Annotated in this window: 43 protein-coding genes and 4 pseudogenes; 26 read left to right on the forward strand and 21 right to left on the reverse strand. The window is 71.4% G+C overall.

Annotation, left to right across the window (positions count from 1 at the left end; translation table 11 throughout):
* Positions 1-90: 90 nt before the first annotated feature.
* From ABT057_RS45495 to ABT057_RS45530, 8 genes are all read right to left on the reverse strand, one after another.
* The gene (locus ABT057_RS45495; RefSeq protein WP_352350599.1) at positions 91-1,170 is read right to left on the reverse strand and encodes a Zn-dependent alcohol dehydrogenase; all 1,080 of its coding nucleotides are present in this window, start codon (positions 1,168-1,170) and stop codon (positions 91-93) included.
* A gap of 13 nt (positions 1,171-1,183) precedes the next feature.
* A complete protein-coding gene (locus ABT057_RS45500) occupies positions 1,184-2,572 on the reverse strand; it encodes an aldehyde dehydrogenase family protein (protein WP_352350601.1) in 1,389 nt (462 codons plus the stop codon).
* Between the two features lie 99 nt (positions 2,573-2,671).
* Positions 2,672-4,006 (reverse strand): ABC transporter ATP-binding protein, encoded by a 1,335-nt coding sequence (locus ABT057_RS45505; protein ID WP_352350603.1) that lies wholly within the window; start codon positions 4,004-4,006, stop codon positions 2,672-2,674.
* 563 nt (positions 4,007-4,569) lie between these two features.
* Positions 4,570-5,811, reverse strand: coding sequence for an MFS transporter (locus ABT057_RS45510; RefSeq protein WP_352350605.1), 1,242 nt, complete (start codon positions 5,809-5,811; stop codon positions 4,570-4,572).
* 20 nt (positions 5,812-5,831) lie between these two features.
* Positions 5,832-7,238, reverse strand: a complete 1,407-nt coding sequence (locus ABT057_RS45515) for a CitMHS family transporter (protein ID WP_352350607.1) — start codon at positions 7,236-7,238, stop codon at positions 5,832-5,834.
* Between the two features lie 124 nt (positions 7,239-7,362).
* Positions 7,363-9,603 (reverse strand): molybdopterin oxidoreductase family protein, encoded by a 2,241-nt coding sequence (locus tag ABT057_RS45520; protein ID WP_352350609.1) that lies wholly within the window; start codon positions 9,601-9,603, stop codon positions 7,363-7,365.
* A 122-nt stretch (positions 9,604-9,725) separates the two neighbouring features.
* The gene (locus tag ABT057_RS45525; RefSeq protein WP_352350611.1) at positions 9,726-10,343 is read right to left on the reverse strand and encodes a TetR/AcrR family transcriptional regulator; all 618 of its coding nucleotides are present in this window, start codon (positions 10,341-10,343) and stop codon (positions 9,726-9,728) included.
* 85 nt (positions 10,344-10,428) lie between these two features.
* Positions 10,429-10,941, reverse strand: a complete 513-nt coding sequence (locus ABT057_RS45530; protein WP_352350613.1) for a hypothetical protein — start codon at positions 10,939-10,941, stop codon at positions 10,429-10,431.
* A 191-nt stretch (positions 10,942-11,132) separates the two neighbouring features.
* On the opposite strand from ABT057_RS45530, the gene hmgA reads away from it, so the two are divergent.
* From hmgA to ABT057_RS45545, 3 genes are all read left to right on the forward strand, one after another.
* Positions 11,133-12,464 carry a homogentisate 1,2-dioxygenase gene (gene hmgA / locus ABT057_RS45535; protein ID WP_352350615.1) on the forward strand — a complete coding sequence of 444 codons (1,332 nt, stop codon included), beginning with the start codon at positions 11,133-11,135 and terminating at the stop codon, positions 12,462-12,464.
* Positions 12,465-12,556: 92 nt separating this feature from the next.
* On the forward strand, positions 12,557-13,306 hold the full coding sequence (locus ABT057_RS45540; protein WP_352350617.1) for a GntR family transcriptional regulator: 750 nt from the start codon (positions 12,557-12,559) through the stop codon (positions 13,304-13,306).
* Positions 13,307-13,318: 12 nt separating this feature from the next.
* Positions 13,319-14,461, forward strand: a complete 1,143-nt coding sequence (locus tag ABT057_RS45545) for a type ISP restriction/modification enzyme (protein WP_352350619.1) — start codon at positions 13,319-13,321, stop codon at positions 14,459-14,461.
* Here ABT057_RS45545 and ABT057_RS45550 read toward each other — a convergent pair.
* Positions 14,458-15,171 (reverse strand): TetR/AcrR family transcriptional regulator, encoded by a 714-nt coding sequence (locus tag ABT057_RS45550; RefSeq protein ID WP_352350621.1) that lies wholly within the window; start codon positions 15,169-15,171, stop codon positions 14,458-14,460. The two genes, ABT057_RS45545 and ABT057_RS45550, sit on opposite strands and share 4 nt — an antisense overlap.
* A 63-nt stretch (positions 15,172-15,234) precedes the next feature.
* Between ABT057_RS45550 and ABT057_RS45555 the strand changes: the two genes are divergently transcribed.
* The 3 genes from ABT057_RS45555 to ABT057_RS45565 are packed head-to-tail and all read left to right on the forward strand — an operon-like array spanning position 15,235 to position 18,171.
* The gene (locus ABT057_RS45555; protein ID WP_352350623.1) at positions 15,235-16,179 is read left to right on the forward strand and encodes an ATP-binding cassette domain-containing protein; all 945 of its coding nucleotides are present in this window, start codon (positions 15,235-15,237) and stop codon (positions 16,177-16,179) included.
* Positions 16,176-16,961 carry an ABC transporter permease gene (locus ABT057_RS45560; protein WP_352350625.1) on the forward strand — a complete coding sequence of 262 codons (786 nt, stop codon included), beginning with the start codon at positions 16,176-16,178 and terminating at the stop codon, positions 16,959-16,961. The genes ABT057_RS45555 and ABT057_RS45560 overlap by 4 nt, the downstream gene beginning before the upstream one ends.
* Positions 16,962-16,974: 13 nt before the next feature.
* Positions 16,975-18,171, forward strand: coding sequence for a CaiB/BaiF CoA transferase family protein (locus tag ABT057_RS45565; protein ID WP_352350627.1), 1,197 nt, complete (start codon positions 16,975-16,977; stop codon positions 18,169-18,171).
* A gap of 91 nt (positions 18,172-18,262) precedes the next feature.
* On the opposite strand, the gene ABT057_RS45570 is transcribed toward ABT057_RS45565, so the two are convergent.
* The 3 genes from ABT057_RS45570 to ABT057_RS45580 form a co-directional block, all read right to left on the reverse strand.
* Positions 18,263-18,526, reverse strand: a complete 264-nt coding sequence (locus ABT057_RS45570; RefSeq protein WP_352350629.1) for a hypothetical protein — start codon at positions 18,524-18,526, stop codon at positions 18,263-18,265.
* Between the two features lie 126 nt (positions 18,527-18,652).
* On the reverse strand, positions 18,653-19,474 hold the full coding sequence (locus tag ABT057_RS45575; RefSeq protein WP_352350631.1) for an anti-sigma factor: 822 nt from the start codon (positions 19,472-19,474) through the stop codon (positions 18,653-18,655).
* The gene (locus tag ABT057_RS45580) at positions 19,471-20,013 is read right to left on the reverse strand and encodes a sigma-70 family RNA polymerase sigma factor (protein ID WP_352350633.1); all 543 of its coding nucleotides are present in this window, start codon (positions 20,011-20,013) and stop codon (positions 19,471-19,473) included. The genes ABT057_RS45575 and ABT057_RS45580 overlap by 4 nt, the downstream gene beginning before the upstream one ends.
* 212 nt (positions 20,014-20,225) lie before the next feature.
* Here ABT057_RS45580 and ABT057_RS45585 point away from each other — a divergent pair, with 212 nt between their 5' ends.
* From ABT057_RS45585 to ABT057_RS45600, 4 genes are all read left to right on the forward strand, one after another.
* Positions 20,226-21,749, forward strand: coding sequence for a DUF4331 domain-containing protein (locus ABT057_RS45585; RefSeq protein ID WP_352350635.1), 1,524 nt, complete (start codon positions 20,226-20,228; stop codon positions 21,747-21,749).
* 204 nt (positions 21,750-21,953) lie between these two features.
* Positions 21,954-23,555 (forward strand): tetratricopeptide repeat protein, encoded by a 1,602-nt coding sequence (locus tag ABT057_RS45590; RefSeq protein ID WP_352350637.1) that lies wholly within the window; start codon positions 21,954-21,956, stop codon positions 23,553-23,555.
* On the forward strand, positions 23,552-25,255 hold the full coding sequence (locus ABT057_RS45595) for an urease accessory protein UreH domain-containing protein (protein WP_352350639.1): 1,704 nt from the start codon (positions 23,552-23,554) through the stop codon (positions 25,253-25,255). The genes ABT057_RS45590 and ABT057_RS45595 overlap by 4 nt, the downstream gene beginning before the upstream one ends.
* Before the next feature lie 60 nt (positions 25,256-25,315).
* Complete coding sequence (locus ABT057_RS45600) at positions 25,316-26,932, forward strand: serine/threonine-protein kinase (protein WP_352350641.1); 1,617 nt, start codon at positions 25,316-25,318, stop codon at positions 26,930-26,932.
* Positions 26,933-26,936: 4 nt separating this feature from the next.
* Here ABT057_RS45600 and ABT057_RS45605 read toward each other — a convergent pair whose 3' ends face one another.
* On the reverse strand, positions 26,937-27,743 hold the full coding sequence (locus tag ABT057_RS45605; protein ID WP_352350643.1) for an SGNH/GDSL hydrolase family protein: 807 nt from the start codon (positions 27,741-27,743) through the stop codon (positions 26,937-26,939).
* 325 nt (positions 27,744-28,068) lie between these two features.
* Between ABT057_RS45605 and ABT057_RS45610 the strand changes: the two genes are divergently transcribed.
* From ABT057_RS45610 to ABT057_RS45620, 3 genes are all read left to right on the forward strand, one after another.
* A complete protein-coding gene (locus tag ABT057_RS45610; RefSeq protein WP_352350645.1) occupies positions 28,069-29,277 on the forward strand; it encodes a S8 family peptidase in 1,209 nt (402 codons plus the stop codon).
* A gap of 277 nt (positions 29,278-29,554) precedes the next feature.
* Positions 29,555-30,649 carry a DUF5925 domain-containing protein gene (locus tag ABT057_RS45615; protein WP_352350647.1) on the forward strand — a complete coding sequence of 365 codons (1,095 nt, stop codon included), beginning with the start codon at positions 29,555-29,557 and terminating at the stop codon, positions 30,647-30,649.
* A 43-nt stretch (positions 30,650-30,692) separates the two neighbouring features.
* On the forward strand, positions 30,693-31,466 hold the full coding sequence (locus ABT057_RS45620; RefSeq protein WP_352350649.1) for a DUF72 domain-containing protein: 774 nt from the start codon (positions 30,693-30,695) through the stop codon (positions 31,464-31,466).
* A 17-nt stretch (positions 31,467-31,483) separates the two neighbouring features.
* Here the strand turns inward: ABT057_RS45620 and ABT057_RS45625 are convergent, their stop codons facing one another.
* Positions 31,484-31,852, reverse strand: a complete 369-nt coding sequence (locus tag ABT057_RS45625) for a GntR family transcriptional regulator (protein ID WP_352350651.1) — start codon at positions 31,850-31,852, stop codon at positions 31,484-31,486.
* Positions 31,853-31,938: 86 nt separating this feature from the next.
* Here ABT057_RS45625 and ABT057_RS45630 point away from each other — a divergent pair, with 86 nt between their 5' ends.
* Both ABT057_RS45630 and ABT057_RS45635 read left to right on the forward strand, forming a co-directional pair.
* A complete protein-coding gene (locus ABT057_RS45630) occupies positions 31,939-32,868 on the forward strand; it encodes a GNAT family N-acetyltransferase (RefSeq protein WP_352350653.1) in 930 nt (309 codons plus the stop codon).
* On the forward strand, positions 32,849-33,373 hold the full coding sequence (locus ABT057_RS45635; protein WP_352350655.1) for a ribonuclease FAU-1 family protein: 525 nt from the start codon (positions 32,849-32,851) through the stop codon (positions 33,371-33,373). The genes ABT057_RS45630 and ABT057_RS45635 overlap by 20 nt, the downstream gene beginning before the upstream one ends.
* Positions 33,374-33,420: 47 nt before the next feature.
* Here ABT057_RS45635 and ABT057_RS45640 read toward each other — a convergent pair whose 3' ends face one another.
* The gene (locus tag ABT057_RS45640) at positions 33,421-34,044 is read right to left on the reverse strand and encodes a class I SAM-dependent methyltransferase (protein ID WP_352350657.1); all 624 of its coding nucleotides are present in this window, start codon (positions 34,042-34,044) and stop codon (positions 33,421-33,423) included.
* A 139-nt stretch (positions 34,045-34,183) separates the two neighbouring features.
* On the opposite strand from ABT057_RS45640, the gene ABT057_RS45645 reads away from it, so the two are divergent.
* Entirely contained in the window at positions 34,184-34,318 is a 135-nt protein-coding gene (locus ABT057_RS45645; protein ID WP_352350659.1) for a hypothetical protein, read from the forward strand.
* A 194-nt stretch (positions 34,319-34,512) separates the two neighbouring features.
* On the opposite strand, the gene ABT057_RS45650 is transcribed toward ABT057_RS45645, so the two are convergent.
* Both ABT057_RS45650 and ABT057_RS45655 read right to left on the reverse strand, forming a co-directional pair.
* Positions 34,513-35,397: an esterase/lipase family protein gene (locus ABT057_RS45650; RefSeq protein ID WP_352350661.1), complete on the reverse strand. Its 885-nt coding sequence runs from the start codon at positions 35,395-35,397 to the stop codon at positions 34,513-34,515.
* Positions 35,398-35,569: 172 nt separating this feature from the next.
* Complete coding sequence (locus ABT057_RS45655) at positions 35,570-36,013, reverse strand: MarR family winged helix-turn-helix transcriptional regulator (RefSeq protein WP_352350663.1); 444 nt, start codon at positions 36,011-36,013, stop codon at positions 35,570-35,572.
* Between the two features lie 111 nt (positions 36,014-36,124).
* Between ABT057_RS45655 and ABT057_RS45660 the strand changes: the two genes are divergently transcribed.
* Positions 36,125-36,499 carry a cupin domain-containing protein gene (locus tag ABT057_RS45660; protein WP_352350684.1) on the forward strand — a complete coding sequence of 125 codons (375 nt, stop codon included), beginning with the start codon at positions 36,125-36,127 and terminating at the stop codon, positions 36,497-36,499.
* 55 nt (positions 36,500-36,554) lie between these two features.
* Here the strand turns inward: ABT057_RS45660 and ABT057_RS45665 are convergent, their stop codons facing one another.
* Positions 36,555-37,244: a glycosyltransferase family protein gene (locus ABT057_RS45665; protein WP_352350665.1), complete on the reverse strand. Its 690-nt coding sequence runs from the start codon at positions 37,242-37,244 to the stop codon at positions 36,555-36,557.
* A 334-nt stretch (positions 37,245-37,578) separates the two neighbouring features.
* Here ABT057_RS45665 and ABT057_RS45670 point away from each other — a divergent pair, with 334 nt between their 5' ends.
* From ABT057_RS45670 to ABT057_RS45685, 4 genes are all read left to right on the forward strand, one after another.
* Positions 37,579-38,784 (forward strand): glycosyltransferase, encoded by a 1,206-nt coding sequence (locus ABT057_RS45670; protein WP_352350667.1) that lies wholly within the window; start codon positions 37,579-37,581, stop codon positions 38,782-38,784.
* Positions 38,785-38,880: 96 nt separating this feature from the next.
* The gene (locus ABT057_RS45675; RefSeq protein WP_352350669.1) at positions 38,881-39,273 is read left to right on the forward strand and encodes a cupin domain-containing protein; all 393 of its coding nucleotides are present in this window, start codon (positions 38,881-38,883) and stop codon (positions 39,271-39,273) included.
* A 451-nt stretch (positions 39,274-39,724) separates the two neighbouring features.
* On the forward strand, positions 39,725-43,177 hold the full coding sequence (locus tag ABT057_RS45680) for a DNA polymerase III subunit alpha (protein ID WP_352350671.1): 3,453 nt from the start codon (positions 39,725-39,727) through the stop codon (positions 43,175-43,177).
* Positions 43,174-44,154, forward strand: coding sequence for a DNA polymerase Y family protein (locus tag ABT057_RS45685; RefSeq protein WP_352350673.1), 981 nt, complete (start codon positions 43,174-43,176; stop codon positions 44,152-44,154). Before ABT057_RS45680 ends, ABT057_RS45685 begins: the two co-directional genes overlap by 4 nt.
* Before the next feature lie 98 nt (positions 44,155-44,252).
* On the opposite strand, the gene ABT057_RS45690 is transcribed toward ABT057_RS45685, so the two are convergent.
* Both ABT057_RS45690 and ABT057_RS45695 read right to left on the reverse strand, forming a co-directional pair.
* A complete protein-coding gene (locus ABT057_RS45690; RefSeq protein WP_352350675.1) occupies positions 44,253-45,545 on the reverse strand; it encodes a cellulose-binding domain-containing protein in 1,293 nt (430 codons plus the stop codon).
* A gap of 155 nt (positions 45,546-45,700) precedes the next feature.
* Positions 45,701-48,424 carry a pectinesterase family protein gene (locus ABT057_RS45695; RefSeq protein WP_352350677.1) on the reverse strand — a complete coding sequence of 908 codons (2,724 nt, stop codon included), beginning with the start codon at positions 48,422-48,424 and terminating at the stop codon, positions 45,701-45,703.
* Positions 48,425-48,678: 254 nt separating this feature from the next.
* Between ABT057_RS45695 and ABT057_RS45700 the strand changes: the two genes are divergently transcribed.
* The 5 genes and pseudogenes from ABT057_RS45700 to ABT057_RS45725 all read left to right on the forward strand — a co-directional run.
* Positions 48,679-49,314 carry an RNA polymerase sigma factor gene (locus ABT057_RS45700; RefSeq protein ID WP_352350679.1) on the forward strand — a complete coding sequence of 212 codons (636 nt, stop codon included), beginning with the start codon at positions 48,679-48,681 and terminating at the stop codon, positions 49,312-49,314.
* Positions 49,315-49,583: 269 nt separating this feature from the next.
* Positions 49,584-50,057 (forward strand): annotated as a pseudogene (locus tag ABT057_RS49345) (right-handed parallel beta-helix repeat-containing protein); the annotation flags it as partial.
* A gap of 129 nt (positions 50,058-50,186) precedes the next feature.
* Positions 50,187-51,046: pseudogene (locus tag ABT057_RS45715) on the forward strand (acetaldehyde dehydrogenase (acetylating)).
* A pseudogene (locus tag ABT057_RS45720) lies at positions 51,043-51,639 on the forward strand (hydroxymethylglutaryl-CoA lyase-like TIM-barrel protein); the annotation flags it as partial. The pseudogenes ABT057_RS45715 and ABT057_RS45720, both read left to right, overlap by 4 nt.
* Positions 51,633-51,812 (forward strand): annotated as a pseudogene (locus tag ABT057_RS45725) (ImpB/MucB/SamB family protein); the annotation flags it as partial. The pseudogenes ABT057_RS45720 and ABT057_RS45725, both read left to right, overlap by 7 nt.
* Before the next feature lie 19 nt (positions 51,813-51,831).
* Here ABT057_RS45725 and ABT057_RS45730 read toward each other — a convergent pair.
* On the reverse strand, positions 51,832-52,569 hold the full coding sequence (locus tag ABT057_RS45730; RefSeq protein ID WP_352350682.1) for an HAD family hydrolase: 738 nt from the start codon (positions 52,567-52,569) through the stop codon (positions 51,832-51,834).
* Positions 52,570-52,677 lie beyond the last annotated feature (108 nt).

Genomic DNA, 52,677 nt, shown 5'->3' on the forward strand with positions numbered 1-52,677 from the left:
TATCGGGGCGACCCTCCGCCTTGCGATCGCACGCACCAGACGCCGCCAGGCCTGCCCTTCGGGCAGACGACGCTACTTTCGAAACACGCCCTAGAAGACCACCAGTGCCCTTCCGCCCTTGCCCGCCAGCATGTTCTCGAAGGCCGCCGGGATGCCTTCCAGGGCGATCCGTTCCGTCACCAGGGCGGAGAGGTCCAGGCGGCCTGCGCGGATGTGGTCGGCGAGCACCGGCAGGTCCTGGGCCGGGTTCGAGTTGCCGTAGACACAGCCGGAGAGGGTCCTGCCCCAGTGGAAGAGTTCCAGGGCGTTGAAGGTGACCTGCTGGTCCTTGCCGCCGATGCCGACGACCGTGGTGCGGCCGCCGCGCCGGGTGGACTCCCAGGCGGTGCGGATGGTGACCGCGCGGCCCACGCACTCCACGGCCACGTCGACGCCCTGTCTCCCGGTGAGGGCGCGGATCTCACGGGCGGTGTCCTCGGAGGCCACGACGTAGTGCGTGGCGCCCGCCGAGCGGGCGAGCTCCTCCTTCTCCGGGGAGACGTCCACGGCGACGATGGTCGAGGCGCCGGCGATCCTGGCCGCCTGAAGGGTGGCGAGGCCGACTCCGCCCACGCCGAAGACGGCGACCGTCTCGCCGGGGCGGACGCGCGCGGAGTGGTGGACGGCGCCGTAGCCGGTGAGGACCGCGCAGCCCAGGAGGGCCGCGTCGGCGAGGGGAACGCCGTCGGGCAGCGGCAGGAGACAGGACGCGGGTACGACCGTCTCCTCGGCGAACGCGGCCACGTTGAGACCGGGGTGCAGGTCGGTGCCGTCGGCGGTGCGGGCGTACACGTCGGCGGAGCCGGTCAGCGCGTTGGCGCACAGCCAGACCTCGCCCAACGTGCAGGCGTGGCAGCTGCCGCAGGAGGGAGCCCAGTTGAGGACGACACCGTCCCCCGGCGCCACCCCTGTGACTCCTTCTCCGACCGACACGACCGTGCCCGCGCCCTCGTGGCCGAGGACGGCCGGGACCGGGACCCGCATGGTTCCGTTCGAGAGGGACAGGTCGGAGTGACAGACGCCGGCGGCGGCGAGACGGACGCGGACCCGGCCGGGACCGGGGTCCGGGAGGTCGATGTCGGTGATCTCCAGCGGAGCCCCGACGGCGGGAAGTACGGCGGCGCGAACCACGTCGGCAACCTCCTCAGAACTGCAGGGACTTGGTCTGGAGGTACTCGGCGAGGCCGTGCGCGCCGAGTTCGCGGCCGACGCCGGACTGCTTGTAACCGCCGAACGGGGCAAGGGGGTTGAAGCGGCCGCCGTTGATGTCGACCTGGCCGGTGTCCATCCGGCGGGCGAAGGCCACCGCCTCCGTCTCGTCGCCGGCCCAGACCGCGCCGGCCAGGCCGTAGACCGTGCCGTTGGCGATGCGCAGGGCGTCCTCCTCGTCCTCGTAGCGCAGGATCGACAGGACCGGGCCGAAGATCTCCTCCTGGGCGATCGTCATGTCCGGGGTGACGTCGGCGAAGACCGTCGGGGCGACGAAGTAGCCGCGCTCACGTGGGGATTCGGGGCCGCCCGCGACGAGGCGGGCGCCTTCGGCCACGCCCTTCTCGATGTAACCCCGCACCCGGGCCTGCTGCTTGGCGCTCACGACCGGGCCGATGCGGTCGCCGTACCTGGCGGCGGCGCCGGCGGCGAGCGCGACGGCCTCGTCGTACTGGTCGCGGTGGACCAGCATCCGGGTCCAGGCGCTGCACGTCTGGCCGGAGTTGGACATCACGTTGGCGACACCGACGTTGACCGCCTTGGCGAGATCGGCGCTCGGCAGGATGACGTTGGCGGACTTGCCGCCGAGCTCGAGGGCCACCTTCTTGATCGCGGCGCCGGCTGTGGCGGCGATCAGCCGGCCCACGGCCGTGGAGCCGGTGAAGGAGACGAGGTCGACGCCGGGGTGTTCGGCGAGGGCCTGCCCCGCGACCGGGCCGAGTCCGGTGACCAGGTTGAAGACACCGGCCGGGACGCCCGCCTCGTGGACCGCCTCGGCGAAGAGCTGGGCGGTGAGCGGAGTGTCCTCGGCGGGCTTCAGGACCACCGTGCAGCCGGCGGCCAGGGCCGGGGCGACCTTGGCGACGATCTGGTGCAGCGGGTAGTTCCAGGGCGTGATGGCCCCGACCACGCCGATCGGCTCCTGGTGGACGGTCGAGTTGCCGACCCTCTCCTCGAAGGAGTGGGTCGCGGCGAGTTCGGCGTAGGAGCCGGCGACCGCGATCGGCAGGCCGGCCTGGACCGCCTGGGAGAAGGCCGGCGGGGAGCCGAGCTCGGCGGTGACCGTCTCGGCGATCTCGTCCTTGCGGGCCGCCAGGACGTCCCGCAGGGCGGTGAGGCGGGCGGCGCGCTCGGCGGGCGGGGTGGCCGCCCAGCCGGGGAGCGCGGCGCGGGCGGCGCGGACGGCGGCGTCGACGTCCTCGGCACCGCCCGCCGCGACCCGGGCGATCACCTGCTCGTCGGCCGGGTCGACGACCTCGATCACGTCCTGGCCCAGGGCCGGGCGCCAGTCGCCGTCGAGGTAGATGCCGTCGTGTGCCTTCATCGCGTTCCTTCCGGGGCGGTTCTCGTCGTCCGCGCCCCAAACTAGAGCCGATGGTTTTTGGGCACCAGGGGACTCCTCACGCGACAGGGGTGCGGCACCTCACTCTTCCAGATCGGGCAGGCGCGCAGGCGCCGGGCAGATGCGTTCGCCGTGCTGGTCGAAGACGAAGAGGTGGACGGTGTCGACGAGAAGGGGGACCTGCATGCCGTACCGGAGGTCGAAGTCGGGGGTGGTGCGCACCACGAGATCGCCGGGGACACGGGCCTCGGGGCCGGTGGACCGGACACCGGACCCGACCTGCTCGTCCAGGACGACGACGGGACCCGCCCGCAGGCTTCCGCCGCGGCCCCGGAACCGGTCCAGGACCCGGCCCTCGCGGCGGCGCCGGGACCGCGGCACCAGCGGGCGCGGGGCTTCCAGTTCGGGGACGAGGGCAGGGCTCGAGCCGGTGTTGAAATGGACCAGCACCTCGTGGCCCTGGAACTCCACGTGCTCCACGAGCCCGGTGATGTGCGTCTCCTCGGGGCGGGCCTCGGCGGGGGTGGCGATGCGCACGGCCTCCGAGCGCAGGCCGACGATCACCTCGCGGCCCTGCTGCACCCGCAGCAGCCGGTGGTCCTGGGAGAGCGGCTCGGGCAGCCGCAGTGCCTGCTTGCCGAGACTGATCGTCATCGCACCGTCGAGCGGGGCGCGGACCAGGCCGCGCAGGAGGTTGATGCGCGGGGTGCCGATGAAGGCGGCCACGAAGACGTTGCGGGGCAGGGCGTAGACCGCGCGCGGGCTGTCGAGCTGCTGGAGGATCCCGCCGCGCAGGACGGCGACCCGGTCGCCGAGCGACATCGCCTCGGCCTGGTCGTGGGTGACGTAGACCGTGGTGACGCCCAGCTCCCGGGTCAGCTTGGATATCTCGGCCCGGAGGTGGTTGCGGAGCTTGGCGTCGAGGTTGGACAGCGGCTCGTCCATCAGGAAGGCCGAGGGGTGGCGGGCGATGGCCCGGCCCATGGCGACGCGCTGGCGTTCGCCGCCGGAGAGCTGGGCGGGGAAGCGGTCGAGGAGGTCCTCGATGCCGAGCATCCGGGCGGTGGCGTCCACCCGTGGGCGGGGGTCGGCCCCCGGGGTCTCGATCCGCAGCGGGAAGCCGATGTTGTCGCGGCTGGTCATGTTCGGGTAGAGCGCGAAGTTCTGGAAGACCATCGCGATGTCCCGCTCGGAGGGCGGCAGGTCGTTGGCGTAGGAGCCGTCGAGGTACAGCTCCCCCTCGGTGATGTGTTCCAGGCCGGCGATCATTCTGAGCACCGTGGACTTGCCGCAGCCGGAGGGGCCGAGCAGGACCAGGAACTCGCCGGGACGGATGTCCAGCGACAGCCGTTCGACGGCGCGGACACCCTTTGGGTGGACCTTGCCGACGTCGAGCAGGGTGATGGCGCGTGTCATGGGCGTGTCCCGGGGGCTCACTGGTCTGGTGAGTCACGGAAGTTAACGGAATGTGCGCACCCGGGGGAAGAGACACGCCCGGATCGGGCGTCGGGGTCCGACAGACGAGAAACCGGACGGTCTGGTTCAGGCAGCGCCGAATCCGGCCCGGCGGGGGCCGGGCGGGCGGCCCGTGCGGCGGGACGGACCGGGCGGCCGGGGGGCGGGACCAGGCGTGCGACCCGAGAAAGACACCGCCAGTTACGGCCCGGCACGGCACCGGACCTGCGGCCCGGGCAACAGGCCAACCACACGACCCGAGCAACAGGCAACCACGCGGCCGGAGCACGAGCCGAGCCACGCGGCCCGGCGACGGACCCACCCGTACAACCCGAGCAACGAACCAAACGGGGCAACCCGAACAAGGAACCGACCATGCGACCCGGGCCGGGGACCAGCCACGCAGCCCGAGCAAGAGACCAGCCACGCAGCTCGACGAGAATCCAGTCGCGCGGCCCGACGAGAACCCAGTCCGGCCGTGCGGTCCGGGCGCGAGGCCGGCCGTGCGGCTCGCGCGGGCGGGGTCAGTTGTCGTTCCTGCGGCCCACGGCCGCCCCGGGGCTGTGGGACTCGGCGACGGTTTCCGGCTGCTTGGCCGGTTTCGCCGGGGAGCGCAGGGCCACGCCCGCGGACAGCAGGAGCAGCGCGCCCAGCATCACGAAGGGCGCGGCCACGCCCGCCACCCCGGCGACCAGTCCGGCCGCGGCGGGGGCGGCGACCTGGCCGAGACGGTTGCCGGTGAGCCGGAGCGCGAGTGCCGTGGAGCGGGCGCCGTCGGGTGCGGCCTGTACGACGGTCGTCATGGACAGCGGCTGCCCGACCCCGAGGCAGAAGCCGAGGACGGCGAGCATCCCGCCCAGTGCCCACACCGGCACCGGCAGCGCGATCCCGGCGCACAGCAGCGCGGCCAGCAGACAGGTCACGGCGAGCAGCAGCGTCCGGCCGAGCAGTCGCAGCAGCGGGGTGAGGACGAGCCGGCAGGCGATGGTGGCGGCCGCGCGGACGCTGAGCAGCACGCCGACGACGGAGGGCGCGATGCCGCGGTGTTCGCCGACCACCGGGAGGTAGGCGGTGAGGATGTCGGTCGCGGACAGCACGGCGAGGCTGACGAAGATGCCGGCGGGGACGCCCCGGGTGCGCAGGATGCGGCCGACGGGGACGCGGTCGCCTTGTGCGGTACGGGCCTTGGGCGCCGTGTCGCGGTGTTCTATGCGCCACAGGGAGGTGAACGCGACCGCGCAGCCCGCGCCGGCGACGAGCAGGGCGAGCGCGCTGCTGCGGGCCATGTCGTCGCCGCCGATCAGGGCGCCCGCCGCTACCGGGCCGACCAGTTGGCCCAGGGAGGCGCCGATGGTGAAGTGGCCGAAGTTGCGGTCCTGTTCGTGCGGCGCGGACTGGCGGGCGACCAGTGACTGGGAGCCGATGACGAAGCAGAGGTGGCCGAGGCCCATCACCCCGCTCCACAGGGCCATCGTCCACAGGGAGCCGGCGAGGCCGCTGAGCGCGCAGCCGCCGGCTATCAGGACCACGCCGGCCGGCAGCAGCGGGGCGCAGCGGCCGTGGTCGGTGCGGCGGCCGAGCGGTACGGCGGCGAAGAGCGGGAGCAGCGCGTACACGCCCGCGATGACGCCGATCGCCCGCTCGTCGGCGCCCAGCGCGAGGGCCCGGTAGGAGACGGCGGGCCGGGCCATCGACACCGCCCCCTGCGCGAAGCCGAAGGCGATGACGAGGCGGAGCAGCCAGCCGCGGTTCCTACCGGGCCCCATGACGTGAGTCCTCCCGTGCGTCAGATGATGCCGAACAGAATGCCCGCTCCGAGGATGACCAGGCAGGTGAGGGCGGCCCACTTGACCACGAAGCGGGTGTGGTCGCCGAACTCGACCTTGGCCATGCCGACGAGGACGTAGACGGCCGGGACGAGGGGGCTCGACATGTGCAGGGGCTGGCCGACGAGCGAGGCGCGGGCCATCTCCAGCGGGGTGACGCCGTGGGCGGCGCCGGCCTCGGCGAGGACCGGGAGGACGCCGAAGTAGAAGCCGTCGTTGGACATGAAGTAGGTGAGCGGGAGGCTCAGGACGCCGGTGACGAGCGCCATGTGCGGGCCCATGCCCGCGGGGATGACGTCCACCATCCACTTGGCCATGTGGTCGACCATGCCGGTGCCCTGCAGGACGCCGGTGAAGACGGCGGCGGCGAAGACCATGCCGGCGACGTTGAGGACGTTGTCGGCGTGGGCGGCGAGGCGGGCCTTCTGGTCCGGGATGTGCGGGAAGTTCACGGTGAGCGCGAGCGCGGCGCCGAGCAGGAACAGCACCGGGATCGGCAGCCACTCCATGATCATGGCGGTGAGCAGGGCGACCGTGAGCAGCGCGTTGAACCAGTACAGCTTGGGGCGCAGGGTGGCGCGGTTCGGGTCGAGGCCGCGGAAGCCGTCGTCCTGGGGCTCCTCCTCGGGGAGGGCCGAGCCGGAGCCGCCGGTGGCCTTCGAGGTGCCCGTGCCGGATCCCGATCCGGCGCCCGCGCCGACCAGAACGGTCTCGGGCTCCTTCTCCTCCACCAGCACCTCGTCCAGCGTGAGCACGCCGAGCCGCGCCCGCTCACGGCGGCCGAGGACGTAGGAGAGCGCGATGACGAAGGCCAGGCCCACGGCCAGGGCCGGGATCATCGGCACGAAGATGTCGCTGGCGTCGAGCTTGAGCGCGGTGGCGGCGCGGGCGGTGGGGCCGCCCCAGGGCAGCGTGTTCATCACGCCGTTGGCCATCGCGGCCACACCGGTCATCACGACCAGGCTCATCTTCAGGCGCTTGTACAGCGGGTACATCGCCGAGACGGTGATCATGAAGGTGGTGGAGCCGTCGCCGTCGAGCGAGACGATCGCGGCGAGCAGCGCCGTGCCGACGACGATGCGCAGCGGGTCGGCCTTGCAGAACTTCAGGATCGCCCGGACGATCGGGTCGAAGAGGCCGACGTCGATCATCACACCGAAGTAGACGATCGCGAACATGAGCATCGCCGCCGTGGGGGCGAGGCTACCGACGCCTTCGATGACGTAGTCACCGAGCTTGGCGCCCTTTCCGACGAAGACGCAGAACAACGCCGGGATCAAAACGAGTGCCGCGATCGGCGACATCTTCTTCAGCATGATCAGGACCAGGAAGGTCGCGATCATGGCGAAGCCGAGGATGGTCAACATGAGTGGATACCTAACGTTCGCCCTTGAACATCCCACCTGGGGGTCGGCGGTGCGTTGACGTTAGGTCCGTTCAATCGGCGTTAACAAGTAGTTGACGTGCGAGCAATAAGCGCAATATTCCAGGTCACAGCTGTGCCGCGAGTGCCGTGATCTCGACGGGCACGCCGTTGAGGACCGCGTTGCCCGACAGCGGGTCCAGCAGTTTGCCGTCGAGGAGCTGGTTGACGTTGACGCCGGGGTCCGTGGCGGCGTGGCTGAGGCGGGTGCCCGGCCGGTCGTGGCCCCAGCCGTGCGGAAGGCTCACCACACCCCGGCGGACGCCGTCGGTGACCTCTGCCGGGGCCGTCACCTCTCCCCCGGCTCCCTTGACGCGTACGGCGGCCCCGTCGCGCACGCCGAGGCGTTCGGCGTCCTCGGGGTGGATGTGCAGGGTGCAGCGGTTGGTGCCGCCGGTGAGGGCGGGGACGTTGTGCATCCAGCTGTTGTTGGACCGCAGGTGGCGCCGCCCGACGAGGACGAGCCCCGTCGGCCGCTCGCGCAGGGCCTTCTCGAGCCGGGGCAGATCGTCGACGATCGGCTGCGGCAGCAGTTCGATCCGGCCGCTCCTGGTCTTCAGCGGCTGCGGCAGGCGGGGGCGCAGGGGGCCGAGGTCGATGCCGTGCGGGTGGGCGAGCAGTTTCTCCAGGCTCAGCCCGTCCGGCCGGGCGCCGAAGCCGTCGCCGTAGGGGCCCAGGCGCAGCATCAGGTCGAGCCGCCGCTCGGGGCCGTTCTCGCCGGTGAGCAGGGCGGCCAGGTCCTGCGGGTCACGGTCGTGGACGGGCGAGTGCGGCTCCTTGACGGCCTTGCCGAGGGTCTGGCCGATGACGAGGTCGTCGACGGCGGACGGGTCGGCGCCGTGCATGCCGGTGGCCGCCAGGATCAGCCGCGCGAGGATCTCGGTCTCGGCCATCCTGCCGGGCCCCAGCGGGACGGCGGGACGCGAGTAGCGGGCCTGCCCCCGCACGGCGAGGGTGTTGAAGGCGAAGTCGTGGTGTGCGCTCTGGGAGGGCGGGGGCGGCGGCAGGACGACGTGGGCGTGGCGCGAGGTCTCGTTCAGGTAGGGGTCGACGCTGACCATGAAGTCGAGGGAGCCGAGCGCCTTGTCGAGCCGGTCGCCGTCCGGCGCGGAGAGGACGGGGTTGGCGGCCACCGCGATGAGCGCGCGGACCGGCTCGCCCTCCTCGGTGGCGGTGTCGATCTCCTCGGCGAGCGCGGAGAGCGGCAGCTCGCCCTTGGCCTCCGGGTGGCCGCTCACGCGGGAGTGCCAGCGGGCGAGCCGGAAGCCGTGCCCGGGGCCGGCCGGGCGGGGCGTCCGGTCGGTGGGGGACTGCGGGAAGAGGGCGCCGCCGGGGCGGTCCAGGTTGCCGGTGAGGATGTTGAGGATGTCGACGAGCCAGCTGCCCAGGGTGCCGAACGGGACCGTGCAGCTGCCGATGCGGCCGTAGACGGCGGCGGTGGGGGCCGCGGCGAGTTCGCGGGCGAGGGTGCGGATGGTCCCGGCGTCGACGTCACAGGCGGGGGCCGCGGCTTCGGGGGTGAAGTCCCTGACCGCGTCCCGGAGTTCGTCGAGTCCCTCGACATGGGGGGTCAACTCCCCCAGATCCACGAGCTCTTCCTCGAAGAGCGTGTACGCCATCGCGGCGAGGAGCAGGGCGTCGGCGCCGGGCCGGATCTCGATGTGCCGGTCGGCGAGTTTCGCGGTGCGGGTGCGGCGCGGGTCGATGACGGTGAGGGTGCCGCCGCGCGCCCTGAGGGCCTTGAGCTTGCCGGGGAAGTCGGGGGCGGTGCACAGACTCCCGTTGGATTCCAGGGGGTTGGCGCCGATCACCAGAAGGTGGTCGGTGTGGTCCAGATCGGGCACCGGGATGGCGTTCGCGTCGCCGAAGAGCAGTCCGCTGGAGACGTGCTTGGGCATCTGGTCGACCGTGGAGGCGGTGAACAGACTGCGGGTGCCGAGCCCGGCGAGCAGCACGGACGGGTAGAGGGCGCCGGCCATGGTGTGCACGTTGGGGTTGCCGAGGACGACTCCGACCGCGTGCGGGCCGTGCCGCTCGACGACGGGGCGGATCCCGGCGGCCACCGCGTCGAAGGCCTCCGCCCAGGTGGCCTCGCGCAACTCGCCGTCCTTGCGGACGAGGGGGGTGCGCAGCCGGTCGGGGTCGCCGTCGACGGCCCCGAAGGAGGCACCCTTGGGGCAGATGAACCCCTTGCTGAACACGTCCTCACGGTCACCTCGGGCGCCGGTGACCCTGGTCCCCTCGATGGTGAGCGTCAGCCCGCAGGTGGCCTCGCACAGGGGGCAGATTCGCAGGGCGGTGCGGGACACGGGTCCTCCTGGGGGCGGCGTTGCCTCGTCCCGGCCGAGCATACCGACCGGTATGCCCTACGGCGAGGGGTCGGCGGTGACCGTCGGCCGCGTCCCTCCGCGGCCCCCGTCGGGCGCGACCGTCAGTCGAGCACTCTCGCCAGATAGGCCCGCAGCAGCTCCCGGGTCTCCCCGATCACCTTCGCGTCCCCCTCCGGATCCACCCGGAAGGCCAGCTGGACCAGGGTGTCGGCGGTCTCCACGGCGATCAGGAAGGTGCGGCGCAGATCCTCGTCGGGGGCGCGGTCGAGATAGTCGGAGAGGAGGTCGGTCAGACGGTCGGCGACGCGGTGGTTGGGTTCGGCGTGGCGGGCGCCGACCGGGATCTGGTTGCCGAAGTCGACGAGGGAGAAGCCGGGCGCGGTGCGCTTCATGGCGAGGTACTCGTCCAGTACGGCGTCCATGGCGGCCCGCCAGTCGCCGTGCCGGGCCCCCTTCAGCCGCTCGGCGACCCGCTCGGAGTAGCGCTCCAGATTGCGCTGCGCGAGGGCGTCGGCCATCTGCCGCTTGTTGCCGAAGAAGCGGTAGACGGAGCCGATGGGCACACCGGCGCGCTGGGCGACGGCCCGGGTGCTCAGGGCGTCGTAGCCGACCTCGTCCAGCAGGTCGGCGCAGGCGTCGAGGATTCTGGTCAGCCGTTCGGCACTGCGCCGCTGGACGGGCGCACGACGGAGCGATGTCGCTTGGGGCACGGACCTCATGATGCCTTTCCGCCGCGGCCTGGTGAACCTCGCCCCCGAGTACCGGGAAACGTACCTGACGCATCCGACCGGGCTTCCGAGGTGGTCACGGGGAGGGGGAGGGCTCGGAGACCGTGATCGCGGCCGTGCTCTGGACCGGCTTTCCCTCCACCGCCCACACCGTGCCGTCGTCCGCGTAGAGCCGGGCGGTGACCTGGTGCGTTCCGTGCGGGAGGTAGCCGGCCGGGATGCGGTAGGCCCGGGTGCGCAGATCGGCGACGGGCTGGCCGTCCACGTAGAGGCGGGCGGTGCCGTGGCCCGTGACCGCCTTCGCCGGGTCGCCGGACTGCGAGAGGCGGAAGTTGGCCAGTTTCAGCCGGACGTCCCAGCTGCCGTCGGCGTCGGGCTGCACCTCCACGCCGACCACGGGCGCCCCTTTCTTGTCCACCTCGCGGTAGTGACGCCCGTCGTCGTCCGTGTTGTCCAGGACCTTGCCCACGGGTGAGGGGGACACGACGGTCCCCCGCTCCTGCGCACCGCCGGAGCCGCAGCCTGCGGCTCCGGTCAGCAGCAGGACACAGACCGCGAGCGCGGCGACGATTGCGCGCTTCCACGACATGCCCGGGAGGTTAGAGCACCTGTCCGACACCGTGGATCCCCCTGGAGGCTGGTTCTGGACGGATCCGGTCGTCCTCCGAGAGGAGGACCGGCGCACGAGGGGAACCGGCGGACCTCTTGCGCCCGTGAAAACGCAATCCTACGGTGATGCATAGGAATCGGGGGCGAGGACCCGGCAGGCAGGGGAGCGACATGAGCAGCGGGGACGCACGCAAGACGGCCGAGGGGCTGTCGTACCTCTCGGGCTTCGGCAACGAGCACGCCTCCGAGGCGGTGCCCGGCGCCCTCCCCGAGGGCCGCAACGCGCCGCAGCGCGCCCCCCTCGGCCTCTACGCCGAGCAGCTCAGCGGTACGGCCTTCACCGAGCCGCGCGCCCACAACCGCCGCTCGTGGCTGTACCGGATCCGCCCCTCGGCGGCCCACCCGGCGTTCACCCGCGCCGGCAACGGCTCCCTGCGCACCGGCCCCTTCACCGAGACCGTCCCCGACCCCAACCGGCTGCGCTGGGACCCGCTGCCGGAGCCCGCGGAGGGCACGGACTTCCTGGCCGGGCTGTGGACCCTCGGCGGCAACGGCGACGCCGCCCGGCGCACCGGTGTGGCCGTGCACCTGTACCACGCCAACGCCTCCATGGACCGGGTCGTGTTCAGCGACGCCGACGGCGAGCTGCTGATCGTCCCCGAGCGGGGCGGGCTGCTGCTGCGCACGGAGTTCGGGCTGCTGCACGCGGAGCCCGGCGAGGTGGCGCTGGTCCCGCGCGGGGTCCGTTTCCGGGTGGAACTGCTGGACGCCGCCGCCCGCGGCTACGTCTGCGAGAACTACGGCGCGCCGTTCCGGCTGCCCGACCTCGGCCCGATCGGCGCCAACGGGCTCGCCAACCCGCGCGACTTCCGGGCGCCGGTCGCGGCCTACGAGGACGTCGAGGGCCCGGTGGAGGTGGTGAACAAGTTCTGCGGCAACCTCTGGCGGGCGGCCTACGACCATTCCCCGCTCGACGTGGTCGCCTGGCACGGCAACCACGTCCCGTACGTGTACGACCTGCGCCGTTTCAACGTCATCGGGACCATCTCGTACGACCATCCCGACCCGTCGATCTTCACCGTGCTGACCTCGCCGTCCGACACCCCCGGTCTGGCCGGGGTGGACTTCGTGGTGTTCGCGCCGCGCTGGCTGGTCGGTGAGGACACCTTCCGGCCGCCGTACTTCCACCGGAACGTGATGAGCGAGTACATGGGCCTGATCGAGGGCGCCTACGACGCGAAGACGGCCGGGAAGGGGGGCTTCGTGCCGGGTGGCGGCTCGCTGCACAACATGATGTCGGCGCACGGTCCGGACCGGGAGACGTTCGACCGGGCGAGCGCCGCCGAGCTGCGGCCGCAGCGGATCGACGACGGGCTGGCGTTCATGTTCGAGACGCGGTGGCCGCTCACGCTCACCCCGCAGGCGGCCGGCGCGGAGCACCTGCAGCAGCGCTACGACGACGTGTGGCGGGGTCTGGAGCGTCATTTCCGCCCCTTGCCCTGAGAGGCCGCCCGCCCCGAGGCTCCCTTGCGCCGAGAAGCCCCCGCCCCGAGGCTCCCTTGCACTGAAGATTGCCTACCGGTACGGATGGCCCCGTGACCTCCTTCGCCCCGGACTCGATCGTCCTCAACCGCAAGCTGCCGCTCTGGTACCAGGTGTCGCAGTCGCTGCGCGCCTCGATACTCGGCCGCTCGCCCCGGGACCCGCTGCGCCTGCCCACCGAGGAACAGCTGGCCGGGCACTACGGGGTGAGCGTGCTGACCATGCGGCAGGCACTGAAGGAGCTGGAGGGCGAGGGGCTGATCACCCGGCACCGGCGGCGTGGCACGTTCATCGAGCCCGGTGCCCGAAGAGGCGCCCCCGTGCGGCTGCTGGGATCGGTCGACGCGATCGTGGCCCAGCAGTCGGGCATGGTGACGAAGCTGCTGGCCCACGGCATGGCGGCGGTGCCCGCCGAACTCGCCGAACACTTCCCGGACCTGGCCGAGGTCGCGACGTACCACCGGCTGCGCGGCGACGAGAAGACGGGCGAGCCCACCAACCACGCCCGCAACTACGTCCGTCCCGAGATCGCCGCGCGCATCGACCCGGAGGATCTGGTCCGCTGGCCGATGACCAAGGTGCTGCGGGACGTCGTGGGCGCGGACATCGGCCGGATCACCGACACCGTCGAGGCCCGGCTCGCGGACCCGGAGACCGCCCGGCTGCTCGACGTGCCGCTGCTGAGCCCGATCCTGCACTACACGGGTGTCATCCACGACCCGGCGGGGCAGGTGCTCGACGCGGCCGTCATCCTCTACCGGGGGGACCGCTTCTCGTTCACGGTCACCCTCGACGCGACCTGAGCACCGTCTACGATGCCCAGCGTGACGCACGACGACGCTCCGCCGCTGGCGGACCTCATGCCGTGGTCCGTCGCACCGCCGCGGCTCGGCCGGGGGTGGCCGGCGGCACCCGACCCGGCCTCCCTGAAAGCCCGCTGGGACGCCCTGGTGAAGGCCGAGGGGCCGGACCGCGAGACCCTCTTCGAGCCGACGCGGGCCCGCACCCTGCACTCGGCGGTCGGGCAGTTGCCCGGGCAGTCCGGCGGCACCGGGAAACTGGTCCGCGCCTCGGGGCCCTGCCCGGAGCCCGTGCGGGTGCTGGCCGCGCCGTTCGACGAGCAGTGGCTCATCCCCGACCACCGGCTGATCGACGCGGCCCGCCCGGAACTGTGGCGGGTGGCGGACGGGCGGCAGGTGTTCGTGGTGGAGACACCGGACGCGCCCCCGCTGGCGACCTCGTCGATCCCGCTCGTGCGGCCCGGCCGGGTCCGCCCGCTGTACCGGCGGCCGGGCGGCGCGGAACCGAACCTGGCGCCCGGGCTGCTGGAGCACCTGGGCCACTCCCCCGATCCGGTGGACTTCCTGGCCTGGGCCCTGACCGCGATCCGCCCGGACGGCACCGTCCCCCTCACCCGGGACCGCGAGCTGTGGGCCCGGGGTGCCGAGCTGGGCCACCGCGCCCTGCGGCTCCTGCGTCGCGGCGGCGAGCGCCCCAAGCTCCCGGGCGGCCGGCGGCCCTACGTGCGCGCCCCGCTCCCGGCGCGTCCGCTCACCGTCCACTACGACCGCGACGAGGAGGCCCTCCACGTCGACGGGGGCCGCATCTCCCCGGTGCCGCCGCAGGCCTGGGACTTCGAGAGCGCCCCGGGCGTCCGGGTCCTCGAGCACTGGTTCGCGGCGCGCACGGCGGAGAGCGCCGAACCGGGCACCCTGGCGGCGATCCGCCCGCCGGCCTGGCAGCAGGCGTGGACCTCCGAACTCCTCGAGCTGATCACCGTGTTGGCGCTGCTGGACGAAGTGCGTGCAGAGCAGGCGGAGTTGGAGGTCACGGATCCGGTCACCGGCTCGGAGCTCCGGGCGGCGGGCATCCTGCCGGTCCCGGACTCGGCCCGCCACCCGGCAACCGTCCTGGACCACCACGAGGAGGGCCCGGAGGGCCAGTTCGCACTTCTCTAGGACCTGGGAACGAACCCGTCCAGCACCCTTTCGAGCGCCGTCTCGAACACGGCCTCCAGATCGATCGGCCCCGGATCCTCGCTGAAGGCCGCGGCCATCCGCGGATACGCCCCGCTCGCCACCTGGCTGCCCAGATAGGCGATCCGCACCGCGTTCTCCTGCTCCGCCGACCAGGGCAGGGAGCGGGTCCGCTCGGCGGTGGCCAGCTCATTGGCGACGTACGTCGTCACGACCCCGTTGAGCATGGCGATCAGCTGGATCTTCATGCCGTACTTCATGTCCAGCGGGTCCAGGCAGGTGAGGCAGTGCTCCAGGTACCGCAGCGCGTTGGGGCTGAAGCCGTACACCGGTGACATCAGCCGGGGCAGCCAGGGGTGACGCTTCATCAGCGCCCGCGTCTCGCGGCCCACCCGCAGCATGGCCGCGCGCCAGTCCCCGTCCGGCTCCCACAGTTCGTGCTCGCCGCTGACCGCGTCCACCATCAGCTCGTACAGGTCCTCCTTACGGGGGACGTAGTTGTACAGCGACATGGTCCCGCAGCCCAGCGCGGCGGCCACATGCCGCATGGACACCGCGTCGAGGCCGCCCTCGTCGGCGATCCGCACGGCGGCCGCCGCGACGTCGGCGCGCGTGAACGCGGGCTTCGGCCCCCGGCCCGTCCGCTCGGGACGGGCCCAGATCACTTCGGGTACGGCCGCTCGGCCCGCCATCGGTCATCACCTCGCACACCATCCTAGTTACGTACACCGTACGTAGTGCGCTATGGTCGACCCATGACAACTACGTACGCTGTACTTAGTGAAGGCCTGGAGAAGCGGTTCGGCGAGGTGCGCGCCCTGCGGGGCCTGGACCTGGCGGTGCCGCAGGGGACGGTCTGCGGGATCCTCGGGCCGAACGGCGCTGGCAAGACCACGGCGGTCCGGCTGCTGACCACACTGCTGCGCCCGGACGCCGGCTCGGCCAGGGTCGCGGGCCACGACCTGGTCCGGGAGGCGGCCGCCGTACGGCGCGCGATCGGCGTCACCGGGCAGTACGCGTCGGTGGACGGCGACCTCACCGGCCGCCAGAACCTCCGCCTCTTCGCCCGGCTGCACCGGGTGCGCGGCCCGGCCCGGCGCGCCGACGACCTGCTCGCCCGCTTCGGGCTGACCGAGTCCGCCGACCGGCCCGTGTCCAGCTACTCGGGCGGGACGCGCCGCCGGCTCGACCTCGCGGCGAGCCTGGTCCGCCGCCCGGACGTCCTCTTCCTCGACGAGCCGACGACCGGGCTCGACCCGGCCTCCCGCACCGGCATCTGGGACGCCGTGCGGGAGCTGAAGCAGGACGGCACGACGGTCCTGCTGACCACCCAGTACCTGGAGGAGGCGGACCGACTCGCCGACGACATCGCCCTGGTGGACCGCGGACGCGTCGCCCACACCGGTTCGCCCCGCGACCTCAAGGCCCTCATCGGCTCCTACGCCGAGGTCGTCGTGGCCGACCCGGACGCGCTGCCGAAGGCGGCGGGCGTGCTCGACCGGCTCACCGGCGCCGAGCCGGCGTTCGACCACGACCGGGCCGCCGTCGGCGCGGTCACCCGCGACACCACCCTCACCCTTCCCCGGCTGGTGCGCGAACTCGACGCGGCGGGCGTGCCGTTGCTGGACGCGAGCCTCAAACCACCCACCCTCGACGACGTGTTCCTGCGTCTCACGGCCGAACAGGAGATCGCGGCATGAGCAGCACCCTCGCCTTCGACGGCACTGCGATGCTGGGCAGGCAGCTGCTGCGGGTCCGCAACAACCCGGCGCTCCCGATCCTCACCCAGACCATGCCGATCACGATGCTGCTGTTCTTCGGCTACGTCTTCGGCAGCGCGCTGGCGATGCCGGGTGCCGAGTACCGCTCCTTCCTGGTGCCGGGCCTGCTGGTGGCGACCGCGGCCAACGGGATCATGACGGGCATGTTCCAGGCGGCGCAGGACGTCCACCGGGGTGTGACGGACCGGCTGCGCACCCTGCCGGTGAGCCGGGCGGCGGTGCCCCTCGGGCAGGCCGTCGCCGATCTCTTCGTCACGGCGGCGGGGACGGTCCCCTTCCTGCTGGTGGGCCTCGCGGTCGGCTGGCGGGTGGAGGGGTCGACGCCGGCCGCGGTCGGCGCGGTGGCCCTGCTGCTGCTGTTCCGGTTCGCGTGCACCTGGACCGGGATTCTCCTCGGGCTGCTGTCCCGCAGCGAGGAGGCGGCCGGCCAGCTGGGCAGCGCGACCTTCATGCTGCCGCTGCTGTCCAACGCCTACATCCCGACCGACAACCTGCCGGACTGGCTGCGCACGGTCGCCGAGTGGAACCCGCTCAGCGCGGTGACGACGGCTCTGCGGGACCTGTTCGGCAACGCTCCGGTCCCCGAGGGGGCGGCCTGGCCGGTGGCGCATCCGGTGGCCGGCTCGCTGGCCTGGTGCGCGGTGCTGCTCGCCGTCTTCCTGCCGCTCGCCGTGCGGAGGTACGCCCACACCGACCGGTGACATGATCCGTCCCATGGATGGACTCCCCCTGCCTCTGGCGGGCCTCACCGTCGTCGCCGTCGAACAGGCCGTCGCGGCCCCCTTCGCCACCCGGCAGCTCGCCGATCTCGGCGCCCGGGTCGTCAAGGTGGAGCGGATCGACGGCGGCGACTTCGCGCGCGGCTACGACACCGCCGCCCGCGGGCTCGCCTCACACTTCGTGTGGTGCAACCGGGGCAAGGAGTCCATCGCCCTGGACCTGAAGGACCCGCGCGGCCTGGACGTCGTACGGCGGCTGATCGCGGACGCGGACGTGTTCGTGCAGAACCTGGCGCACGGCGCCGCGGCCCGGCTCGGCCTGGACGCGGCCACGCTGTGCGCGGCGCATCCGCGGCTGGTCGCCGTGGACATCTCCGGATACGGCGCCGAGGGGCCGTACGCGGACAAACGGGCGTACGACATGCTCGTGCAGTGCGAGGCGGGGCTGGTGTCGGTGACCGGGACGCCGGAGCAGCCGGTGAAGGCGGGGATCCCTGCGGCGGACATCGCGGCGGCCATGTACGCCTTCTCGGGAGTGCTGGCGGCACTGGTGCGGCGGGGCACGACCGGGCGGGGCGGGCCGGTGGAGGTGTCGATGCTGGATGCGCTGGCCGAGTGGATGGGGCATCCGCTGCACCACACGATCCACGGGGGCACTCCCCCGGCGCGCACCGGTCTGGCGCACGCCGTGATCGCACCCTACGACGCCTACGCCACGGCCGACGGCGGGCGGGTGCTGCTGTCGGTGCAGAACGACAGGGAGTGGCGCCGGCTCGCCGAACAGGTGGTCGGGCGGCCGGATTTGGGGATGGATCCGGCATACGCGACGAACGCGGCGCGGGTGACGAACCGGAAGAGCACGGACGCGCTGGTGGCGGCGGCGCTGGGCGAGCTGGCCACCGATGAGGCGCTGGCCCGCCTCGAGGGCGCGGGCATCGCCTGCGCGCGCCTGAGGGATCTGCGTGAGCTGGCCGAGCATCCGCAGCTGGCGGCCCGTGAGCGGTGGCGGGAGGTGGGGACGCCGGCCGGGCCGCTGCGGGCGCTGCTGCCTCCGATCACACTGCCGGGCGGGTCGGAGGCGCGGATGGGGGACGTGCCCGCGCTCGGGGAACACACCGAAGCACTGCTGCGTGCCGTGGGGATGACGGACGACGAGATCGCAGCGCTGCGCCAGGACGGTGTGGCCGCCTAGGAACTGTCCGGCCGATCAGGCCGCAGGAGAGCGGCGGCGACTGGGTGGGCGTCTGCGACGCGATCGGCCGGACAGGTCCTGGGCGCGGGACTCAGTGCTTGTGTCCGCCGAACAGCGAGCGGCGCAGTCGGCGCAGCGGCGCGAACAGCGAGACACGGGCTGTCCTGGAGTTGCGCTCGCGGGGCGCACGCGCGGTCAGCTCCCGCATCAGCGAGGTCGCCTCGACCGTCTCCCGTTGCGGTATGGCAGGGCCACCCAGCACCGAGAGATGGCGGTCGAGCCGCGAACTGGTCGCGCTGCTCCCGCAGGTGATCGCAGGGACCCTCGCCCTGCTGCGCATCGTTATCTGTTCCATGTCACTCCCCACCCGTACGAGTCCACCCGGCCCGGGCAGGGTAACCCTATCGCCCCGTGCGGGCACGCGTGTATCGAGCTCTCAGGATTCACCTTGCCCACAAGGGGGTTGACCTACCCACTTCGATCACTCTCCGAATCCAACCGATTTCAGGGTGAGTTGGACAATCGGCTGGCTGGTGGGCTGAGCTGATCCCCCGTCGGGCTCCACGGTCACAGCGAGTGATGTCGATGTCTTGTCGAGACCGGTCGCGACCAAGGGCGTGTCAGCGTCGAAGAGCCCGAGGGAGCGTGGTTGCACGTTGGGGCGCATGAGCCAGAGCTGATGCACCCGTCCGCTGGGCAGTTCGCCGTATCCGCTGAGGGTGACGATCGCCTCCCCCTCGGATGCGGAAGCGATCACTCCGATATTGCGGCCCTTCGCGTCGCTGCCGTTCGTCGCCAGGGCGTCGGGAGCTGCGAGAACGTGGGCGATCTCACGTGCCTGCGAGCGCTCGGCGTCCAGCCTGTCCTGCGTCCGGTTGGCCTGGACGGCGAAGAGCGAGGCGACGACGAGGGCCGCGGCGGCGGTGACCGTGGCGAAGGGGGCGAACAGCGGGCGGCGCGCGCGGGGCGCACGGGAGCGTCCGGGCGGCGGCTGCGTGCCCCAGACGTGTGGGGGCAGTTGAGGCGCGTGCTCACGTACCGGCGCACGCCCGGGCTCCTGCGGGGTGGCGCGTACGGCGGCCAGCACCCGGTCGCGCATCGCGGCCGGCGGTGGCGCGGCCTGGGACCAGGCGAGCCGGACGGCGTCCTCGGCCAGCGCGCGCACCTCGGCGGCACAGCGGGTGCAGCCCTTGAGATGTTTCTCGAAGCGACGGCGCTCGTCGGGTTCGAGGGCGTCGAGAGCGTAGGGGGCGGCCAGCGAGTGCAGGTCCTCCCGGTGGAACAGTGATCCGAGGACGCTCACGCGACACCTCCCAAACAGTCGCGCAGTCGCGTGAGTCCGTCGCGCATCCGGGTCTTCACGGTGCCCAGCGGCAGCGAGAGCCGCTCGGCCACCTCACGGTACGTGTAGCCGTCGTAGTAGGCGAGGGTGACGGACTGCCGCTGGAGCGTCGTCAGCCGGTCCAGACAGCGGCGCACCAACTGGCGCTCCAGGCCCGCCTCCACCTCCTCCGTCACCTGGTCGAAGGCGGGGTCGTGGTAGCGCCGGCCCTCGCGCTGCTCCCGGTCGCTGGCCGCGCGGGCGCTGCGCACCCGGTCGACGGCGCGGCGGTGGGCGAGGGTGAGGATCCAGGACAGGGCACTGCCCCGGCCGGGGTCGAAGCGGGCGGCGGACCGCCATGCCTCCAGAAGGACCTCCTGCGCGACCTCCTCCGACTGGGCGGGGTCGCGCACGACCCGGCGCACCAGTCCGAACACCGGCCCCGACACCAGTCCGTACAACTGCTCGAATGCCCGCTGGTCGCCCCCCGCGACGAGCACGAGCAGCTCGTCCGCCTCCATCCGGTCCCCCTCTCCGCGGCCACACCCGGGCCGCCCCGTCACACCAGGCATTCGCAACGGACACACCTCCGGATGGGGTACGGATCAGCGGGCCCGAAACGTCAATCGAACAGCGAAAAAAAGTTTTTTGATTTTGACCAATCCGAATGGCCCTCCGCTTCGTATCACTGTCCGTCAGGCAAGTTGGCACAGAGGACGGACGGCAGGACGGCATGACAGCTATCTCCAAGAGCGGCCCGGGACGCAAGGGCGTCGCGACTCTCATCAGTGGGGCACTTGCCGCCGGGGCGCTCACGGCCGCCGGCGTCGTAGTGCTGGCTCCGGGGGCCGCACAGGCCTCCAGCCACCGCGAGGCCCCCCTGATCTCGGGGACCCCGCAGTACGACGACACCGACCTCTACGCGTTCGTCAGCCCGGACCACCCGGACACGACCACCATCATCGCGAACGTCATCCCGTTCGAGGAGCCCGGCGGCGGCCCGAACTTCTACCAGTTCGCCGAGGACGCCCAGTACGACCTCCGCATCGACAACGACGGTGACGCCAAGGAAGACCTGATCTTCCGTTACACCTTCAAGACGAACGTCAAGAACCGGAAGTCGTTCCTCTACAACACCGGTGTGGTCGACAACCTCGCGGACCCCGACCTCAACGTCACGCAGTCCTACGACCTGGAGCTCATCAAGCTCAAGAAGGGGAAGGTCGAGCACGACACCAAGCTCGCGGACGACGTGCCGGTGGCGCCGTCCAACGTGGGCAAGGCGTCGATGCCGAAGTACTCGAAGCTGCGCGACGAGGCGATCTACAAGCTGTCCAACGGCTCGAAGACGTTCGCCGGCCAGGCCGACGACCCGTTCTTCGCCGACCTGCGCGTCTTCGACCTGCTGTACGGCGGCGACCTCTCCGAGGTCGGCAACGACACCCTCAAGGGCTACAACGTCAACACCATCGCCCTTCAGGTGCCGAACGACATGATCGCCGAGTCGAAGAAGCAGCCGATCGTCGGCATCTGGACGACCACCTCGCGCAAGAACGCCCAGGGCTACTACTCCCAGGTCTCGCGCCTGGGCAACCCGCTGGTCAACGAGGTCGTCAACCCGCTGAAGGACAAGGACAAGTTCAACGCGTCCCAGCCGAAGGACGACGGCCAGTTCCTGAAGAACGTCACCAACCCCGAGCTGCCCAAGCTCATCGAGGCGATCTTCAAGATCAAGGCCCCGACGGAGCCGCGCAACGACCTCGTCGACGTGTTCCTGAAGGGCGTCAAGGACCTCAACCAGCCTCCGTACGTGACGCCTTCGGAGGAGCTGCGCCTCAACACCTCCATCAAGCCGGCCATGCACCCGAAGCGCCTGGGCGTGCTGGACGGCGACACCGCGGGCTTCCCGAACGGCCGTCGTCTCACCGACGACGTGATCGACGCCTCGCTGCAGGTCGTCGAGGGTGAACTGGTCGGTTCCAAGAACGACCTGGGTGACGCGGTCGACAAGAACGACAAGAGCTTCGAGAAGTACTTCCCGTACATCGCCCTGCCCACCGAGGGTTCGCGTGGCAAGACCGCGAAGAGCAGCGCCGACACCAAGAGCGCCCTGGGTGACGGCCTGGCCGGCACGACGTCCGAGAACACCCCGCTGATCGCCGCCTCCGCGGGCGCGGGCGCGGCCGGCATCCTCCTCATCGGCGGTGGCCTGATGTGGTGGCGCCGGATGAGCCGCCCGTCCTACCGGCGCCACTAGGCACCCGGTCGGCACCCTGCCAGGGCCGGGACTCCGCCGAGATCCGGAGGACCAGCCCTCGGCGGGCCGGGGAGAATCCTGCGCTCCCCGGCCCGCCCCAACCCCAGACTGGCGCGGCCCGCGTACTCATCCCCCACGGCGCGGGCCGCGCCACCCCCCACACCCCCGCAGGTTGATACACCCCCAGGCGACCTAGGAGAGGGCATGTCCCCGCGTACGAACGACGGCGAACCGGAGAGCGAGCACGCAGTCGCCCCTCAGGCCGCTCCCGAGGCTTCCTCTCAGGTCGACTCGCAGGACGAAGCGGCGCCGGACGGGGACCTCGCTGTCGAGACGCCTGCCTCGGAGAAGCCCGTCTCGGAGGAGACCTCCTCGCAGACGGCCTCCTCGCAGACGGCCTCCTCGGAGAAGGCCGCGGAGGGCCTCGAGGGTGATGTCAAGGTCGCCGCCGTCCGACGGGTCGCCGCCGCCGGACGCCGCTGGCGGAGCGTCGAACTCGGGGCCTGTGCCGCCATGCTGGCCGTGGCTCTCACCGCCGGGTCGATCGCGCTCGGCGCGCTCCGGGACGACCCGCAGCCGCAGGTGGCCACCGCCGCGGCCGTCTCGCCCGGACTGCTCGCCAGCGGCGACCTGGACACCGCCATCAAGGCCCTCCAGGCGCATCTGCGCGCCCAGCCCAAGGACTTCGGCAGCTGGGCCACCCTCGGGCTCGCCTATGTCGAGCAGGCCCGCACCAAGGGTGATCCCTCCCGCTACCCCCAGGCCGAACAGGCCCTGAAGAAGTCCCTGTCGCTGCGCGCGGACAACGACGAGGCGCTGGCCGGGCAGGCCGCGCTCGCGGCCGCCCGCCACCAGTTCGCGGACGCGCTGAAGTACGCCGACCGCGCCCTGAAGGAGAACCCCTACAGCGAACGCGCCCTGTGCTCCCGGATCGACGCGCTCGTCGAACTCGGCCGCTACGACGACGCCGAGAAGGCCGCGAACCTCGCGGACGAACGACGCCCGGGCGTACCGGTGTTCACCCGCTACGCGTACGTCCACGAGCTGCGCGGCGACGTCACCACCGCCCGTCGGGTCCTCAACCAGGCTCTCTCCGCCTCGACTTCACCCGGCGACATCGCCTACGTCGCTTCCCAGCTCGGCCAACTCGCTTGGAACCAGGGCCAGTACGACGAGGCCCTCGATCACTACGCCCGCGCCCTCGCCGCCGACGACTCCTACCTCCCGGCCCTGGAGGGCAGGGCCCGCGCCCAGGCCGCGAGTGGCCGGCAGGCGGAGGCGGTCAAGGGGTTGGAGGCCGTCGTCGCCCGCTACCCGCTGCCCGGCCCGCTCGTCGAGCTCGGCGAGCTGTACGAGGCCCGCGGCGCGAAGGGCGACAAGGACAAGGCGCAGAACCAGTACTCCCTCGTCGACGCCTGGACGGCGATCGCCCGGGCCAACGGCGTCAACGCCGACCTCGACACCGCGCTCGCCGCCGCCGACCACGGAGACAAGGCCACGGCCCTGCGCGCGGCCCGCGACGACTGGTCCCGCCGGCACACCGTGCACACCGCGGACGCTCTCGCCTGGGCCCTGCACGTGAACGGCAAGGACGCCGAGGCCCTGACCTACGCCCGGCAGGCCACGGCCACCGGCTACCACAACGCGACCTTCCTGTACCACCGCGGAGTGATCGAGAAAGCCACGGATCACCCCGAGGACGCCCGTACCCACCTCTCCGCCGCCCTGAAGCTGAACCCCGGCTTCTCCCCGCTGGGCGCCCGCGAGGCCCGTACGGCACTCAAGACGCTGGAGGCGGACAAGTGAAAACCCGTCGTCTGTTCGCCTCCTGCGCGGCCGTGTTCACGGCCGGCGTCGCGCTCGCGCTGGTTCCTTCCACCAGCGCGAGCGCACACCCCCTCGGCAACTTCACCGTCAACCGCTACGACGGTCTCGTCGCCGCCCCCGGACAGCTCCGCGTGGACCACGTCGAGGACCTCGCCGAGATCCCGGCGACCCAGGCGAAGCCAGACATCGAGCGGCTCGGCATGAAGGCCTGGGCCCGGGAGCGCTGCGCCACCGCCGCGAGCGGCAGCAAGGTCACCGTCGACGGCAGTGCCGTCACCCTCACCGCGGGCAGCGCCAAGGCGACGCTGCGGCCCGGTCAGGCCGGACTGAACACCCTGCGCGTGGAGTGCCGGCTGACGGCGTCCCTGCCCAGTGAGACGGGCGGGGACGCGCTCTCCCTCACCTTCCACAGCGCGGGCGCCACCACCGGCCCGGGCTGGCGCGAGATCACCGCGCGCGGCGACCGGATGACCCTCACCAGGTCCGACGTGCCGAAGAAGTCGGTCTCGGACGAGCTGACGACGTACCCCAAGGAACTGCTCTCCTCGCCCGCCGACACCGCGACCGCCGCGCTGATGGTGCGGCCCGGTGGCCCGGCGCTCGTCGAGGAGGACCGCGACGCCCCCGCCGCGTCCGTGCTCCCGCGGGGCGCCGACCGCTGGACCCGGGCCCTGGACCACCTGGTCGCCCGGCAGGACCTCACCGTCGGCTTCGCCGCGCTGGCCCTGGTGATCGCCGTGTTCCTCGGCGCGATGCACGCCGTCGCGCCGGGCCACGGCAAGACGATCATGGCCGCGACCGCGGCCGCCCGGGGTGGCAAGGCCCGGATGAAGGACGTCCTGCCGCTGGCCGCGTCGGTCACCATCACCCACACCCTCGGCGTGGTGACCCTCGGCCTCATGGTCAGCGCCGGTTCGGCCGCGGCGCCCTCGGTGATCGCCTGGCTCGGGCTGGCGAGCGGCGCGCTGGTGCTCTTCGCGGGCGTGTCCCTCGTGCGCCGGGCCTGGCACAACCGGGGCCACGGGCCCGGCCACAGCCACGGCCCCGGTGACGGGCACACCCACACCCATGGTCCCGACGGCGGCCACTCGCACGGCCATTCCCACGGTCACGACCACTCCCACGCCCCCAGCCGCGAACTCGTCCTGGCCGGCGCCCCCACCGTCACCGCCCACACCCACACCCTCCAGAAGACCGCCTCCCCCTCCCACCAGGGCCACGAGCACGACCACGAAGACCACGAGCACGAGCACGAGCACAATCACGAGCACGAGCACTCCCACGGGGGCCACACCCACACGCACGGCGGACGCACGCACACGCACGCGGTCGCTCCCACCCTCCGCGGCACGATCCTCCTCGGCTTCGCCGGCGGTATGGTCCCCAGCCCCTCCGCCGTGGTCGTGCTGGTCGGCGCGGCGGCGCTCGGGCACGCCTGGTTCGGGCTGCTGCTCGTCGTCGCGTACGGCGTCGGGCTCGCGCTGACCCTCACGGCCGCCGGGTTCGCCGTCGTCAAGCTGGGCTCGGGCGCCACCCGTCTGATGAACAGGCGCCCGCGGTGGACCTCGCGGCCCGTGCTGACGCTTGTCCGCCGCAGTCTGCCGCTGTGGTCCGCGCTGCTGGTCGTGGCGCTCGGAGCCGGACTGGTGCTCAAGGGGGCCGCATCCGTGCTCGGCTGAGCTACGTTTGTGGAGTTGCGGAGGTTTTCGCCCGGATACGAAGTGCGAATGGGGGACGCGGTGTCCGAAGGACCGGGCAGTGAACGTCTGATCGCGGGCCGCTACCGCCTGCTCTCCCCGCTCGGCGAGGGCGGCATGGGCACGGTGTGGCGGGCCCGCGACGAGGTGCTGCACCGCGAGGTCGCCGTCAAGGAGGTGCGCGCCCCGCACGGGCTGGCGGCCTCGGACGTCGAGCGGATGTACGCCCGGCTGGAGCGGGAGGCCTGGGCCGCGGCCCGGGTCGCCAACCGGAACGTGGTCACGGTGTACGACGTGGCCATGGAGGACGGGCGCCCGTGGATCGTCATGGAGATCGTGCGCGGGATCTCCCTCGCCGAGCTGCTGGACGCCGAGGGTCCGCTGGAGCCGGCGCGGGCCGCGCACATCGGCGCCGAGGTGCTGGCCGCGCTGCGGGCCGCGCACGAGGCCGGGGTGCTGCACCGGGACGTGAAACCGGCCAATGTGCTGTTGTCGAACGACGGCCGGGTGGTGCTCACCGACTTCGGCATCGCTACGGTCGAGGGCACCTCGGCGCTCACCATGACCGGCGAGGTCATCGGCTCCCCCGAGTTCCTCGCGCCGGAGCGCGCGCTGGGGCGTACGCCGGGGCCCGAGTCGGATCTGTGGTCGCTGGGCGTGCTGCTGTACGCGGCGGTCGAGGGCAACTCCCCGTTCCGGCACGACACGCCGCTGAGCACCCTGCGCGCGATCGTCGACGAGGAGCTGCCGCCGCCCCGCCGGGCCGGTCCGCTGGCGCCCGTGATCGAGGGCCTGCTGCGCAAGGACCCGGCCCAGCGGACCCCGGCGGACCGGGCCGAGCAGGATCTGCGGGTGGTGGCGGCGGGCGGCAGTCCGCTCGCCCAGACGGTCCGTTCGACTCCGCCCCAGCCCTATCCGCCGTATCAGCAGCCCTATCAGCCGACGGTCTCCACCCCGGCCGAGCCCTTCCGGCAGGGGCCGGTGTCCCCGACGCCGCCCTGGACGACCGCCGGCGACACCCCGGGCCCCCCGGAGCCGGACCGCAATCGGCGGGCCGGCCTGGCCATCGTCGCGGGTGTGGCCGTCCTCGCGCTGGCGGTCGCCGGACTGACGTACGGTCTGCTGAGCCGCGACGACGGCTCCAAGGACGACACCGGTACCCCCAACAGCGCCTCGCAGGGCGTGACGACGACGCCGACGCGGACGGAGGAGTCCAGTGGACCGGCGAGCCCGTCCGCGAGCCCGACGCACAGCCCGTCGCCCACCACCCCGAAGCAGACGGTCTCGGTCACGGTGACGGGCGCCCACACGGACTACAGCGGCTCCTGCCCGCCGCAGGACGACTCCGCGCCGTCCTTCACCGCGACCATCACCGTGGGCAACCTGCCCGCCACGGTGTCCTACCGCTGGGTGTCGAAGAGGGGCGAGCTGTCCGGGCAGACCTGGAAGACGCTGGAGTTCGGGTCTGGTGGCGGGAAGTCGAAGCAGGACTCGGTGATCGTGTCGACGTACGCGGAGAGCGGGACGTACCAGAACTCCATCGGTGTCGAGGTGCGTGATCCGGTGTCGGCGACGTCGAACTATGTGCCGTTCTCGGTGACCTGCGAGACGGAGACCCCGTCGGGCGGGGCCTCCCCCTCGTCCTCACCGTCCCAGTGACGGGTCAGACCGCGCTGTTCAGGACCGGCAGATAGCCACCCGACTGGCCGGACGCGGTCGGGTGGTAGGACTCGCCGATGTTGAGCAGGTTGAGGCTGTGCAGCCAGGAGCCGCCGGAGCAGATCTCGTGGCCGCCGAACGTCGTACGGACGTCGCCGAAGACGAATCCGTGGGCGGCGGCGCGCACGGCGACCGCCGAGTCGAGGTGGTCGGCCGCGTTGTTGATGGCGGAGCGCTTGGTCTCGGACAGGCCGAGGCAGACGGTGCCCAGCTTGTAGAAGCGGGGGTAGCCGACGACGACGACCTTGGCGTTCGGGGCCTTGGAGCGGATCGCCGAGTAGACGGTGTCGAGCTTGCCGGGGAGGGTCGAGTCGACGTACGCCCTGGCCGTGTTGATCCGGTTGACGCAGGTGCTGTCGGAGCTGGTGACGCAGGTGGTCATGACGTCGGCGAAGCCCGCGTCGTTGCCGCCGACGCTGATCGTGACCAGGCCGGTGGAGGAGTTCAGGCCGCCCAGCTGACTCGCCAGAACATCACCCGTTCGGGCGCCCGAGCAGGCCGCGAAGGTGAACGAGGCGGGCGCGTGGGCGGCGTTCCAGAGGTACGGGTAGGCCTTGGTGCTGCGCTTGCAGTCGCCGCTGGAGCCGAGGTAGCTGCCCGCGCCGACGCCGGAGGAGTAGGAGTCGCCGAGCGCCACATAGCCGCCGGTCGCGGCGAGTTGGGCGGCGTGCGCGGCGGTCGCCCCGGTGAGGGCGGTGCCGGCGGCGAGGAGGAGTGAGCTGACGAATACGACAAGTCGGGAACGTCTCATGGAACCTCCCTTTAGCAGGATCTCTGCCACAACCGTCGTAGCAACTACGCGTGTTGACCGGAAGTGTTCATGCCAAGACTTTCGAGCCCCTGAGGGGAGCGCTCCAGACCGTTCAAGGCTCGTTTTCGCCCGACTCATTACGTGCGCATGTCAAATTTGTTGACAACCTCTCAACTCCCTTGCCTTTGCCTTCCGATGGCGGAACCTTTGCCTCAACCGCGAACGGAACGCGCCGTTCGAGGCCGTGCGCGCGACAGCGTGCGCACACCCCCACAGTCGTGCGCCCCACCCGGGCGCACGCCGCCTGGAGGAGGACTCCCTCGTCATGGCACATCTGCGCAGGCCCAAGGTCCGCACCGCCACCGCGGCAACCGCTCTGGCCGCCGCCCTCGTCGGCGGGCTCTCGGCCCTCCCCGCCCAGGCCGCCCCGGCCGAGGGCCGGGTCCTCGCGGCGAACTCCCCCACCGCCGTCAAGGACAGCTACATAGTCACCCTGAAGTCGCAGACCGGCTTCAAGGCGTCCTCCGCGACCGGCAAGGACCTGATCAAGGAGTACGGCGGCACGGTGAAGAAGACCTTCACCGCCGCCCTGAACGGCTACACCGCGACCCTCTCCGCCACCGAGGCCAGGAGACTGGCCGCGGACCCGGCGGTGGCCGCCGTCGAGCAGAACCAGACCGTCCGCCTCGCCGACACCACGCAGTCGAGCGCCCCCTGGGGCCTGGACCGCATCGACCAGGCCGCGCTGCCGCTGTCCGGCACGTACACCTATCCGGACACGGCCGGCGGCGGTGTCACCGCGTACGTCATCGACACCGGCGTCCGCATCACCCACACCCAGATCAGCGGACGCGCCTCCTACGGCTACGACGCCGTCGACGGGGACACCACCGCCTCCGACGGCAACGGCCACGGCACCCACGTGGCCACCACGATCGCGGGCTCCACCTACGGCGTCGCCAAGAAGGCGAACATCGTGGCGGTGCGGGTGCTGGACAACAGCGGCTCCGGCACCACGGCCGGCGTGATCGCGGGCATCGACTGGGTGACCGCGAACCACTCGGGCCCCTCGGTCGCCAACATGTCCCTCGGCGGCTCCGCCTCCACCTCGCTGGACACCGCGGTGGCCAACTCGATCGCCGACGGAGTGACCTACGCGGTCGCGGCCGGCAACAGCAGCGCCAACGCCTCCTCGTACTCCCCGGCCCGGGTCGCCACGGCGATCACCGTCGGCGCCACCACCAGCGCCGACGCCCGGGCGAGCTACTCCAACTACGGCTCGGCCCTGGACGTCTTCGCCCCCGGCTCCTCGATCGTCGCGGGCTACAACACCAGCGACACCGCCACCGCCACCCTCTCCGGTACGTCGATGGCGACCCCGCACGTCGCGGGCGCCGCGGCGGTCTACCTGGCGGGTCACACCTCGGCCACCCCGGCCCAGGTCGCCTCGGCACTGGTGAACGGCGCCACGTCGAACGTGGTCACCAGCCCGGGCACCGGCTCGCCCAACAAGCTTCTCAAGCTCGTCCCGTGACCCTCGCGGCACGGATCTGAACCACCGTTCCCCGGAGGCCCCGTCGCCTCCGGGGAACACTTGTGTCCGCCCCTGCCGACGGGAAAGGCGAGAGGACGTACCGGCCCGCCTCCTCCCACCTGGCCATCGCACCACCGGTGAGCGTGGTCGCCCCCGCGACGTCGGCCCCGGTGACACGCGCGCCGGGGCCCCTGCCCGCAATACGGACGATTCCGACACACCACGCGCACCACGGAAACCGGGTGCAGAGGCCGCCCTCGTGCCGGATCATGGCGGCATGTCTGCACTCCCACACGACGCTCTGCCGATCCGGCTCAACGTCGACGACTCCGACTCCCCGTCCGACGTCGTCGACGCGCTGTTCCTCGGCCGCTTCGCGACGGGCGAGCAGCCGTACTCGCACGCGGTGAACATCGACCGCGTGCGCTCCGGCGCGACCCTGCTGCCGCCCCAGGCCCGCGTGCTGCGCGTGGCCCGCGACGATGACCGCAGCGCGACGCTCGCCGAGGGCGACGGCTGGACGCTGCTGGTCTCCCGCTGGAACCGCGGCGCCGACGTCACGGTCACCGCGACCACCGCCGAACTCGCCGCGGAGGTGCTCGACGAGGCGACGGACGGCGCGGCCGACGAGCCCGAACCCCAGCCGGAGAACGTGACGATGGGCTTCTGGTACGTCTCCCCGCGGCGCGGTCCGCACCGCACCACCCGCCAGATCTCCGCCGGTACGTGGGAGGAGGTGCGCCCCAACTACACGGCGCCCGTCGCCGAGGCGATGGACCGGCTGATGGGGACGACCCCCGAGGACATCGCGGGCCGGCTGCTCCTGCTGCACGGCCCGCCCGGCACCGGCAAGACCTCGGCGCTGCGCACCCTGGCGCGTTCCTGGCGGGACTGGTGCCAGGTCGACTGCGTCCTGGACCCCGAGCGGCTCTTCTCCGACGTCGGCTATCTGATGGACATCGCGATCGGCGAGGAGGACTCCGCGGGCAAGGGCCGCTGGCGGCTGCTGCTCCTGGAGGACTGCGACGAACTGATCCGCGGCGAGGCGAAGCACACGGCGGGCCAGGCCCTGTCCCGGCTGCTGAACCTGACCGACGGTCTCCTCGGCCAGGGCCGCAACGTCCTGGTCGGCGTCACCACGAACGAGGACCTCGAACGCCTCCACCCGGCAGTGGTCCGCCCCGGCCGCTGCCTCGCCCGCATCGAGGTCGGCCCGCTGACCCGGCGGGAGGCGGTGGACTGGCTGGGCGCCGAGGAGGGCGTCGGCCGCGAGGGCGCGACCCTCGCGGAGCTGTACGCGCTGCGGCGGGGCACGTCCCCGACGGCCCTGCCGGAGCCGAGAGGCCGGGCGGAGGCGGGGCTGTACCTCTAGAGCGCCCGCTGTGGGCGTTCTCCGTGAGTGCTTTCATTGACGTATGACCCTGTACGTCGGCACGTCCGGCTGGCAGTACAAGGACTGGCGTGAGGTCCTGTACCCGGCGGACGTGCCCATGCGCAGGTGGCTGGAGGAGTACACGGAGCAGTTCGCCACCGTGGAGATCAACAACGCCTTCTACCGGCTGCCCTCCCGGGCGACCTTCGCGTCCTGGGCCGAGCGCGTCCCGTCGGACTTCGTGGTCGCGGTCAAGGCGAGCCGTTATCTGACCCACATCAAGCGACTGCGCGACCCCGAGGAACCGGTGCACCGTCTGATGGACCACGCGGCCGGCCTCGGCGCCCGCCTCGGCCCGGTCCTCCTTCAGCTGCCCCCGACCCTGCGCGCCGACGCGGGCCTCCTTGACGCCTGTCTGTCCGCCTTCCCCGCCCGCACCCGGGTCGCGGTCGAGCCGCGCCACGACTCGTGGTGGACGCCGGCCGTCCGCAAGGTGCTCCAGGCCCGGGGAGCGGCGCTGTGCTGGGCCGATGTCCAGGCCCGCCCGGCGACCCCGCTGTGGCGGACGGCCGGCTGGGGCTACGTCCGCTTCCACGAGGGCCGCGCCCGGCCCTGGCCGCGCTACGGCCGCCGCGCCCTGGAGACCTGGGTGGACCGCGTCGCGACGACCTGGAACGACGGCGACGACGTGTACGCGTACTTCAACAACGACCCGGGCGGCGCGGCGGTGGGCGACGCGGCCCTGTTCGCCCGGACGGCGGCACGGGCGGGCCTGACGGTGACCCGGACCCCGAGTTCGCCGGCCACGCGCCGCTGAGCCGCTTCAGCGCCCGCTCACCCGCCGTAGGCCGCCCGCAGGGCATCCGCCACCGCCGCCGACGCCTGTTCCCGGGTCAGTCCCAGTCGCCGCACCCGCTCGGCGTAGGCCTGCGCGGCGGTCGCCGCCTCCCGCTCCGCCGCCGAACCCGCCGCCGCCACCAGGGTGCCGCCCCGGCCCCGGGTCTCGATCACGCCGTCCGTCTCGAGGGCCCGGTAGGCCTTGGCGACCGTGTTCACGGCCAGCCCCAGTTCCTCGGCGAGCCCCCGCACCGTCGGCAGCCGGTACCCCACCGGCAGCGCGCCCGACCGGGCCTGCTCGGCGATCTGTGCCCGCACCTGCTCGTACGGCGCGGCACCCTCACTGATGTGGATCTTCAAGGTCACGGCCCGATTGTCCCGTACCCGGGGGAAAATGTACCGCCGGAAAATGGGAGGCAGCCGCGGGCCGCACACCCCTAGCGTGAGCCCACATGACCGTCATCGTGCGCGATCTGCGCCCCGGCTCGGCCACCGACATCGAGGGCTTCGTCCGGGTGCGGCACCTCGCCCTGCCGTACGTGTACTTCAGCCCGGAGTCCATGGTCCACGACCTTTCGCTGTCCCACCCCCGGGCCCACGCCCGCAAGCTGGTGGCCGAGGAGGACGGCGAGATCATCGGCACGGCCCAGACGGGCCTCGCCCACGACAGCCCGGAGCCCGGCCAGGGCTTTCTCAACGTGTACGTCGACCCGGCGCGCACCGGCCGCGGCGCGGGCACCCTGCTGACGCGCGCCGCGGAGGAGCACCTCGTGGCGCACGCGGCGACCCGCCTGTTCGCCTGGGTCCTGGACGAGCCCGGCAACCGTGCCTTCGCCGAGGCCCACGGCTACCGGCCGAGCCGCTCCGCGCACTTCCTGCGCCTGGACCTGGCCCGCACCCCGCTGCCGCCCCTGCAGGCCCCGCCGCCGGGCGTCGAACTGCGCACCGCCGCCGACTTCGCGGACGACCCACGTCCCCTGTTCGCCCTGGACGCGGCAGTCGTGTCCGACGAACCGAGTGACATCGACACCGAGTTCACGGACTACCAGGCCTGGGTCGAGCAGACCTGGAAACATCCCCACCTCGACCGCGAGCTGACCTCTGTCGCCGTGGCGGACGGCCGTCCCGTCGCCTTCAGCGCGGCCCACACGAACGGCGCGGGGCGCTACGGCACCGGCATGACCGGCACCGCCCGCTCCCACCGCGGCCGGGGCCTGGCCAAGCTCGTCAAGAACGACTCCCTGCACCGGGCCCGTGCCGCGGGATACACGGAGGCGTTCACCGGCAACGACTCGGACAACGGCCCGATGCTCGCGATCAACAAGTGGTTCGGATACGAGATCTGCGCCACGGAGGTGCGGTATGTCCGCGCGCTCGGCTGATCCGGCCCGGTCCGCGGGAGGCGCCTCGGACGCCGCGCTGGACGTCGTCCTGCTGAAAGGCGGCCGTACCAAGATCCGTTACCCGGCCGGGCTGCTGTCCGACGACGGCACCCGGATCGTCGTACGCGCTCCCTGGGCCGGTGACGGCGTACGCGACTTCGGCTTCGTACGGTTCGAGGCGGGTGACGTCTTCACCGAGTACTACTGGCGGGACCGCTGGTACGCGGTGAAGGAGGTCCGCGACCGGGCGGGCACCGTGAAGGGCTGGTACTGCGACATCACCCGCCCGGCCGTGCTCACCGGCGGCGAACTGCTCGTCGAGGATCTCGACCTGGACCTGTGGCGCTCCGCCGACGGCACGGACGTACGGCGGCTGGACGAGGACGAGTTCGCGGCCGGCGGACTGGCCCGGACCGACCCGGAGGCGGCCGCGGCAGCGGTGGCCGCCCTCGACGAGCTGGAGGCGCTGGCGCGCGAGGGCGACTTCGCGGAGCTGCTGCGGTAGGGACGGCTGGGTCGTGTTTCGAAAGCGGCGTCGTCTGCCCGAAGGCCTTAGACGGTCGCCACCACCACATACCGCTCGTCCTCCACGGCCCCGCCCCACAGGCGCGCGTCGTCCGAAAGGTGCTCGACGCGCGTGTGCCCGGCGATCGGCGCGAGGAGGGTGGTGAGCCGGTCCGCCGGTATGCCGACCGGTGCGACCGTCCCCCACACGCCCTCGACCAGCACGAGCCGCCCTCCCGGCCGCAACAGGTCCCGCCAGTGGCGCAGGACGCGGTCGGGGTCGGGCAGGGTCCACAGCACATGCCGGACGAGGACGGCGTCGAAGCGCTGCTCACCGACCGGGGGCGCCGCCGCGTCACCGAGGAGGAACACGGCGTCACGCCCGGCGAGTTTGGCCCGGGCCAGGTCGATCATGGGCGGGGAGAGGTCGACGCCGGTGACCCGGTGCCCCTGTTCGGCGGCGAGGAGCGCAAGGCTGCCGGTGCCGCAGCCGAGGTCGAGGAGGTCACCGGCGCGCGGCGGGAGCCAGCTCCGCAGCCGCTGCGCCCACGCGGCCCGCACCTGCGGGTCGCGCAGTCCGTGGTCCGGCTCCTCGTCGAAGGCGGCCGCCTCCGCGTCCCAGTCGATCGTCTCCCCGCCCACCGGAGTCACTTCGTCACCGTTTCTCATCATGTGCCCAAGAGTGACACCCGCCACTGACACTCGAATCGTGACACCCGCCACTGACAGAGCAGGGGGCGATGAGGAACTCTCCCGGAAAGGGTCTACCTCCGCGAGAACGCGGAACCCGGTGGCCCTGAAGGAGGCAGCCATGCGCCGCACGACTGTGCAGAAGCCCCTGAAGAAGACGGACTCCCGCCGGATCCGCGAAGAGGTGGACGAACGCCCCGCGGGCCGCCCCGAGGTGCGCAAGGACATCGCACGCACCTGGTGGCCGGACGGCTGAGCGTCACCCGGCCCCCGATCCCCCAGCCTGATCCCAGCCTGAGCGCTGCCTTAAGGCAACCCTAAAGATCGCTTGAGACCTCCCCCGGCAGGCGTTTTCACGATTTCTTGGTTCCGGGACATCCCCCCGGAACTCCGGGGCCTGACCGGCGGCTCAGGTCGGACAGGCCCCGGCGGGCGGCACGACGCGCGGCTTCAGCTCAACGCGGACGCGCAGGTGGTGGCGGTGGCGTGGGCCGGGTCGAGCGCGTTGGCCACCTCGTGGAAGGCGATCCGGTCGGACAGGCCGATCGCCACGTGCTCCGAGAGGTCGAGCGGACACAGGTCCTGCAGCAGGACGTTGTCGACGTCGGATCCGCTGAGGTAGGTGCCGCGCCAGGGCGTGACCACCTCGTCGTACTTGGTGGCGATGACCGTGTAGTGGACACCGGGGACGGTGTCGCCGCCGGCGTTGAGCTTGGCCAGGAAGGCCGAGCCGGCGATCTGGTCGGCGAGGCCGGGGGTGGCGGTGGAGAGGAGTTCCTCCGCGCCCGGGAAGTAGGGCAGCAGGTTGGTGAGTCCGCTGAGGGTGGTGCCGTGGTTGTCGGGGGCGAGGCCGACGAGCGCGTTCACCTTGGCGGCTCCGCCGAGGAACTTCAGGTAGTAGCGGGGCATCATGCCGCCCTGGGAGTGGCCGACGAGGTCGGCCTTGGCGGCGCCGGTCGCGGTGAGCACCTTGCCGACGAAGGCGGCGAGCTGTTCGGCCGACTTGTCGATGGGGCCGAGGCCGTGGAAGAGGGGGACGCCCGGCAGTTGGCCGTAGTCGAGGGAGAAGACGCAGTAGCCGCGGGCCTCGAGGTAGGGGGCGAGGCCGAGCCAGTTGTCGACCGAGTTCCCGAGGGTGCCATGGACCAGGACGACGGGGCGGGGATGGGCGGCGGAGGGCTTGCAGCTGTAGTCGTTCCAGCCACTGGACGACGTCGCGGTGGCGGAGGTCTCGGTGGCGGAGGAGGCATGGGCGGCGGTGGCGGGGACGGTGGCGGCCGCGGCGGCCAGCAGCAGGGCGGCGAACGGTCTGAGCACGCGCTTCCAGGGCAGCATCGTGTGATCTCCTTGCGGCTCAAGGGAGGTGCGATGGCCTTACGCCCTGTGATCCGGATCACGAGGATGCTGTTCACTCATCAAGTTACGAACGAGTAGCCGAAGTGTGAAGTTACGCGTCAGTAAAAACTTCCAGTGGTAGTCAGTGACACCCGGGGCCACTGACGTTCCGTCACCAGGCGGGCCTGATGGGACCGTAGGGGGCGATGCGCGCCAATTGACCGCACAACACGCGAACCTCACCCTCCCCGAGCACATCGGACCACTCACGCACGACGTCCGCGGCCGCCTCCTCCGCCGCCCGGGTGCACTCCCACCCCCGCCCGGTGAGCACGATCAGCCGGGCCCGCGCGTCCTGCGGATGCGGCCGCCGCTCGACATACCCCTTGCGTACGAGCTCGTCGACAAGCTGACTGGCCGCCTGCTTGGTGACCCCGAGATGGACGGCGAGGTCGGTGACCGTCGCGCCGTCCGGAGCGAGCCGGGTGAAGGCGAAGCCGTGGGCGGGCCGGACCTCGAAACCCCGGGCAGCGAGCCCGTCGTTGATGCGCCGCGTGAGCTCGCCGGCGGCGGCGAGCAGGGACGCTGCCAGGGTGAGGGCTTCCGAGTTCTGCACGCCTGCATTGAAACACCCTTGACGAATTGGTCAATCAGCTTGACCATGTTCCATATGGTCAAGCTGATTGACCATCCCTGGTGGATCGTCGACCGCCCCCGGAGGCCCCGCATGCCTGTCGTCCACCCGTCCGACGCCGTGACCCACGAGACCCACGGCGCCCGCTTCGTCTCGTTCGCCTCCCCCCTCACCGGCAGCAAGGAGCTGTGTGCCTGGCGGGGCGAGATTCCCGCCGGGACGAAGGCCCCCGCGCACACCGTGAACCGGGAGGAGATCTTCCATCTGCTCATCGGAGAACTGCTCATCACCCTCGACGGCCACACCGAGCGGGTCACCGCCGGCGACACGGTGATCATCAACCCCGGCTCCACCCTGGCGGTCGAGAACCCGACCGGTCACACCGCGCTGTCCTGGGTGACCACGTCCATCGGCCTGGAGGCGGAGCTGGCCGACGGGGTGCGGATCGCCCCGCCGTGGGCCAACTGACGACCAGGGCCTCCGGGCGCAGGGCGATCACCCGGACTCGTCCGCGCCCGGGAAGTCAGCCCGCGGCGGTGTTGTAGTTGACGATTCCGTCCACCATGAGAGCGATCGCACCGGCCAGCGGACTGTCCGCCTCCTTTCTCACCACGTCGGGTAACCTGTGCGCCTCCTCCTCGGTGACTGCCACCATGCCCCAGAACGCATTGAAGCCCGAAGGATCGGCCGGCTTGTCGGCGGCCGCCTCGACCGTCAGGACGCCGTCGGCCTCGACCAGGGCCAGTGCGCCCATCTGCTGAAGCGTGTGGGGATTCCGTTCCTCGGCCGCCACCACGCTCCAACCGGTCGGCCCTGTCTGCCGCAACGCGGCGAGAAGCACACCTGCACAACCCACGCCGGAGACAACGATGTCAGGCAGCACAAGTGCCACCGGCCCTTGCGTCATCGGCAGGGCCGACCGGATCGCTCCGCCGAGATCCGGCGCCAACGACTCGTCCTGGTAGACAAAGACCATCTGCAAGATCCCGGCATAACGCGCGAGATAACTCACCGTGTCCAGCTTGTGTGTCCCGAATACGACGACCAGGCGCACGTTGAGTCCGCTTTCGGCAAGTTCGACAACGGCCTTCAGGCTGTGGTCCAGCACGGTGATCCCCGGAGCCAGACAGTGCAGTTCCTTCGAGTAGGGCGCCCCGAAGCGCGTTCCGAATCCAGCGCAGGGCAAGATGACCGAAACATCAGGGATGGGCACGGACGAATTGTGCACTGAGCGCCTCTCATGTCGTGGTGACGATCGGGGACCTTGCGTGCCTCGCCGGGCCCGGGTGTCGGCGACGCGTGAATCGTGACCCACTTCCGACGGGCGAAAGACGACCTCCCACTGCGTCAGTTGATGTTGGTCATTCCCCGGTGTCGGCCGCGGGAACCCGCCCGAGATCGCGGAGGCGCAGGGCAGGGTGGGCGCGAGCCGCGACCTACACTGCTGCCGCATACCCGTCACGACCTACACATCGCCGCCGACCGGGCCGCTCAACGCCCGGGCGGGCACGCCGAATCACTTCGGACAGAAGGAAAGAGGACGCAGAGTGCGGGTGCTGTTATCTACATACGGGACGCGTGGCGATGTCGAACCGCTGGTGGCACTCGCGGTGCGACTACAGGAGCTCGGCGTGGAGGTGCGGATGTGCGCCCCGCCCGACGAGGAGTTCGCGCAGCGGCTGGCAGGTCTCGGTGTGCAACTGGTGCCGGTCGGGCCGCCGGTGCGAGCGCTGATGCGCGGGTCGGCTCTGCCGTCGGCGGCGGACCTGTCCCGGTACCGGACCGAGATGGTCGACACGCAGTTCGACGTCTTCCCCGCGGCGGCCGACGGATGTGACGCGCTGGTGGCGGCCGGGCTGGCGCAGATCGCCGCGCGGTCCGTGGCCGAGGCCGCGGGGATCCGCTACGTGTATGCGAGCTATGCGGCGATCCAACTGCCGTCGCCGCACCATGCGCCCCCACCGCGGCCGGGCTGGCCGGAGCCGGAGACGGCCGACAACCGGACGCTGTGGGAGCTGGACGCCCACAATGTGAACGCGGAATTCGCCGAGACGCTCAACGGCCACCGGGCGGCGATCGGCCTGCCGCCGGTGGACAACGTCCGCGACCACGTCTTCACCGACCAGCCATGGCTGGCGGCGGACCCGGTCCTGGGGCCGTGGCGGGAGACCCCGGGCCTCGACGTCGTACAGACGGGTGCCTGGAACCTGCCGGACGAACGCCCGCTCCCGGCCGAGCTGGTGGCGTTCCTGGACGCGGGCGCGCCGCCGGTCTACGTGGGTTTCGGCAGCATGCGCCCGTCGCGGGACATCGCCGCCATGACCGTCGAGGCGATCCGCGCACTGGGGCACCGCGTACTCGTCTCCCGTGGCTGGGCGGATCTGGACCTGGTCGACGGTCTGGACGACTGCCTCGCCATCGGCGAGGTCAACCATCAGCGTCTGTTCGGCAGGGTGGCCGCCGTGGTGCATCACGGCGGTGCGGGCACGACGGTGACGGCCGCCCGGGCGGGCGCGCCGCAGGTGGTGGTACCTCTCCGGCTGTCGGACACCCAGTACTGGGCAGGCCGGGTGGCAGACCTGGGCATCGGTGCGGCCGTCGACGGCCCGACTCAGACCGTCGACTCCCTGTGTGTCGCGTTCAAGATGGTTCTGGCACCCGAGACCCGGACGCGGGCGGAGGCTCTGGGCGGCAAGATCCGCACCGACGGAGCGGCGGTGGCCGCAAGCCTGCTGCTCGACCGCCTCCGGTGAGCGAACGCTCCGACTGATACAGGCGAGAAGGAGCCCCGGTCAGCGGGAAACCGACCGGGGCTCCGGCGTCGTGGTCGACTGCTAGCGTTCGGGCGCATGGAAGACGGCGTGTACGTAGGGAATGCGGGCAAGGACGCGGCGGTGGACCGGGGATGGCTGCTCGGGCACTTCAAGGAGCACGGTGATCCTCGCCACAGCAACGCCGTGGAGGTCAAATGGGGCGTCCATCCACGTGGTGACCAGCGAGCGCAGTGGGTGAAGGGCGAAGTCCGTACGGCTCTCCTGGTTCTCATCAGCGGTCGCTTCCGCATGGAGTTCCCCGGTCGCAGTGTGCTGCTGGAGGAACAGGGCGACTATGTCGTCTGGGGCGAGGGAGTGGATCACTCCTGGATCGCTGAGGACGAGTCCGTGGTACTGACCCTGCGATGGCCTTCTGTTCCCGGATACGCCGCACCACAGGACGAAGAGCGGGCGAGTTCGCAGAGCTGACCACCGCCTTGTCCGTCCCGATCACCTCGCGCAGGACCGGCAGATCGCGCACGAGCGGCGGCACCCCGGCGGCCGGCGCCTCCATCGCCGCCGGCCCGAAGATTCCCCACGCCGGGTGCTTTTTCGTGTACGCAGAGTCGCCTCCGAGGTGAATCTCGGGGCGCTGTCCGGGGTGCCGAAGGCCCGCAGGGCGCAGGCGGCGGGCTCGTCACAGCTCCGCCCCTGGGATTCGGGATCGGGTTCCGGCCCATGCGGCCGCCAACCTCCTTGCGCAGTCACCGAGGTGACGGGACGACACTCGATTCGGCCACCACTTCACACACCCACAGGATCGATCTCACGTTCGAATCATGCCGCTGACCGGGGCTGATGGGGTTAGAGTAATCGAACGAGCGTACGATGAACATATCGGGCGTATGGCCGAAAAGGGGTGGAGTGATGGAGGTGCGGCATGGCGGGCTTCACCCACGTGCACGTCGCGTCCGGTTACTCCGCGAGGTACGGGTGCGCGCATCCCGAGCACCTCGTCCGGAGGGCGGCCGAGCGGGGCATGTCCGCACTCGCGCTCACCGACCGGGACACGGTCACGGGTGCCGTGCGGTTCGCGCAGGCCTGCGCGAAGGACGGGGTCCGGCCGCTCTTCGGTGTCGATCTGGCGGTGGACGCCCTGGCGCCCCCTCCCCCCACCCAGCGTCGCCGCACCCCGGCGCGCGGCGGCGCCCATGTGATCGAACCGCCGCTGCGGTTCACGCTGCTCGCGCAGAACCGGGCGGGATGGGCACGGCTGTGCCGCATCACCTCGGCCGCCCATGCCGGCGCCGTGTCCGGTACGGCGCCCGTGGTGCCGTGGGAGGCGCTGCGCGAGTACGGCGGCCCCGGTCTGACCGTGCTGCTCGGACCGCTCTCGGAACCGGTGCGGGCGCTGTCGGTGGGCCGGGAGGACGTCGCGGTGAAGCTGCTGGCGCCCTGGAAGGAGATCTTCGGGAGGGAGGTCCGGTTGGAAGCCGTCGCGCAGAAACGTTCCGGCATCGGGCCGGGATCCCTGCGCCTGGCCGCCCGCACCCTCGCCCTGGCCGACCGCACCCGCACCACCGCCGTGCTCTCCAACGCCGTCCGCTACGCCGACCCGGACCAGCATCGCCTTGCCGACGTCCTGGACGCCGCACGGCTGCTGCGGCCGATCGACCGGCGCCGCCTGGACAGCGGACAACGCTGGCTCAAGGACGAGAGAGGAATGGCGAACGTGGCGCGGATGGTCGCCGAATGCGCCGGAGCGGACATCCGGCGGGCCCGCCGTCTGATGACGGACACCGCCGCCACAGCGGACCGGTGCGCCATCGACCCCGAAGCGGACCTCGGACTGGGCACCCCGCACTTCCCGGAACCGTCGCTCTTCGGCGCCGAACCCGGAGCGGGCGGAGCCGCACGCCTGCTGCGTCGGCGGTGCGAGGCCGGCATGGCCCGCCGCGGCCTCGACCACGACCGAGCGGCGCTCGACCGGCTGGACGAAGAACTCGCCGTGATCTCCACGCTGGACTACGACTCGTACTTCCTCGCCGTCGGCCAGGTCGTCGCCGACATCCGGGCCAAGGGCATCCGGGTGGCAGCCCGCGGCTCGGGTGCCGGATCGATGGTCTGCCACGCGCTGGACATCGCCACCGCCAACCCGCTCGACCACCGCCTGCTGTTCGAACGCTTCCTGAGCGTGCGCCGGGCCTCACTGCCCGACATCGACATCGACGTGGAGTCCGCGCGACGGCTGGAGTGCTACGACACGATCTTCGAACGGTTCGGCAAGGAGCGGGTGGCGGTCACCGCGATGCCCGAGACCTACCGGGCCCGCCGCGCCCTGCGCGACGCCGGCCTCGCCCTCGGCATCGCACCCGCGGACGTCGACCGGATCGCCAAGAGCTTCCCGCACCTGCGCGCCTCCGACATAACCGGCGCCCTCGCCGAACTGCCCGAGCTGCGGCAGCTGGCGGCCGAGGCGCACCGGTACGGCCCCCTGTGGGAGCTCGCCGAAGGCCTCGACTCCCTGGTCCACGGCATGGCCATGCACCCCTGCGGCGTGGTCATCAGCGACGCGACCCTCCTGGACCGGCTGCCGGTCCAGCCCACACCGCAGGGCGACTACCCCATGGCCATGGCGGCGAAGGAGGAGATCGAGGCGCTCGGCAACATCAAACTCGACGTCCTGGGAGTCCGGATGCAGTCCGCGATGGCCCACGCCGTCACCGAGATCGAGCGGACCACCGGCACCCACATCGACCTGGACGACCCGAAGCAGGTGCCGCTCGACGACGTCTTCGCGTTCAAGCTCATCCAGGAGAGCCAGACCCTGGGCCTGTTCCAGCTGGAGTCGCCCGGCCAGCAGGACCTGCTGTCCCGGCTCCAGCCCCGCGACCCCCAGGACGTCATCGCCGACATCAGCCTCTTCCGCCCCGGCCCGGTCGCCGGCGGCATGCCCGAGCGGTACATCGCCGCCCGCCACGGCGGCACACCGTCGTACGCCCACCCGGACCTCGAGCCGGTGCTCGCCGACACCTACGGCGTGACCATCTGGCACGAGCAGATCATCGAGACCCTGCATGTGATGACCGGCTGCGACCGGGCCTTCGCGGAGATCACCCGGCGGGCGCTCGGCGACAAGGACCAGATGCCTCGGATCAAGGACTGGTTCCACAAGCTGGCACGCGCACGTGGCTACAGCGCGGCCGTCCGGGACGAGGTCTGGAAGACCGTCGAGGCCTTCGGCGCCTACGGCTTCTGCCGGGCGCACGCGGTCGCCTTCGCCGTGCCGGCCCTGCAGAGCGCCTGGCTCAAGGCGCACCATCCGGCGTTCCTGCTGGCCGGCCTGCTCGAACACGATCCCGGGATGTGGCCCAAGCGCGTCCTCGTCTCCGACGCCCGTCGCCGCGGTGTCCCGGTCCTGTCTGTCGATGTCAACCGCTCAAGGGCGAGGCATGTCGTGGAACCGGCCGACGGGGAGCAGTGGGGCGTGCGGCTCGCGCTGTCCGCGGTGCACGGCATCAGTGAGGACGAGTGCGCCCGGATCGAGGAGGGGCAGCCGTACGGATCGCTGTCGGACTTCTGGCAGCGGGCGCGCCCCAGCAGACCGGTCGCCGAACGCCTCGCGGAGATCGGCGCCCTGAACTGCCTCCACGACGGCCGCCTCACGCGACGCGACCTGCTGCTGCAGATCGCCGAACTCCACCGGGCCTCCCGCGCCCGGTCCGCCGGCAAGGGCCAGCTGCCCATCGATACGAACGCCGTCGGCGGGGCGGAGCCGAGCGGGCTGCCGGAGATGACCGGACGTGAAGCCCTGAGCGCCGAGCTGAGCACCCTCGGCATCGACGTCTCCAGGCACCTGATGGAGCACCACCACCGGCTGCTGCGCGAGATCGGCGCGACCGACGCGGCCCACCTGGCCGGCCTGCGCGCCGGGCAGCGGGTGTTGGTCGCCGGTGTACGGGCCTCCACCCAGACCCCGCCGATCGCCAGCGGCAAGCGCATCATCTTCGTCACCCTGGAGGACGGCTCCGGCCTGGTCGACCTGGCGTTCTTCGAGGACTCCCACCCGGCCTGCGCCCACACCGTCTTCCACAGCGGACTGCTGCTGGTGCGCGGCACGGTCCAGGTGCGCGGCACCCGCCGCACCGTCGTCGGCACCATGGCCTGGGACCTGGACGAGATCGCCACCGCCCGCCGCGACCACGGCCCCGAGGCCGCACTCGCCCTCCTCGGCGCCGAGCGTCCGTCCCCGACCCCCGCCCAGCCGCAGCGCACCCTGGCCAACGGCACGACAGGAGCCCGCCTGCACCCGTACGCCGACCTCCAGCCCGCCGGCACCCGCTCGGCCGACCTGAAGAAGTTCGGCCACCGCAGCCCCGGGAGCGCGGGATGACCACGCGTCAGCGGCACATCGCCCACCTCCATCTGCACGCTGCGCTGAGCGAGGCCCAGTGCACCGATGTAATCGAACTAGTGTCCGGGATCACGCCTCACGTACAGGCTGTCCCGCCCAACGCCGTTCAGCTCGACCTGACGTCGGCACTCAGATATTTCGGTCTGTCCCCCTACGACGTCGTTCAGTTGGCGAAGCTCCGCCTGAAAGCCCTCTACGGCATCGACAGCAGCGCCGGGCTCGCGGGCAACCGCATGCTGGCAGCCATGGCGGCCGACGCGTCCGCCCCGGGAGACACCACCTGGATCCGCGACGGGCAGGCTGCCACTTGGCTATACCCCCGCCCGGTCACCGCCCTGCCGGGGATCGGGCGGGCAACAGCGGAAACGCTCAACAAGTATGGGCTGCACACCATCGGCCAGATCGCCGACATACCTGTGGCAACCCTGCAACGCCTGCTCGGAGTCGGTTCGGCCCGGCTGCTGGCCGAGCGCGCCCGCGGTCACGATCCTCGCCCGGTGAGCCCTTCGGAACCGGCAGCGCACCTGGTCGCCGATCTCATGCTGGAGCGGGACTGCCTCGACCCGGCACAGCATCACCGAGCGGTCTTGGGACTTGCCGACCGGATCGGCCAACTACTGCGTGGTGAAAGCCAGATCGCCGGCCGACTCACGCTCACCGTGCGGTATGCCGACCACAGCTCCACCGCACGTACGCGCGCGCTGTCGGAACCCACCAACCACTCACCAGTTCTTGCCGCAACTTCCCTGAGCTTGCTGACCTCCCTGGGGCTGCAGCGGGCACGAGTCCGGGCCTTCGCCATCCGCGCCGACCGTTTGATGCCGGCCAAAAGTGCTTACCGTCAGATGTCTCTGGATCCTGGTGATACCCGTGCCCGCGCAGCCGAAGCCGCTGCGGATCGTGCTCGCCGACGCTTTGGGCCGGAGGCTGTACGTCCAGCAGCTCTGGCGGACTGACAGGCTTGCGGCAGTTGTCCGGCTGTCCAACGCGAGAGGCACCATTCGGCCGTGCCCCAGGGCTGAGGCCCAGGAGCGGTGCAGTGGCGTCCTCGGGATCAGTAGCCGTAGCGGCTCTTGATGTGGCGCCAGAAGTCGCGGATCATCCACTTGTCGAACTCGGTGATCTCCGTCGCGGTTCCGGCGTTCATGATGAAGCCGCCGACGTCGGGCGTCGGGGTCCAGTCGTAGAAGTCGTCCAGGCCGAAGGTGTGGCCGACTTCGTGCAGGTAGATGTGCAGGTTCTCCTCGTCCAGGGCGTTCGTGAAGTACTCCTGGTCCAGGCGCTGTCCCCAGTCACCGCCGGCGCCGCCGAAGCCCATGCCCTTGGTGAGCCACAGGGACTCGTCGTAGTGGTGGGCCTCCTTGCCGGGGCACTGGGAGTAGTCGCCGTCCTGGTGGAAGAACCGGCCGCAGGGCTCGGCGCATTGGGGTGCGCCGCCCTCGTCGAGGTTGCCGGCGTAGATGTCGACGGAGTCGTCGTCCCACTTCAGGGTGGAGCGGTCCTTGACCGCCCAGCCCACGACCTTGACCTTCGCAGAGGCGTAGGGCCACTGGTTGTAGCCCTTGCCGTTCTCGCTGAGTGCGGTGATCCACTTGTTGAACTGCTTCTGCAGGGTCGTCTGGACCTGGTCGCGCAGCGTGGCGGTCACCGGGTTGTCGGAGTCCCAGCGGACGCAGTAGTTGATGCTGCCCTTGTTGGCCATGATCTGGTCGAAGCCGTAGTTCTTGAAGCCGTAGATGTCCGGGTACGTCGAGGCCATGTGGTCCCAGGTGTCGCCGAGCTGCTTGACGATGCCGGACGGCGGGTTCCACTCGGCGGCACTCGCGGCGGTCGTGCTCGCGGCGGCCGTGGGGGTGGCAGTGGTCTCTGGAGTGCTCGTCGCCTGAGGGGTCGCGGTTTCGGTCGCCTTCGGGGTGGGCGTCGGGCTGGTGGACTCGCTGAAGCTGGGGGCGACGGTCTCGCCGGGGCTGGGGGTGGTGTCCGTGCCGGAGGAGCAGGTCTCGCCGTTCAGCTTGAAGGAGGTGGGTACGGCGGTGGCTCCGGAACGGGAGCCGATGAATCCGGCGGTGACGGTGCCCCCGGGGGACAGCGCGCCATTCCAGCTGGTGTTCTTGACGGTGACGGTCGTGCCGGACTGCTGCCAGTCGCCGTTCCAGCCCTGGGTGATCTTCTCGCCTCCGCCGAGTTCAAAGGTGAGGGTCCAACTGGTCTGCTGTGCGCCCTTGTTGGTGATCCCGACGGTTCCCTGGAAGCCGTTCGTCCACTGTCCGGCGACGTTGTAGTCCACCGCGCAGGTCGGTTCGGCGCCGTTGGCCAGCAGCGGTACCAGCGCACCGGTTCCGGCCACGAGTGCGGCAGCGACGGTGAGGGGGACCGGGCGCAGGAGCCGACTTCGCAGTGGTCGCCGGGGGTGTGTTGGTTGCCGTCGCGGCGACCTGGATTTCCGGGGTCGTGGTGCTGGGGAGTGCTCCCCGACGGGCGGGATCGGGGAGCGTGCTGCCGCTACTTGACGGTGGCCTTGCTCTGCACGATGTACGCCGGGCCCGAGACAGGCTTGACGGTGGTGGCGGTCGTGTTCACCGTGGCGTTGCGGACGCTCAAGCCCGTCTTCGCGGTGATCGATACCGAAGTCAGGGTCAGTGAGGTGATCGGCTGCTCCGGTACGCCCACGATCTGGCCGGCCGTGGTGGCGCCGGTCGCGGTGATGTTGGCGAGGGTGATGTCGTGGTAGTTCGGCGTTGTGCTGGTGACGGCCTGGGCGGCGTCGCCGTCCGCGGGAACCGACGGGTAGTACCCGGTGATCTGGATCGGGGTCCTCACGTCGGTCATCGTCAGGTTCTTGTAGGTGACGGCGTGGATCTCACCGGCCCTGCCCCGCGCAGACTTGATCCGGACTCCGGCGGTGGTGCCCTTGAGGGTGTTGTCGTGGATGTCGATGTCGTGGATGCCGCCCGACGTGTAGCTGCCGATGGACAGGCCGTGGCCGTGCAGGATCGTGCAGCCGCTCAGTGAGATGTCGTGGGACGGCCCCTCCGAGGAGGAGTTGATGGCGATGTTGTCGTCGCCGGTGTCGATCGTGCTGTTGGTCACCGCGACGCCGGAGGACGACCACACGTCTATGCCGTCGGTGTTGGGCGCGTCCGCCGGTGCCTGCACGGTGATCCCGTCGATGGCGGACGTGGTCACCTTCTTGACGGTGATGTTGACGTTGGGGGCGTTCTTCAGCGTGATCCCGGTGATTTTCACGTTCGAGGCGCTGTTGAGGGACACCAGACCGGGGCGGGAGGAGAGCGTCTTGCCCGCGGCCTTCTCCTGGTTGATCAGCGTCCACCACGGGGCGCCCTGGCCGTCGATCGTGCCCGCACCGGTGATCGTGAGGTTGTTCACCCCGGAACCCCCGAGGAGCGGTGACAGCTTTCCGCCGGACAACGGGTAGTCCGCCGCGTCCTGGGAGGCGAGCAGGGTTGCTCCGGAGTCGAGTTGGAGCGTCATGTCGGCGGCCAGGGTCAGGGCGCCCGAGAGGTACTTGCCCGCGGTCAGTTCCACGGTGCCCTTGCCCGCGCAGGCGTTGATCGCCTTCTGCAGGGCTGCGGTGTCCTTCGTCGCACCGTCGGCCTTCGCGCCGTAGGCGGTGGGCTTGCAGACCGTACCGGATGCCGGGCTCGTGGTGGTGGTGGTGGCGGTGGTGGTCGGGTTCCAGCCGTCCGAGCCGGCCAGGTACTTCTGCGGGGTGTAGTCGGCCGCCTGGGAGTCACTCAGCTGCGGGCGCCCGGAGTTGACCGTCGCGCCCGCTCCGGTGTTCTTGTACTCACTGAACCGGGCCTTCGTCCAGACGGCACCGGACATGTCGCTCCAGGGCTGGGCCGTGTTGACGAACGACCCGATGGTGGACTCCCGGTACAGCACCTGTGCGTCCTGACGCCACGGGCGGCCGAGGCTGCCCGTCCCCGCGGCTCCGGCCCCGGTGATGTTCGACCTGTAGAAGAGATAGCCGTAGGTGCGGGTCGCCGGTGTGCTGGCCGCGGTGATGTAACCCCCGCTGCCCAGCTGGTGGATGTCGCTCCGGTCGAAGACCGCGATCCCGCCGCCGAAGACGAAGTCGACGGTGCCTTCCACGTAGGACTTCAGGAAATACGCCCGCGAGGAGTCGTTGACCAGCAGGGTGTCCTGGTGGCCCAGGAGCCGCACGTTGTCGAGGACCGCGCGGTCGGCGGACAGGCTCAGTGCCACCGCCTGGCTCGGGCTCGCCGCGTAGTCGTAGTCGTTGGAGATCGTCAGGTTCGACGCCGAGAAGTCGTGCCCATCGACGAACGCGGTCGCGCTGCCGAAGGTGCCGTACGTCGTGCCGTCCGCCTTCTTGGTGCCCGCCCCGTGGTTCTCGACGAGTACGACGTCGGAAGCGGTGGCCCCCAGGCCCTTCAGGGTGACGTACGGCTTGTTGCTCGGGACGGTGAAGACGCCCCGGTAGGTGCCCTTCTTGACGGCGATGGTCACCGGCCTGGTGTTGTTCGCCGGGACCTTGTCGATCGCCGCCTGGACCGTGGTGACGTCGCCGGAACCGTCCGCGGCCACCGTGATCGTCGTGCCCGTGGCCGTACTCGCGGCTGCGCTCGCGGTCGGGCTCGGGGTCGCGCCGGCCGAGCCGGTGCCGGCCTGGGTGAGAGTCCAGCGCTTGTTGCTGTTGGTGGTGCAGGTCTCCTGGACGACGGCGGCACCGGCCGCGGTGCTCGCCTTCGCGTCGCTGACGCACAGACCGCTGTTGACGTTGACGATCTGGAAGGTGTTGTCGCGCGCCGGCTTCAGCGTCCAGAGCTGGTTGGCCTGGTCGGTCCCGCAGCCCCACTGCTGGAGCCGGACCCCGTCGGTGGTGGAGGCGCCGGGGACGTCGAGGCAGAGCCCGCTGGCGGCGGACCTGATGGCGAATCTGCCCGATCCCCGGTCGACCAGGGTCCACTGCTGGTTGGCCTGCCCCTGGCCGCAGCCCCACTGCTGGATCAGCGCACCGCTCGACCCGCTGCTGCCGACCAGATCCATGCACATCCCGCTCTTGGCGACCGCGAGCGTGTAGGTGCCGGCCTTCGCTTCGGCCGTCTGTCCGCCGGTTCCCGTGACGACGGTGGCCGCTGCCGCGACACCGCCCACGACGACGAGTGCCGCTCCGCCGGCCGCCGCGATGCGCCACTGGGACCGCTTGCTCCGGGCCCGTCTGCCACGTCTGAGGTACATGCCGTTCCTTTCTCCGCTGTCACCACGGAGACGACGCACCCCGGCGGGCCATAACAGGTTCGGCACCACGAGTTCCGTGAATTCCGTGCGGACGCGCCAACCGGGCCGCGTCTGCCCGGTCCTGGTGCGTTCGCACGCCTGTGCCATCATGACCGCCTCCAGCTGAGGGATCACTCTGTGAGGGCGCATTGCGCGAGGTTCCGGCACGACCCACGACCGACACGGCGACCCGTCCGCCCGGAACCGGCCTGTCCGTGACCGAGCTGGTCGACGCGGCCCGAACCGGCGACGCCGACGCGCAGGCCGCCCTGTTCAGCGAGTATCTGCCGCTGATCTACAACATCGTCGGGCGCGGCCTGCACGGGCACGCGGACGTCGACGACGTCGTGCAGGAGACCATGCTGCGCGCCATGCGGGCACTGCCCGAACTGCGCGAACCCGAGCGGTTCCGGTCCTGGATCGTGGCCATCGCGATCCGGCAGATGCACGACCACAGGCGCCGGAACAAGGCCGGGCTGGCCCGCCACACGCACGTGGCCGACGCGGCCGAAGTCCCCGACCCCGTCGGGGACTTCGCCGAACTCGCCGTCGACCGCCAGACGTTGTCCCAGGCCGGCAGCGATCTGCTGGAGGCGAGCCAGTGGCTCAGCGACGAGCAGCGCCGGACGCTGGCGCTGTGGTGGCAGGAGACCGCCGGGCAGCTGACCCGTGCCGAGGTCGCCGAAGCGCTGCACCTGAGCGTCCCGCACACCGCGGTACGCATCCAGCGGATGAAGGCCAAGCTCGAAGCGGCGGTCGGAGTGCTCGCCGCCTGGCGGGCCCGGCCGCGGTGCGCCGGACTCGACTCCCTCGCGGGCGGTCGCCGGGGCGTGCCGAAGGGCGGCTGCTGACCAGGCTGGAGCGCCATGTGGCCCAGTGCCCGCAGTGCGGGGCGGCGGTCGCCTGCCGGTCGATCGACGACCTGCCGATCCGGATCGGCGCCCTCGCCGTCCCGGCCGCGCTGGTGGCGGCGATCCCGAGGCTCGCAGGGCAGCACGCCGTGACGCCCGGGCCGGTGTCCTCGCTGCTGAACACCCTGCACCACGGTCTGGCCCGCGTCTCGGCGAAGTCGGCGACCGTGGCCGTGGGCACGACGGCGACACTCGCCGTCGTCATCGGTGTGACGGTTCATCAACTACCGCCGCACGCCCATGGAACCGACCCGGCACAGGGCCCGGAGCCGACCGCAGGAGCCCCGCACCGGCCTGGCCGCGCCTCGTCCGCTACGACACCGTCCGCCACCCCGACGACCGCGTCCCGGTCCTACGCCGGCGTCACCGCCGCCGACTACTACGTCGCCCCCACCGGGGACGACACGAACCCCGGCACCCTTGCCCGGCCCTTCGCCACGATGACCCGGGCCGTCGCCAAGGCCCGCCCGGGCCAGACGGTCGCGGTCCGCGGCGGCACGTACCACCCCGCCGGGACGATCACCCTCACGTCCTCCGGCACGGCCGGGCACCGGATCACGGTGAGCAACTACCGTGACGAGAAGCCAGTGTTCGACGGGTCGGGCATCCCGGCCGCCGCCGGCACTCTCATCGCCCAGAGCGGCGGACACGTCACCGTGCAGGGCATCGAGATCGTCAACTCCCCAGGGAACGCGTACGTCTGCACGTCCTGCCACGACGATGTCCTCGCCCGGAGTGCTCGTCTCCGAGGGCATCGGCGCCGCCTGCCTCGGCGACCCCCTCAACGCGCTCGCCTGGCTGGCCCGTACGGCATGGTCGGCATCGACGCCGCGTCCGACGGACTCGCCCGGGCCGCCCGCCTCAAGGTCCCCACCACCCACGAGGGCGTCGACGGCCTGATCGCGATGCCGGACTTCGACGAGATCGAGATCGTCTTCGACGCCACGTCGGCCAAGGCGCACCTCGCCAACGCCCACAAACTGGGGCCGTACGGCAAGAAGTTGATCGACCTCACGCCCGCCGCCATCGGCCCGTTCGTCGTGCCGCCCGTCAACCTCGACCAGCATCTGGACGAGGGTGCCGACAACCTCAACATGGTCACGTGCGGCGGTCAGGCCACCATTCCCATGGTCGCGGCCGTCTCGGCGGTGACCCCGGTCCACTACGCGGAGATCGTGGCTTCGATCGCCTCCAAGTCGGCGGGCCCGGGCACCCGCGCCAACATCGACGAGTTCACCGAGACCACCTCCCACGCCATCGAGGCGGTCGGCGGCGCGCGGCCCGCGGCAAGGCGATCATCGTCCTCAACCCGGCCGAACCCCCGCTGATCATGCGGGACACCGTGTTCTGCCTCATCGGGGACGCCGACCACGACGCGATCCGGGAGTCGGTCGCGGCCATGGCCGAGCAGGTGGCCGCGTACGTGCCGGGTTACCGGCTCAAGCAGCAGGTGCAGTTCACCCCCGTGGACGACTCCGAGCCGGTGCACACCCTGGTCCCGGACGGCGCAGGGCCGGTGACCACCCGGGTCTCGGTGTTCCTCGAAGTGGAGGGCGCCGCCCACTACCTGCCCGCCTACGCCGGCAACCTCGACATCATGACCTCGGCCGCCCTGAGGGTCGCCGAGTCGATCGCCCGGCAGGGCGCCGTACCCGCGGAGGCCACCCGATGACGACACACGTCGACCGCCAGCTGTACATCCAGGACGTCACCCTGCGGGACGGCATGCACGCCATCCGGCACCGCATCGACCCCGCCGACGTGGGGCGGATCGTCGCCGCCCACGGCGACGGCCTGGCGGGCGGCTCGCTCAACTACGGCCCGGGCAGCCACACCGACTGGCAGTGGATCGAGGCAGCCGCCGAGAACACCACCAACTCGGTGCTTACCACCCTCCTCCTGCCCGGCATCGGCACCATCGCCGAACTCGAACGCGCCCACGCCCTCGGCGTCCGCTCGGTACGGGTCGCCACCCACTGCACCGAGGCCGATATCTCCGCCCAACACATCGCCAAGGCTCGCGAGTTGGGCATGGACGTCTCCGGCTTCCTGATGATGAGCCACATGGCCCCGGCCACCGAACTCGCCACCCAGGCCAAGCTCATGGAGTCCTACGGCGCCCACTGCGTGTACGTCACCGACTCCGGCGGCCGACTCACCATGGACGGCATGCGCGAACGCGTCCGCGCCTACCGAGACGTCCTCGACGAGTCGACCGAGATCGGCGTCCACGCACACGAGAACCTCTCGTTGTCGGTCGGGCACGAGTCCGGGCCTTCGCTGTCCGTGCCGACCACTTGCTGCCGGCCGAAAGTGCCTACCGGCAGCTCTCTCTGGATCCCGGCGACGCCCGTGCTCGCCTGGCGGAAGCCGCGGCGGACCGCGCCCGTCGGCGCTTCGGGCCGGAGGCCGTACTTCCAGCCACTCTGGCGAACTGACCGCTTGTGACGGTGCATGTCAGACCACGAGTCGCAGCACGTCCGACAGGCCGCGTTCACCGGTGCGGTGTTCCGCCGGGAGGATGTAGGTGCGCAGACCGCAGGCGGCCGCGCCGCCGTCGCGGACCGGGTTGTCGCCGACCATGAGGGTGGCGCGGGGGTCGGTGCCGAGATCGGCGCACGCTTTGAGGAACAGTTGCGGGTCGGGTTTTTCGCGGCCCTGTTCGTAGGAGATGACGCAGGTGTCGATCAGGGTGTCGAGCCCGTGGTGGGCGAGGTGGGTGCGCAGGTCCCAGGCGAAGTCGCTGACGACACCGATGCGCAGTCCGTGTTCGCGCAGGGCACGCAGGACCGGTTCGGTGTCGGGGTAGGGAAGCCAGGCGTCCGGGGCGGTGAGCTCCCGGTAGGCCGCCTCCTCCGCGCCGCGCAGGAAGTCGACCTGTTCCCACCAGCCCCGCATCGCGCGGCGGTGCCGCTCGGCAGAGAGATCGCGGCCTTCCTGGAGGGCGGTGACGGAGGGCAGCCGGAAGGCGGCCCGCAGCTGGTCGGAGATCTCCGTCACCGTGCCGGGTTCGTCCAGTTCGGCGAGGCGGCCGCGGGCCGCTGCGATCCGGCGCAGCCATGTCTCCAGGTCGATCATCTGGAAGACGGTGTTGCTGAAGTCGAACAGCACGGCCTGCACCGCGGGTACGGGTGCGGCCGTCTCGGCGTCGCTGGGGCGGTAGGCGCTGGGTGTTTCGAACAGGGTGTGGATCATGGGGAGGGCTCTTCGGGTCCGGCGGTGTCGGCTTCGACGGCTTCGACGGTCTCGACGATCTCGACGGGGACTCCGAGGGCGCGGATGGCGGCGAGTTCGGTGTCGGGG

The sequence above is a fragment of the Streptomyces sp. NPDC002588 genome (genome assembly GCF_040295925.1).
Taxonomy (GTDB): domain Bacteria; phylum Actinomycetota; class Actinomycetes; order Streptomycetales; family Streptomycetaceae; genus Streptomyces.

What these genes read in the sequence shown, in the direction of transcription:
- ABT057_RS45500 (WP_352350601.1), bottom strand. Translation starts at nt 2,572, where the DNA reads ATGAAGGCACACGACGGCATCTACCTCGACGGCGACTGGCGCCCGGCC.
- ABT057_RS45505 (WP_352350603.1), bottom strand. Translation starts at nt 4,006, where the DNA reads ATGACACGCGCCATCACCCTGCTCGACGTCGGCAAGGTCCACCCAAAG.
- ABT057_RS45510 (WP_352350605.1), bottom strand. Translation starts at nt 5,811, where the DNA reads ATGGGGCCCGGTAGGAACCGCGGCTGGCTGCTCCGCCTCGTCATCGCC.
- ABT057_RS45515 (WP_352350607.1), bottom strand. Translation starts at nt 7,238, where the DNA reads ATGTTGACCATCCTCGGCTTCGCCATGATCGCGACCTTCCTGGTCCTG.
- ABT057_RS45525 (WP_352350611.1), bottom strand. Translation starts at nt 10,343, where the DNA reads ATGAGGTCCGTGCCCCAAGCGACATCGCTCCGTCGTGCGCCCGTCCAG.
- ABT057_RS45530 (WP_352350613.1), bottom strand. Translation starts at nt 10,941, where the DNA reads ATGTCGTGGAAGCGCGCAATCGTCGCCGCGCTCGCGGTCTGTGTCCTG.
- hmgA (WP_352350615.1), top strand. Translation starts at nt 11,133, where the DNA reads ATGAGCAGCGGGGACGCACGCAAGACGGCCGAGGGGCTGTCGTACCTC.
- ABT057_RS45545 (WP_352350619.1), top strand. Translation starts at nt 13,319, where the DNA reads ATGCCCAGCGTGACGCACGACGACGCTCCGCCGCTGGCGGACCTCATG.
- ABT057_RS45550 (WP_352350621.1), bottom strand. Translation starts at nt 15,171, where the DNA reads ATGGCGGGCCGAGCGGCCGTACCCGAAGTGATCTGGGCCCGTCCCGAG.
- ABT057_RS45555 (WP_352350623.1), top strand. Translation starts at nt 15,235, where the DNA reads ATGACAACTACGTACGCTGTACTTAGTGAAGGCCTGGAGAAGCGGTTC.
- ABT057_RS45560 (WP_352350625.1), top strand. Translation starts at nt 16,176, where the DNA reads ATGAGCAGCACCCTCGCCTTCGACGGCACTGCGATGCTGGGCAGGCAG.
- ABT057_RS45565 (WP_352350627.1), top strand. Translation starts at nt 16,975, where the DNA reads ATGGATGGACTCCCCCTGCCTCTGGCGGGCCTCACCGTCGTCGCCGTC.
- ABT057_RS45570 (WP_352350629.1), bottom strand. Translation starts at nt 18,526, where the DNA reads ATGGAACAGATAACGATGCGCAGCAGGGCGAGGGTCCCTGCGATCACC.
- ABT057_RS45580 (WP_352350633.1), bottom strand. Translation starts at nt 20,013, where the DNA reads ATGGAGGCGGACGAGCTGCTCGTGCTCGTCGCGGGGGGCGACCAGCGG.
- ABT057_RS45585 (WP_352350635.1), top strand. Translation starts at nt 20,226, where the DNA reads ATGACAGCTATCTCCAAGAGCGGCCCGGGACGCAAGGGCGTCGCGACT.
- ABT057_RS45590 (WP_352350637.1), top strand. Translation starts at nt 21,954, where the DNA reads ATGTCCCCGCGTACGAACGACGGCGAACCGGAGAGCGAGCACGCAGTC.
- ABT057_RS45605 (WP_352350643.1), bottom strand. Translation starts at nt 27,743, where the DNA reads ATGAGACGTTCCCGACTTGTCGTATTCGTCAGCTCACTCCTCCTCGCC.
- ABT057_RS45610 (WP_352350645.1), top strand. Translation starts at nt 28,069, where the DNA reads ATGGCACATCTGCGCAGGCCCAAGGTCCGCACCGCCACCGCGGCAACC.
- ABT057_RS45615 (WP_352350647.1), top strand. Translation starts at nt 29,555, where the DNA reads ATGTCTGCACTCCCACACGACGCTCTGCCGATCCGGCTCAACGTCGAC.
- ABT057_RS45620 (WP_352350649.1), top strand. Translation starts at nt 30,693, where the DNA reads ATGACCCTGTACGTCGGCACGTCCGGCTGGCAGTACAAGGACTGGCGT.
- ABT057_RS45630 (WP_352350653.1), top strand. Translation starts at nt 31,939, where the DNA reads ATGACCGTCATCGTGCGCGATCTGCGCCCCGGCTCGGCCACCGACATC.
- ABT057_RS45635 (WP_352350655.1), top strand. Translation starts at nt 32,849, where the DNA reads ATGTCCGCGCGCTCGGCTGATCCGGCCCGGTCCGCGGGAGGCGCCTCG.
- ABT057_RS45640 (WP_352350657.1), bottom strand. Translation starts at nt 34,044, where the DNA reads ATGATGAGAAACGGTGACGAAGTGACTCCGGTGGGCGGGGAGACGATC.
- ABT057_RS45645 (WP_352350659.1), top strand. Translation starts at nt 34,184, where the DNA reads ATGCGCCGCACGACTGTGCAGAAGCCCCTGAAGAAGACGGACTCCCGC.
- ABT057_RS45650 (WP_352350661.1), bottom strand. Translation starts at nt 35,397, where the DNA reads ATGCTGCCCTGGAAGCGCGTGCTCAGACCGTTCGCCGCCCTGCTGCTG.
- ABT057_RS45660 (WP_352350684.1), top strand. Translation starts at nt 36,125, where the DNA reads ATGCCTGTCGTCCACCCGTCCGACGCCGTGACCCACGAGACCCACGGC.
- ABT057_RS45675 (WP_352350669.1), top strand. Translation starts at nt 38,881, where the DNA reads ATGGAAGACGGCGTGTACGTAGGGAATGCGGGCAAGGACGCGGCGGTG.
- ABT057_RS45680 (WP_352350671.1), top strand. Translation starts at nt 39,725, where the DNA reads ATGGCGGGCTTCACCCACGTGCACGTCGCGTCCGGTTACTCCGCGAGG.
- ABT057_RS45685 (WP_352350673.1), top strand. Translation starts at nt 43,174, where the DNA reads ATGACCACGCGTCAGCGGCACATCGCCCACCTCCATCTGCACGCTGCG.
- ABT057_RS45695 (WP_352350677.1), bottom strand. Translation starts at nt 48,424, where the DNA reads ATGTACCTCAGACGTGGCAGACGGGCCCGGAGCAAGCGGTCCCAGTGG.
- ABT057_RS45730 (WP_352350682.1), bottom strand. Translation starts at nt 52,569, where the DNA reads ATGATCCACACCCTGTTCGAAACACCCAGCGCCTACCGCCCCAGCGAC.